The sequence below is a fragment of the Cupriavidus sp. YAF13 genome, from assembly GCF_052113425.1.
Classification (GTDB): Bacteria; Pseudomonadota; Gammaproteobacteria; order Burkholderiales; family Burkholderiaceae; genus Cupriavidus.
The window spans coordinates 114,008-170,880 of record NZ_JBFRDD010000006.1 but is presented as its reverse complement, the minus strand read 5'-3'; the positions used below and the strand labels follow the sequence as shown (position 1 = coordinate 170,880).

The window sequence follows — 56,873 nt, the reverse complement described above, 5'->3', positions numbered from 1 at the left end:
CGATATTCTTGCCGCGCCAGGTGACCGCCAGCGTCTCCGGGTTGAAGCGCTGGCCATGGCAGACATCGCAATGCACCTTCACATCTGGCAGGAAGCTCATGCCGATGGTGCGCACGCCCTGCCCCTCGCAGGCCGGGCAGCGCCCGTCGCCGGTGTTGAAGGAAAAGCGCGAGGCGGAATAGCCGCGCGCCTTGGCCTCCAGCGTCTGCGCGAACAGCTTGCGGATGGTGTCCCACACGCCGATATACGTGGCCGGGCAGGAGCGCGGCGTCTTGCCGATCGGGGTCTGGTCGACCTCCAGCACGCGGTCGATGCTCTCATACCCGGTGATGGACTCGCAGCCCTGCCAGTTGTGCGTGACCTCCAGCTTGCGGCGCGGCTCGGTGCGCGCCGTGGCTTGCGAGCGCGCGGGCGCCTCGCTGCCAGCCGCCTTGCGCGCGCGCCGCGTGGCCGGCGACGACATCACCGAGCGGCCCACCGCGTCGAGCAGGTTGGCCATCAGCACATCGCGCGCCAGCGTGGACTTGCCGGAGCCGCTGACGCCCGTGATGGCGACCAGCCGCGCCAGCGGAATGCTGGCGGTCACGTTGCGCAGGTTGTGCTTCGTGGCGTTATGCACGGTCAGCCAGCGCTCGGGTACGGCCTCGTTGTTCTTGCCCGCCGGCTTGACCGCACGGCGCGGCTGCAACGGATGCAGGATCGGATGGGCGAGGAACTGCCCGGTAAGCGAATCCGCACTGGCCGACAGCGCGGCCACGCCGCCTTGCGCCACCAGCGTGCCGCCGCGCTTGCCGGCGCCGGGGCCGATGTCGATGATATGGTCGGCGCGGCGGATGGTGTCCTCGTCGTGCTCCACCACCACCAGCGTGTTGCCCTTCTCGCCGAGCTTGCGCAGGGCGTCGAGCAGGATCTGGTTGTCGCGCGGATGCAGGCCGATGGTAGGCTCGTCGAGCACGTAGCACACGCCCTGCAGGTTGCTGCCAAGCTGCGCCGCCAGCCGGATGCGCTGCGCCTCGCCGCCGGACAGGCTGGGCGCGGCGCGGTCCAGGCTCAGGTAGCCCAGGCCGACCTCTTCCAGGAACTGCAGGCGGCTGCGGATCTCGCTCACCACGTCGCGCGCGATCTCGCCTTCGCGGCCGGCCAGCTCCAGGCCCTGCACCCAGCGGTGCGTGTCGGACACCGTCCACTGCGCCACGTCCACGATGGGGTGCGCGTCGAAGGTGACCGCGCGCGCCACCGGGTTCAGCCGCGTGCCGCCACAGTCCGCGCACGGCGTATCGGCCACGTCATCGGGCTCCTGCTGCTCCGAGGGCAACGTCTGCTCGCGCCCGCGGTTGTCGTCGGCCATCACGGTATCGTCGTAGGCCGCACGCTGCTCGCGCGTGAGGGTCAGGCCGGTACCCACGCAACTGGTGCACCAGCCGTGCTTGCTGTTGTAGGAGAACAGGCGCGGGTCCAGTTCCGGATAGCTGGTGCTGCACACCGGGCAGGCGCGCTTGGTCGAGAACACGGTGGTGCTGCCGACGCGGGCGGTGCCGCCGTTGCCCATCGCATGCTGCAGGCCATCGAGCGGCGCCAGCAGGTGCATCACGCCCTTGCCGGCTTCCAGCGCCTGCCCGAGCAGCGCGCGCAGCGCGGCTTCGTTGTCCGCCGACACGTTGATGTCACCCACCGGCAGCTCGATGGTGTGCTCGCGGAAACGGTCCAGGCGTGGCCACGGGTCCACCGGCAGGAATTCGCCGTCGACACGCAGGTGCGTGTTGCCGCGCGCCTTGGCCCATTTGGCCAGGTCGGTATAGACCCCCTTGCGGTTGACCACCAGCGGCGCCAGCAGGCCCACGTGCTGGCCCTTGTAGTCGCGCAGCAACTGCGCGGCAATGGACTCGGGGCTTTGCGAGGTGACCGGCGTGCCGTCGTGGATGCAATGCTGGATGCCCAGCTTCACATACATCAGCCGCAGGAAGTGCCAGACCTCGGAGGTGGTCGCGACCGTGCTCTTGCGCCCGCCCCGCGACAGGCGCTGCTCGATGGCCACGGTGGGCGGAATGCCGTACACCGCATCCACCTCCGGGCGCCCGGCGGGCTGCACGATGGAGCGCGCGTAGGCATTGAGGGATTCGAGATAGCGGCGCTGCCCTTCATGGAACAGGATGTCGAAAGCCAGCGTGGATTTGCCCGAGCCCGACACACCGGTGATGACGTTGAACTTGCCGTGGGGGATATCGACGTTGAGCGCCTTCAGGTTGTGCTCGTGCGCGTTGACGATGCGCACCACGTCCTCACCCTCGATGGCGCGGCGCGCGCGCGCCGCGCGCAAGGCGGCCTGCAAGGGCACGCCCGCGTCCTCCGCGACAAAGGCATGGCCGACGGCGCGGTCGTATTGCAGCAGCGCCTTGCCGGTATGCGAGTGCGCGCAGCGCTTGACGTCTTCCGGCGTGCCCACGCACAGCACTTCACCGCCAGCGTCGCCGCCCTCGGGGCCGAGGTCGATGATCCAGTCGGCGGCGCGTACCACGTCGAGGTTGTGCTCGATCACGATCAGCGAATGGCCGCCATCCAGCAGCTTGCCGAACGCGCGCATCAGCTTGGCGATGTCGTCGAAGTGCAGCCCGGTGGTGGGCTCGTCGAACATGAACAGCTTGCACTCGTACGGCATCGGCTTGACGCGCGTATTGCTCGCCTGCGCGGTCTCGGCCAGGTAGCCGGCCAGCTTCAGCCGCTGGGCCTCGCCCCCCGACAATGTCGGCACAGGCTGGCCCAGCTTCACATATTCCAGGCCCACGTCGACGATCGGCTGCAGCACGCGCAGCACCGCCGCGTCGCCGGCAAAGTACGCCACGGCCTCGCACACGGTCAGCTCGAGCACATCGGCCACGCTGAGCGCGCGCGGCGGCTGGCCGCGCAGCGCGCGCTCGATCTTCACTTCGAGGATTTCCGCGCGGTAGCGCCGTCCATCGCAATCCGGGCAGCGCAGGTAGACGTCGGAGAGGAACTGCATCTCGACGTGCTCGAAGCCAGAGCCGCCGCAGGTGGGGCAGCGCCCGTCGCCCGAGTTGAAACTGAACATGCCGGCGGTATAGCTGCGCTGCAGCGCCATGGGCGCCTTGGCGAACAGCTTGCGGATCTCGTCGAAGGCCCCCACATAACTGGCCGGGTTGGAGCGCGCGGTCTTGCCGATGGGCGACTGGTCGACAAACACCACATCGGCCACCTGTTCCGCGCCGGCGAGGCTGCGAAAAGCGCCGGGCGCATCCGTGGACTTGCCGAACTGGCGCGCCATGGCGGGATACAGCACGTCCTGCAGCAAGGTGGACTTGCCCGAGCCGGAAACGCCGGTCACGCACACCAGGCGCTGCAGCGGGATCTCCACGGTGACGTCACGCAGGTTGTGCTCGGAGGCACCTTCCAGCACGATGCGCGGCGTCGCAGCGTCAACCGCGCGAGGTTGCCAGCGGGAAAGATCGGTCACCTGGCGATGGCCGGCAAGATATTCGCCGGTGAGCGTGCCCGAGCCGCGGATATCGGCAGGCGAGCCGTCAAAGATGATGTTGCCACCGCGCTCGCCCGGGCCGGGGCCCATGTCGATGAGCCGGTCAGCCGCGAGCATCACCGAAGGATCGTGCTCCACCACCACCAGCGTATTGCCGGCGTCACGCAGGCGATGCATGGCCTCGACGATGCGGTTCAGGTCGCGTGGATGCAGGCCGATGCTGGGCTCGTCCAGCACGAACAGCGTCTTGACCAGCGAGGTGCCGAGTGCGGTGGTGAGGTTGATCCGCTGCACCTCGCCGCCGGACAGCGTGCGGCTCTGGCGGTCCAGCGTGAGGTAGCCCAGGCCCACGTCGCACAGGTATTTCAGGCGCGTGCGCACCTCGGCCAGCAACAGCTTGAGCGCGTCATCGAGCATCAGGCTCGGCAGCGTGAGCTCGTCGAAAAACTTGCGGATGCGCTCGATCGGCATCAGCATCAGGTCGTGCACGGTGAGGCCCGGCAGCGCTTCGAGCTGCGTGCGGTCCCAGTCCACGCCGCGCGGCAGGAAGCGCTTGTCTGGCGCGCATACGGCGTCCGCCCCCGGCTTGCTGCCCAGGCGCCACAGCAGCGCCTCGGTCTTCAGCCGCGCGCCGCCGCAGGTCTCGCACGGCGTATAGCTGCGGTACTTCGATAGCAGCACGCGGATGTGCATCTTGTACGCCTTCGACTCCAGGTAGTCGAAGAAGCGTTTGACGCCATACCAGTGCGTATTCCACTTGCCGTTCCAGTCCGGCGAGCCGTCGATCACCCAGGCACGCTCGGCCGGGGTGAGGCTGGACCACGCCACGTCGCGCGGGATGCCGGCCTTGGCGGCGTAGCGCATCAGGTCGTCCTGGCACTCCTTCCAGGCCGGCGTCTGCATTGGCTTGATGGCGCCGCCGCGCAGCGTCTTGCGCTCGTCCGGGATCACCAGGCCAAGGTCGACGCCGATCACGCGGCCAAAGCCGCGGCAGGTCTCGCAGGCGCCGTAGGCGGAGTTGAAGGAGAACAGCGCGGGCTGCGGATCGGCATAGCGGATATCGCTTTCCGGGCTGTGCAGGCCGGTCGAGAACCGCCACACCTGCGCCTGCGCGCCCTCGTCCGCCGCGTCGATCACGTAGACGTTGACACGGCCGCTGCCGCGCTTGAGCGAGGCCTCGATGGCTTCCAGCGCCCGCACCTTTTCGGTATTGCCCAGGCGGAAGCGGTCGGCCACCACGTCCAGCACCTTGCGCGGCCCGGTGGGCGAAGCCACCACGCGCTGCGCCTGCACGCGCGTGTAGCCGCTGACGGAGAGCCACTGCTCGATCTCGGCATCGGTGGTGGTTTCCGGCAGTTCCACCGGGAAGGTGACGACCAGGCGCGGATCGCCCTGGGCGGCACGTGCTTGCAGCTCCGCGTAGATGGTCTCCGGCGAGTCATGCCGCACAGGCTGCGAGGTCTGGCGGTCGAACAGCTCGGCGGCGCGCGCGTACAGCAGCTTCAGGTGATCGTTGAGCTCCGTCATCGTGCCGACCGTGGAGCGCGAGCTGCGCACCGGGTTGGTCTGGTCGATGGCGATGGCCGGCGGCACGCCGTCCACCCGGTCCACCTGCGGCCGGTCCATGCGGTCCAGGAACTGGCGCGCATAGGCGCTGAAGGTTTCGACATAGCGCCGCTGCCCTTCGGCGTAGAGCGTGTCGAACACCAGGCTCGATTTGCCCGAGCCCGACGGCCCCGTCACCACGGTCATTTCGCCGGTGTGCAGATCGAGGTCGAGATTCTTGAGATTGTGCTGACGGGCTCCGCGGATACGGATGACACCGGATGACATGGGATGCGTCCTTTATGGCGTGGCTTGCGAGTGGCTAGCTGGTGGCTTGCGTGCGGCGTGCGATTGGCGAAGACGGGCCTGGCAGGGCATTCGGGCCCCGGAAGCGCAGCGAAAGCCATCGCGAATCGCGGTGTTGGTACGGTCAGGCCGCTATCCTATCCCGAAGGACGGCAGCGTGCCGCGCGCTGAAGTGTGGCGCTGACATCTCCTGACAACACGGTGTCAGGAGGAAATGGGGACGGATTGGAAAAAGGAAAGGCCTGCGAGGCACCCGAGTACCGGCAAGCAGCCACTGCCGCCGGGACTCGTCAATGGGTTGCAGGCAAGCGGTAGCCGTCGTTGAGGGTCTTCAGGAACGCGATGACGTCGCGGATCTCCGCCTCCGACAGGGCAGGCTTGCTGCCAGGCGCGCCGCCGAACGGGGGCTCCATATTCACGTTGTCACGATACCGCGCCGGCAGGTCGTCGAACTTGTCGATGCTGCCGTCGGCCTTGCGCGGGTACCACTTGCCGGGATTGCTGTCCCGTTGCACATAGAAACGCAACACGTCTTCCAGCGAATGAAAGGCGCCGTTGTGGAAGAAGGTCTTGCGTTGCGCCACGTTGCGCAGGCCGGGCGTGCGGAACAGGCCACAATACTCTGCGCGCGCCTTCAGGTCGGTGCGATCCGGCCCGCACAGGCCCATGTCGAAGAAGGCCGGATCGGCATTGACCGCCAGTTTGCGGTTGCGCGGCACGCCCAGCGCGATGAAGCCAAAATCGCTGAAGGCGGGAAAGACGCCATCGGCGCTGATCGCGCTGGGGTGGCAGGCCGCGCAGTTGCCCTTGGCGGGATCGTTGAACAGGCGCAGGCCGCGCGCTTCCTGCTCGCTCAGCTTGACCTGCCGCCGCAGGAACGCATCGTACTTGCTGCTGTAGGGATAGAACTCGGACGGTGTTTCCTGGAACACCTCGAGCGCCATCAGCGCGGCCTGGAAAGCGACCTCGTCGCGCTCCAGGATGTCGGCGCCGAACACCTCGCGCAAGGTCTGCGCATGCTTGCCGGCGCGCAGCCTGGCGGCCACCGCCGCCGCGTCCGCGTTCGCCATCTCATGCGGGGACAGCAGGGGAATGCCGGCCTGCTCGTGCGTGGAAGACGCCCGCCCGTCCCAGTTGTGGCCGCCGGTGGGGCCCTCGTCTTCGCTGTCGTTGCCGTCGTTCTCGTGGAAATGCTCGGAGAACGGCGGCACGTTCTGCACATAGCGCAGTGACGGCGCCGCGCGCGCGCCGGTGCGCAGCATGTCGGGGCCGCCCAGTTGCACCGACAGGTCGTTGGCCGGCCCATAGGCGTGTTCCGGGCTATGGCAATTCGCGCACGCGAGCCGGCCGGACGCCGATAACGCGGGATCAAAGAACAGCGCCTTGCCAAGCGCGGCCATGGCCGGCACCGGCGGCCGGCGCGTTGCCATCAGGGTGTAGAACGCATCGGCGTAGGCCGGGCGCGAAGGTGCCGCCACCTGGCTGGCCGCCGGCGCGGATGCCGGAGCCGCGGCCGCGCCCTCCTGCGCGGACTTGCCACAGCCCGCCAGGGTCAGGGCGAAAGCCAGCAGCAAGGCCCCGGTGGCAAGGCGGCGGTTCGGGGAAGGAACTAGCGGCAAAACGAAGCGCGGTGGCATCTGTGCGGCGAAATGGAATGGCCAGGGCGGGACGGGTGCGGCAGCCCAGGCACAGGAGATTCAGGAATGCGCCGCCACGCTAGCACGCGTGCATGACAGCAGCGTGTCATGCACGGCCGGATGTCTTTTTCTCGTACTGGCGCCATCATCAATCTGACATGGAGCGGCGCGAGAATCGCGCGGCTGTCCCAAAAAAAACCGCCTTACACATAACGAAAAAAGGATATTCCATGCGCCGAGCCTTAAGACTTTATCCCCTTGCAGCGGTGGCCGCCGCTGCCATGGCCGCCTGCGGCGGCAGCGACTCCAGTACTGCCCTCACCACCTCGGGCGTGGTGACCGGCAGCTATTTCGAACACGCCAAGGTCTGCATCGATACCAACAACGATGGCAAGTGCGAAAGCACGGAGACCAGCACCTACACCGACAAGTTCGGCGCCTTTACGCTCACCGGCCAGGGCGCGATCGCCGCCGAGATCGGCAGCGACGCCTTCCGCAACGATGACACCGGCGGCCACGCAGCCGTGACCCGTCCGCTGGTGTTCCGCGCACCGGCCAGCGCCAACGGTGTGATCAGCGCCATCACGACCGAACTGGTCGCGCTCATGGAGTCCAACGGCGGCGACCTCACCGCGGCCAAGGCACGTCTGGCCGCCCGCATCGGCGTGACGGCAGACAAGCTGCTGGCCGACCACAACAAGGAAACCGACAAGACCATCAAGGCGACCCTGCAGGCGGAGATCGATCAGACCATCGACCTGATCGCCGACTCGGTGGCCGGCGGCGGCGACATCGCCCAGGCGCTGCGCGACGGCGTCGCCAAGCGGGTCGCCCTCGACAACATCAAGACCGTGGTGGTGATCTATGCCGAGAACCGCGGCTTCGATAATCTCTACGGCCTGTTCCCGGGCGCCAACGGCGTCCCCGGCGTGAACCCCACCTCGACCGGCACCGTCGAGCCCCAGAAGGACTTTGATGGCTCCGTCCTGCCGGTGCTGCCGCCGACCTGGGGCGGGCTCACCGCGGCAGGGCAAGCCGTGCAGCTGCCGCAGGCCAGCACCGCCAACTGGGCGAACAAGCCGTTCCAGATCGACACCCCGCTTGCGTCTGGCGGCGTCAACGGCAGCGGCGTGGAAATCTCGCAATCCGTCACCACACGCGACCTGGTTCATCGCTTCTATAACAACCAGATGCAGATCAACGGCGGCAAGAACGACAAGTACGCCGCGTTCTCCGACGCAGGCGGCCTGACGATGGGCTATTACGACGGCAGCAAGATGGCGATGTGGCAACTCGCCAAGCAGTACGTGCTGGCCGACAATTTCTACATGGGTGCCTTTGGTGGCTCGTTCCTGAACCACCAGTACCTGATCTGCGCCTGCGCGCCGCAGTACCCGAACGCCGACGCGGCCACCTCGCCGGCCAAGAACTCGATCTCGGCCATCGATCTCGACGCCAACGGCAACTTCGTGCGCCTGACCCCCGGTACCGGCAATCCCACCTCGGTCCTCTCCGGCAAGGCGGTGTACCAGACCGACAGCACGCTGACACCCGCGGATAAGAGCGGCATGTTCTACGCCGTCAACACCATGCAGCCGGACTACCAGCCGAGCGGCAACAAGCCCGCCACCACCGATGCCACGGGCCTCTACGCCGACCCCACCAAGGCGACCACGCTGCCGCCACAGACCCAGACCACTATCGGCGACCTGCTCAACGCGCGCGGCGTAAGCTGGGCCTGGTACGCCGGTGCCTGGGCCAAGGCCACGCAGGACCCGACCGCCATCTACAACAACACGGTGCCCAACTTCCAGGCGCACCACCAGCCGTTCAACTACTACGCCAACTTCGACCCGGTCACCCAGGCCGCCAACCGCAGCGCGCACCTGAAGGACTTCGACAGCCAGTTCCTGCAAGATGCCGCCGCCGGCAACCTGCCCGCGGTCGCGTTCTACAAGCCGCAGGGCAACCTGAACCAACACCCCGGCTATGCAAGCGTGACCGACGGCGACGCCCATATCGCCAGCGTGATCGCGCAGCTGCAGAAGAGCCCGCAGTGGAAGAACATGCTGATCCTCGTCACCTACGACGAAAACGGCGGCTTCTACGACCACGCGCAAGTGCCCACCGGCGACCGCTGGGGCCCGGGCACGCGCATCCCGGCGATCCTGGTGTCGCCGTATGTGAAGAAGGGCTTTGTCGACCACACGCAATACGACACGGCCTCGGCGCTGCGCTTCATCACCCGCCGCTTTGTCCTGCCGACCCTGCCGGGCCTGCAGCAACGCGATGCCGCCCTGCTCGCCAACAAGGGCAAGGCCATGGGCGACCTGACCAACGCGCTGGACTTCACCGCCATGCCGCACTGAGCACGCACGGCGCCGTCACCGGCGCCGCGATCAAGAATGGGCGCCTCCTCGCGCCCGGCACACTACCGCAAGGCCTCTCGTTGACGGGAGGCCTTGTTCATCCTGGCTTTAGCAGCGCCTGCATGCCGCGCAATTCGCGATGCGCCCACCACCCTACAATACCGCCAGTCGATGCGGGCAAGGGAATCGGGGAAGGCACATGGAACTTCGGCAGCTGCGCTATTTCGTGCAGGTAGTGGAACTGGGCAGCATGGGGCAGGCAGCCCAGAAACTGGGCGTCGTCACATCCGCGCTAAGCCAGCAGATCAGCCGGCTGGAGAGCGAGCTGTCGACCCGCCTCTTGCAAAGGACATCGAGCGGCGTCGTCCCGACCGACGCGGGCCTGGCCTTCTGGCGGCAGGCGCAGCTGGCCATCCGCCACGCCGACGACGCAGTACGCGCCGCGCAGCTTGCGCGCCTCTCCGGCCACGTCAGCGTAGGCATGGCGCCGAGCACCATCGCCGTGCTCGGCCTGCCCTTCATGCTGGCCATGCGCGAGCGCTATCCCGATATCCGGCTGCACCTGGTCGAGAACCTCTCCGGCAACCTGGCGTCGATGATCGGTGCGCGGCAACTCGACCTCGCCGTGCTGTTCCAGATCGAAGGCACCCAGCGCTGGGACGTGACGCCGCTGCTTGACGAGCGCCTGTTCGTCATCGCCCGGGAGGGACTTGCGGGACTACCGGCGGCCGGGCCCGTGCGGATCGAACAGCTTGGCGAGCTGCCGCTGATCCTGCCAAGCAGCCCGCATGGCTTGCGTGCCCTGCTCAACACCGCGTTTGCGCGCAGCCAGCACCCGCTCAACGTCATTGCCGAGATCGACGGCCTGGCGATGCTGATGGATGCGGTGCGCGCCGGCCTCGGCGCCACCATCCAGCCCGGCGCGGCGGTGGCCCGGCTGATCGGCGAACCGCTGCGCATGCTGGAAATCGCTGACAGCAATAGCAACAGCACGGTCCATCGGCCCAACCTGCTGGTCAGCCTCTGCGACGACGAACTGTCTCCGGCAGGCCTGGCGGCCCGCACCGTGCTGGCCAGCGTGACCCGCGCGCTGGTCGAGGACGGGCGCTGGCCCGGCGCCACTCTTCACAAAGCCTGAAGACCCCTTGCCGGAACGTGACTGGCGCCGGCCTGAGGCGCTACGTACAGTCTTGCCAGCAAAAAAGCGCACCCCGCCAACTACCAGAACGATCCCCCCAGGAGACAAGATGAAGCCCACCGCACGCCGCGCCGTGATCGCCAGCATCCTCGGCACCGCCCTCATGTCGGCGGGTGTCGTCGCATTCGCGGCGGACAGCTGGCCCGCCAAGCCGATCTCGCTGGTCGTCCCGTTTGCCGCCGGCGGCACCACCGACATCATCGGCCGCACCGTCGGCCAGAAGCTCGGTGAAGCGTTGCGCCAGCCGGTGGTGATCGACAACCGGCCCGGCGCGGGCGGCACGCTCGGCGCCGCCAACGTGGCAAGGGCGCAGGCGGATGGCTACACCTTCCTGCTCGCCACCATCGCACACACGATGGCGCCCGGCATCTACAAGACGCTCCCCTACGATTTCACCAGGGACCTCGACCCGATCGGCATGGTCGCGTTGACGCCCAACGTGCTGCTGGTCAACCAAATGATCCCGGCCCGGTCCGTGCCGGAACTGATTGCCTACATCAAGGCGCATCCGGGCAAGGTCAACTATGGCTCCGCCGGCACCGGCAGCACCGAACACCTATCCGGCGAGCTGTTCCGCTCGATGACGGGCACCGACATCGCCCACGTGCCCTACAAGGGCGGCGCCCCGATGATGACGGACCTGATCGCCGGGCAAATCCAGATGGCCATCGAAACCAGCCCCTCCGCCGCGCCCCACGTACGCAGCGGCAAGGTGAAGGCGCTCGCTGTCACCACGGCGAAACGGTCCTCCGCCTACCCCAGCGTCCCGACGCTCGACGAGAGCGGCGTCAAGGGATTCGAGGTAACGACGTGGTACGCGCTGATGGCGCCGCGTGGCACGCCGCCTGCGATCGAGCAGCGTGTGAGCACGGAGCTGGCGAAAGTCCTGCAGCTGCCCGAGGTGCAGAAACGCTTCGAGGAACAGGGCGTAACGGCAGGCGATATGGCGCCGGCACAGTTGGCGGGGTTCATTCGTTCGGAGACCACCAAGTGGACCAAGGTGGCCAAGGACTCGGGGGCGACCGCGGAGTGAAGTGCGGGGGCCTTCAAAAGGCCAAGAAAAAAACCCCGGGAATCAACGACTCCCGGGGTTTTTCGTTTGCCAGTGCAGGCCGTACCGACAGTCGCGGCCTGCGATGGCGGGGATGCTCAGAATGGTCAGAACGGTTAAGGTCGCCGACGAGAACGATTCCATCAAACATGGCTAGTCATCCCTCTTCTGCCCGAATTTCTGCCAACGCTTTCTCCAGCATCTTCATGTCCGGTGGATTCTTTTGCCCTCCTTTGGAACCAAGCCAGCGATGTACTGCATTCTTAGGCCCGCTGCCAAGACGTTTTCCTTCGGTGGTTAAGTCGTTCTTCCTGAGCACTCGCTTGACGACCAGTCCATGTCCATCGCTCACAGAACAGGTCAGCAATCCGTTATTTTCTAGAAACAGAAATAGTTGCTCCATACCAACTTTGACGCTCTCCGCTAAATCCGGGGTGTTTACATATGCGTTCAGCAGTTCATCTATGTTCCAGATTTCATAATCAACTTCCATCATTCGATCCTCTCAACTTTTGATATCTCTTGGACAGGGGCCAATGCACCGGTACTCCGGTCTTTGATATAGGCTCCGCCCTGCGCGCGAATACGACCTTCCTTTGCCGATTGGTTTCTATTGTCGGCGCCTAAGCTGGTAACTTCATAAATCTGCGCTTGCCCATTTTCGCCGTAGCACGTGATGGCACAGCGGACCGAGATCGGGGTAGGCCGCGCGCAGCGTCTCGATAATCTATCGATAGCCACGGGGCCCTCCATGGCGTCGCCAAACCGATTGACGAAGACATAGGGATTGCGATGTGCACGGGGCCAACGGGCCCTCACACCCCGATCCATATGCCAACGAACAGAGCTTTTCCCGAAGCGGCGAATCATCCACAGCAAAGTTTACGCCGCTCAATGCTTACCAAGGCATTGACTGCAACGAAAAAGCCCCGCTTTTGGCGGGGCTGATCTTTACACCTTTTGGTTACGAAACCGTCAGAACGGAATATCGTCGTCCATGTCTTCAAAGCCATTCGACGGAGCCTGCTGCTGGCGACGCGCGCCGCCGGCACCTTGCTGGCCACCGGCGGCCTGGCCGCCACCGCTGCGTGCACCGCCGCCGTAACCACCACCGCCGCCGCCCGACGATTCGCGGCCACCACCGTAGCCACCGCCGCCCATGTCGTCGCCACCGCCGCCGCCGCCACCACCGCCCATGCCCTGGCGCGAGCCCAGCATCTGCATTTGCTCAGCCACGATTTCGGTGCTGTACTTTTCCACGCCGGACTGGTCGGTCCACTTGCGGGTGCGGATGCGCCCTTCGATATAGACCTGCGAGCCCTTGCGCAGGTACTGGCCGGCGATCTCGGCCAGCTTGCCGAAGAAGGCGATGCGGTGCCACTCGGTGGCTTCCTTCATCTCGCCGCTGGTCTTGTCCTTGTAACGATCGGTGGTCGCCAGGCGGATGTTGCTCACGGCGTCGCCGCTGGGCAGGTAGCGGGTTTCCGGATCCGCGCCCAGGTTGCCGACGAGGATGACTTTGTTGATCGATGCCATGTGAATGTTCTCCCAGGGCCACGCCCTCTGCTGCAAGCGGCGTGGCGATGCCTTGACTGTTGACTGATGCGTAAACGAATAACGCGCCCCCGGCCAAGAAGTCGGGCGCGCGGTCATGCTAGTGCCTAATTACGGCAAAAAGCTATACGAAGTGATGCGGGCAGCCCTTGCGGACTAATGACCGCGAGCTGCCAACCTCAGGCAGCGACGGCCTGGGCACTGCTTTTCCGGGCCGGCGGCGACTTCATGTTCCAGGCGATTATAAGCCAGAGGAGGAGCACCACGGCGCAGCCGATGAAGACCGCGCTACGGCCTTCGTGCTTGAGCAGCCAGCCACCCACGGCACCGCCCAGGAACAGGCCCATCGCCTGCGTGGTGTTGTAGACGCCAAGCGCAGCCCCGCGCGCGGCGGCGGCGTAGCGCGACACCAGCGAGGGCTGCATGGCTTCCAGCACGTTGAAGGCCACGAAGAACAGCAGCAACACGCCCACGATGCCCCACAGGCCGTGCACGGCGGCAAACAGCAGCTGCACCGCGGTCATCAGGCCGACCGCGCCGAGCAGCACGGGGCGCACCTTGCCATAGCGTTCGGCGGCCATCATCGGCGCGAGCATCAGCACGAAGGAAACCAGCACCACCGGCAGGTAGACCTTCCAGTGCTGGTCCAGCGGCATGCCGGCATCGCTGAGCATGGCCGGCACCACCATGAACATGGCCACCTGCGACGCGTGCAGTGCCAGCACACCCACGTTCAGGCGGATCAGGTCGGGGTTGAGCAGCACGCTGCGAAACGGCAGCCGCACAGGATGCGGCGGCGGCGGCGTGGGCACCAGGAACAGGGTCACCAGGATGGCGACCACGCCCAGCACCGACATCAGCGTGAAGATCCCGGGCATGCCGATGCTGTGCAGCAGCGGCGAGGCAATCACCAGCGACAGCGCGAAGGTCAGGCCGATGCTTCCGCCCACCATGGCCATGGCCTTGGTGCGATGCTGCTCGCGGGTCAGGTCGGCGATGCAGGCGGTGATGGCCGCGGAGATCGCGCCCATGCCTTGCAGCGAGCGGCCGATGATGATGCCGGACAACGTGTCGGAGTTGGCCGCCACCAGCCCGCCGGCGACAAACAGCAGCAGGCCCGCCACCATCACCGGCTTGCGGCCGACGCGGTCGGACAGCCAGCCGAGAGGAATGTGCAGGAAAGCTTGCATCAGGCCGTAGATGCCCATGGCCAGGCCCACGCGCTGGGCGTCGTGCCCGTCGGGCAGGCCATGCGCATATTCGGCGAACACAGGCAGGATCAGGAACAAGCCCAGCATGCGCAGGGCAAAAATACTGGCGAGCGAAATGCTGGCCCGCACTTCCATGCCGGTCATGCGGTCGCGCCCGGCAGCGGGCTGAACCTTGGAAACGTCGGCCTTGGCCGCATCTTGGGAGGAGCTATGGATCGACGACATTGCGATCGTGGGGAATTTCTATGACGGATTGCCGGGTCGTGCACCGCGCACGCACCGCATCACCCCAATGCTGACGGGGCGGCGACAACTTCGATCCATGGCCGGAGCGGAAGTTGCGGCGCTTCTGCCACCGTTGCCGCAGGGCGCAGACTAATGGCCCAAGCAACCCCCGGAAACCGAAGTTCGGTATATTAACAGGTTTGCTCTGCTGCGCTTTCGGGTCCGGACCGGACACCGCAAGCCCCGGCGCGGGCTGGCAAAGCCCGGCCTGAGGCTGGCCTGACGCCGGCTGCAGCCATGCTGGCATGCTTTTTTCTTGAAATTCCGTGAGACCCGGCCTGTCGTCCCGACCGGCGGCCCCGCCTGGCGAAGACAATCGGTATATGGAAGAAATTAGAATCCGTGGTGCCCGTACCCACAACCTGAAGAACATCAATCTCGATCTGCCGCGCAACAAGCTGATCGTGATTACCGGGCTGTCCGGATCGGGCAAGTCCTCGCTCGCCTTCGACACCCTGTACGCGGAGGGCCAGCGCCGCTACGTGGAGTCGCTGTCGGCCTACGCGCGCCAGTTCCTGCAGCTGATGGAGAAGCCGGACGTCGACCTGATCGAGGGACTATCGCCCGCGATCGCCATCGAACAGAAGGCAACCAGCCACAACCCGCGCTCAACCGTGGGCACGGTCACCGAGATCCACGACTACCTGCGGCTGCTGTTCGCGCGCGCCGGCACGCCTTACTGCCCCGACCACAACCTGGCGCTGCAGGCGCAAAGCGTCTCGCAGATGGTCGACGCCGCGCTGGCGCTGCCGGAAGACACCAAGCTGATGATCCTGGCGCCGGTGGTGGCCAACCGCAAGGGCGAGCACTCTGACCTGTTCGACACCATGCAGGCGCAGGGTTTCGTGCGCTTTCGCATCCGCTCCGGCGGCGGCACCACGCATGAGGCGCCGGCGGTGGTCTACGAGGTGGACGCGCTGCCCAAGCTGAAAAAGACCGAGAAGCATTCCATCGACGTGGTGGTGGATCGCGTCAAGGTGCGCCCGGACATCAAGCAACGCCTGGCGGAATCGTTTGAGACCGCGCTGCGCCTGGCCGACGGCCGCGCCATCGCGCTGGAGATCGACACCAACCAGGAACACGGATTCAGCTCCAAGTTTGCCTGCCCGATCTGCTCGTACTCGCTGCAGGAACTGGAGCCACGGTTGTTCTCGTTCAACAACCCGATGGGCGCCTGCCCGAGCTGCGACGGCCTGGGCCAGATCACCTTCTTCGACCCCAAGCGGGTGGTGGCCTTCCCCAACCTGTCGCTGGCCTCGGGCGCCATCAAGGGCTGGGACCGCCGCAACCAGTTTTACTTCCAGATGCTGCAAAGCCTGGCGGCCTACTACGACTTCGAGCTCGATACAGCCTTCGAGGACCTGCCGGCCGAGGTGCAGGAAGTCGTGCTGCACGGCTCGGGCGACGTCGAAATCCCGTTCACCTACATGAACGAACGTGGCCGCACCACCGTGCGCGAGCATGCCTTCGAGGGCATCATCCCCAACCTGGAACGCCGCTACCGCGAGACCGACTCCATCGCGGTGCGCGAGGAGCTCGCCAAGTACCAGAACAACCAGGCCTGCCCCGCCTGCCACGGTACCCGCCTGCGCACCGAGGCGCGCCACGTCAAGCTGGGCGAGAACGACCAGGCGCGCGCCATCTACGAGATCAACGGCTGGCCGCTGCGCGACGCGCTCACCTATTTCCTCACGCTGGACATGCACGGCGCCAAGCGCGAGATCGCCGACAAGATCGTCAAGGAAATCAGCGCGCGCCTGAACTTCCTCAACAACGTGGGGCTGGATTACCTGTCGCTCGAGCGCAGCGCCGACACGCTGTCGGGCGGCGAGGCACAGCGCATCCGGCTGGCGTCGCAGATCGGCTCCGGCCTGACGGGCGTGATGTACGTGCTGGACGAACCGTCCATCGGCCTGCACCAGCGCGACAACGACCGCCTGATCGGCACGCTCAAGCACCTGCGCGACATCGGCAACTCCGTGCTGGTCGTAGAGCACGACGAAGACATGATCCGCGCCTGCGACTACGTGGTCGACATTGGCCCGGGCGCCGGCGTGCACGGCGGCATGATCGTGGCCGAAGGCACGCCGCAGCAGATCGAGCAGTCGGCCAATTCGCTCACCGGGCAGTACATGTCCGGCGCACGCCGCATCGAGGTGCCGAAAGAGCGCGCTGCGCCCGACGAGGAAAAGCTGCTGCGCATCATCAACGCCACCGGCAACAACCTGCGCAACGTCAGCGCCGAGATCCCGGTGGGCCTGCTCACCTGCGTGACCGGCGTGTCGGGCTCGGGCAAGTCGACGCTGATCAACGACACGCTCTACCACGCGGTGGCGCGCCACCTGTATGGCTCCACGGCGGAGCCGGCCGCGCACGACCGCATCGACGGGCTGGAGCATTTCGACAAGGTCATCAACGTCGACCAGAGCCCGATCGGCCGCACCCCGCGCTCGAACCCCGCGACGTACACCGGCCTGTTCACGCCGATCCGCGAGCTGTTCGCGGGCGTGCCGTCGGCCAAGGAGCGTGGCTACGATCCGGGCCGCTTCTCGTTCAACGTCAAGGGCGGGCGCTGCGAGGCCTGCCAGGGAGATGGCGTGATCAAGGTCGAGATGCACTTCCTGCCGGACGTGTACGTGCCTTGCGACGTCTGCCATGGCAAGCGCTACAACCGCGAAACACTAGAGGTGCTCTACAAGGGCAAGAACATCCACGAAGTGCTCGACATGACGGTCGAGCACGCGCACGAGTTCTTCCTGGCGGTGCCTGTCGTGCGGCGCAAGCTCAAGACGCTGCTGGACGTGGGCCTTGGCTACATCCGGCTGGGCCAGTCCGCCACCACGCTCTCGGGCGGCGAGGCGCAGCGCGTCAAGCTGTCGCTGGAGCTGTCCAAGCGCGACACCGGCCGCACGCTCTACATCCTGGACGAACCCACCACGGGCCTGCACTTCCACGATATCGAACTGCTGCTCAAGGTCATCCACAAGCTGCGCGACCAGGGCAACACGGTGGTCATCATCGAGCACAACCTGGACGTGATCAAGACCGCGGACTGGCTGCTCGACATGGGCCCGGAGGGCGGTGCGGGCGGTGGCCAGGTGATCGCCAAGGGCACGCCGGAAACGGTGGCGGCTAGCCGCGCGAGCTTCACCGGCAAGTACCTGGCGCCGCTGCTCGAGCGCCGCTGACCACAATGCGCACGGGTTCCCCCCTCATCCTGCGCGCCTGGCAATGCGCGCTGCTGCTCGGCAGCGCAGCCGTTGCCGGCCCGGCTGCGGCGCAGGCCACCGTCACGCCGATCGACCTGGCCGCGCCGGCGGCGCGAGCGCTCGATGAACCTGCCGCGCCAGCGGCATCCGCCCCGCCCGCGCAAGCCGCCCGGGAGGCCAGCGCCGCCAGCGCTGCCCGGGTACCAGCCAAGGCGAGCGGCGCCGTATCCGGCAATCTGGCGCTGACGCTGGGCGGGGCTGCCGTGCTTGTGGCCATCGCCGCGATGCTGCAGCGCGCGCGCCGCAGACGCCGCCCGCGGTCCTCGAAGTAGGCCCGCGCGGCGCCTTGCATTCGACCTTGCCCGGCCTACCATAGACTGCGGAAGGCCGCGCCTCTTGAAGCCCTTTCCGGGGCTGGCACAGGCCAATGCAGGAGCACGGCCATGGAACTCACCGTAGTGCCGATCGCCAAGCCCGAGGCGACCAACTTCATTTTCGGGCAATCCCACTTCATCAAGACCGTGGACGACATCCACGAGGCGCTGGCCGGCGCGGTGCCGGGCATCCGCTTTGGACTGGCGTTCTGCGAGGCCTCGGGCAAGCGCCTTGTGCGCTGGTCCGGCACCGACGAGGCGATGATCGACCTGGCGTGCCAGAACGCGCTGGCAATCGGCGCCGGCCACTGCTTCCTGGTGTTCCTCGGCGACGGCTTCTATCCGGTCAATGTGCTCGCGACCGTGCGCGCGGTGCCGGAGGTGTGCCGGATCTATTGCGCCACGGCAAACCCGACCGAGGTGGTGGTAGCGCAGACCGCGCAGGGGCGCGCGGTGCTTGGCGTGGTGGATGGCGCCTCGCCGCTCGGGCTGGAAACCGAGGCTGACATTGCCGCGCGGCGGAACCTGCTGCGGGAGATCGGCTACAAGCTGTAGCCCTCCTTAGTGGCTCCTCAGTGGCTCCTTCGTGCCGCCTTAGTGCGCCTGCGCGGACGGCACCGCCCTGGCTGGGGGTTCGCCATCGTCTTCCTTCATGCGGCTGCGGTTAAGCACGCCAGCGTCTTCCAGCACCGGATAGGCGGTGGCGCAGAACAACGAGTTCAGGCGCTTGAGATCGCTGATTACGTCGAGGTGCAGCGAGCTGGTCTCGATGCTCTCGGCGGTCTGCACTGCGATGCGTTGCAGGTGGGTACGCGCGTACTGGCGCTCCATCTCGCGGAAGGTCGCCTTCTCCGCCATCAGTTGCTGCGCGCTTTTCAGGTCGCCGGAGAGGAAGACCGACAACCCGAGCCGCAGGTTGGCCACCACGCGCGCGTGCATCTGCGAGATCTCCTGCATGCCGGCTTCCGAGAAGGCCAGGTTGTGGGCGATCTTCTTTTCGCGCGCGTCCTGCACGATGCGCTCGATGATGTCGCCGGCATGCTCGAGGTTGATGGTGAGCGAGATGATTTCCGTCCAGCGCCGGCCGTCGCGCTCATCCAGTGCCTCCAGGCTGATCCGGGTCAGGTAAAGCTTGATCGCGGTGTAGAGATCGTCCACCTCGTCGTCGATGCGGCAGGTGGCGGTGGCGAGCTTGGCATCGTTGGTGCGTAGCACGCGCAGCATGTTGTCCAGCATCTGCTCGATGCGGTCGCCGATGCGCAGCACCTCGCGCGCGGCATTGGACAACGCCAGCGCCGGCGTGGGCAGCGCGGCGGGATCGAGGTGGCGCGGGGTGACCTGGCTGTCGCCGGTGTTGCGGCCCGGCAGCACCGCCTCGCACAGGCGCGCCAGCGGACCGGTGGCGCCCAGCAGCAGCGCCGCCAGCGCCACATTGAAGAGCAGGTGGAAATTCACGACCAGCCGCTGCGGATCGGCATCGACCAGCGCAAGCAGGTGTTCGGCCTGCCCCAGCAAGGGCAGCGCGATCACGCATCCGAGCAGGCGCGATAGCAGGTTGCCCAGCGTGACGCGCTTGCCGGGCTGGTTGTTGCCCGAGGTGGTCAGCAGCGCGGAAATGCCCGAGCCCAGGTTGGCGCCCAGCACCAGCGCCATCGCCACATGCAGCGACACCACCCCGGCCGAGGCCAGCGCTCCGCAGAACAGCACCACCGCCAGGCTGGAATAGCAAAGGATGGTCAGGAAGGCGCCAATCAGCATGTCCAGCGTCGGGTCTCCGGTGAGCGTGCCGAACAACACCTTGACGCCAGCCGCTTCCACCACGGGGCGGGTGGCAATGGAGATCAGCTCCAGCGCCAGCGTGATCAGCCCCAGGCCGATCAGCACGCGGCCCACGTGGCCAGGCTTGTTGCCCTTCCAGGACAGATGCAGGATCACGCCAACGAAGATCAACAGCGGCGACAGCCAGGACAGGTCCAGCGAGAACACCTGCACCATGATGGCGGTGCCGACGTTGGCGCCCAGCATGATGGCCAGCGCCGGCGCCACGGCAATCAGGCCCTGGCCGACGAAGGAGCTGACGATGACGGCGGTCGCGTTGCTGCTCTGGACCAGGCCGGTCACGCCGAGGCCGGCGGCGAAGGCCGTGAACCGGTTGGAAATGCTGGACGAGAGCACGTGGCGCAGGTTGGCGCCATACACGCGCAGGATGCCGACCTTGACGATGTTGGTGCCCCACACCAGCAGCGCCACGCCGGAAAGCAAATGAAGTAGTACGCCCATGCTGCGCCCTTATGCCCTTATGTGACCGGTGCCTCCAATGCGGATCGCAAGATTTCGCCCGGCCATCGTATCGTTGTCAATGGGGCATTATGCGCCTGCCGGCATGTGTGGGCAACGCCATGTCCACGCTGCGAAAATGGCCGCAAGCCCAATGCGCAAGCCGCTCACGCCGGACGTAGCAAGTGCCGCGGGGCGAAGCCTGGCGGCCAATGCCGGGGGCGCCGTAATTGGCATATTATTACAGCTTGAGGCATTTTGTTGCAAAACCAAAGGCAGCGCGGCGCCCGTGCCGCCCGGAGATCGGGCGTCAATGCGCGTCAATGCCCGTCAAAGCGGCAAACCGTGAACAGCGGCAGGCCGCTATCCAGCAGGTGGCGCGAGCCACCGAGCTCGGGCAGGTCGACGATGGCGGCGCCTTCCACCACGGTGGCGCCCAGCCGCTCGAGCAGCTTGCGGCCAGCCATCATGGTGCCGCCGGTGGCGATCAGGTCGTCCACCAGCAGCACGCGGTCACCCGGCTTGCAGGCATCGGCGTGGATCTCCACCGTGGCGCTGCCGTACTCCAGCTCATATTCCTCGGCCACGGTCTCGAACGGCAGCTTGCCCTTCTTGCGGATTGGCACGAAGCCCAGGTTCAGCTCGTACGCCACGATGGCGCCCAGAATAAAGCCACGTGCGTCGATGCCGGCCACCACGTCGAGCTTGGTGTCCATGTAGCGGTGCACAAAGACATCGATCAGCACGCGCAGGGACTTGGGATCCTGCAGCAACGGCGTGATGTCGCGGAACATCACGCCGGGCTGCGGCCAGTCAGGCACGGTACGGATGCGTTCGCGCAGGTAGTGGGTAACGTCGCCAAGGGCGGACGACTGGATGGTGGTGTTGGGCATGGGGACTCGTTCGGGCAGCCCGCCAAATCGGCAGGCTGGATGCGGTAATGGGTTACCACCCGGGCTGCCGCAAACGGCAACACAATGGGCAACGCCTGGGAGGACGGCACGCTTTGCGGCGCGGCTCCCCCGGGACAACCGTAACCATACAGGAGACAGCGATGGCGAAAAAGATCTTGATGCTGGTCGGCGACTACGCCGAAGACTATGAAACCATGGTGCCTTTCCAGGCGCTCCAGATGGTGGGCCATACGGTCCATGCGGTGTGTCCCGACAAGGCGGCCGGCGCCAGCTGCCCCACCGCCATCCATGATTTCGAGGGCGACCAGACCTATAGCGAAAAGCGCGGCCACAACTTCGCGCTGAACGCGAGCTTTGCCGATGTGGATCCGGCAGCCTACGACGGGCTGGTCATCCCGGGCGGGCGGGCCCCCGAATACCTGCGCCTGAACGAGCGGGTGCTGGAGATCGTGCGGCACTTTGCCAGCACCAACAAACCGATTGCAGCGGTGTGCCACGGCGCCCAGCTGCTAGCCGCGGCCGGCGTGCTGGAAGGCCGGACCTGCTCGGCCTATCCGGCCTGCGCGCCCGAAGTGCGCCTGGCGGGCGGAAAATATGCCGACATTCCGGTCGACCAGGCCTACACCGATGGCAACCTGGTGAGCGCTCCGGCCTGGCCCGCGCACCCGGCATGGCTGGCGCAGTTCCTTGCCGTCCTGGGCACCAGGATCGTACATTAGAGGCTACCGAACGCGGCCCGCGAGCCTGCCTAGGGCTATCGCGGGCCGTTAAGCACGGGAGTTCTTCTATGTGTGAAATCTTCATCCGGGCCACCCCGCAGTCGTACCAGGGGCAGTCGCGCTCGCTCCGGCTGCATGGCGTGGCCACCAGCATCCGGCTGGAAAGCCTGTTCTGGGAAGTGCTCGAAACGCTGGCAAGGCGCGATGGCATGAGCGTGAGCCAGCTCATCACCCGGCTGCACGACGAACTGGTGGCCTACCGGGGCGAGGCGGCAAACTTCACGTCCTTCCTGCGCGTATGCTGCCTCCGTTACCTGATGCTGCAAGGCGAAGGCCGCATTCCCGCCGACCCGCGCATCCCGATCGGTTCGCTCGACGCGCGCTCCGTGCTGGAGGGCCTGCCGCCATCGTGGGCGGAAGAGGCGCACACCGGCAGCCGCGTGGCGGCATGAACCCGAACTTGCGGCCACTGGGCGCGTAGCGCAGGCTCAGCCCGCCAGCATGCGCGCCTCGGCCGCTTCCAGCGCCTCTGGCTGGCCACGCAAGACCACGATATCGCCCGGCTCCAGCACGGTATCGGGCTCCGGATCGAACGCGCGGATGCCACGCCGGCGCACCGCCGTCACTTCCACCCCGATACGATCCAGCCCGAGCGCGCCCAGGCGCCGCCCCACCGACGTGGCCTCCGGGCCGAGCGAAATGGAGTGCAGCCGCACGGACTCGCGCTCCACCATGTCTTCCTCGTCGTCGCGGCCGTGGAAGTAGCCGCGCAGCAGGCTGTAGCGCGCATCGCGCGCCTCCTGCACCCCGCGCACCACGCGCCGCATCGGCACGCCCAGCAGCACCAGCGCGTGGGAGGCCAGCATCAGGCTGCCCTCGATGCTTTCCGGCACCACCTCGGTGGCGCCCGCTTTTTGCAGGATGTCGAGTTCCGAGTCGTCCATGGTGCGCACGATCACGGGCAGCGCCGGCTCCAGTTCCTGCACATGGTGCAGCACCTTCAGCGCCGAGGGCGTGTTGTTGTAAGTGATGATCAAGGCTGCCGCGCGATGCAGGCCCGCCGCGATCAGCGCCTCGCGCCGGCCCGCATCGCCGTACACCACCGTATCGCCCGCGCCGGCGGCTTCGCGCACCCGGTCCGGGTCGAGGTCCAGCGCCACATAGGTAATGCCCTCGCGCTCCAGCATGTGCGCCAGGTTCTGGCCGCTGCGGCCAAACCCGCAGATGATGGCGTGCTTCTCGGTCTGCAGGCTCTGCACCGCGATGCGCGTCATGTTGAGCGACTGCATCAGCCATTCGTTGGCGGTAAAGCGCAGCACGATGGCGTCGCTGTACTGGATCAGGAACGGCGCCGCCAGCATCGACAACAGCATCGAGGCCAGGATGACCTGGATCAGCACCGGGTCGACCAGGTTCAGGCCGTCGATCTGGTTAAGCAGCACAAAGCCGAACTCGCCGGCCTGCGCCAGGCCCAGGCCGGTACGGATCGCCACCCCCTGGCGCGAACCGAACAAGCGGGCCAGCCCGGAGATCAGCACCAGCTTGAAGACAATGGGCACCACCAGCAGCGCCAGCACCAGCCASAWGTGRTCGAKCACCACATKGATATTSARCAGCATGCCGATGGTGACGAAGAACAGCCCCAGCAGCACGTCGCGGAAGGGCTTGATGTCCTCCTCCACCTGATGGCGATAGGGCGTATCGGAGATCAGCATGCCGGCCATGAAGGCGCCCAGCGCCATCGACAGGCCGAGCCGCTCGGTCAGCGCGGCCATGCCCAGCGTGACCAGCAGCAGGTTGAGCATGAACAGTTCTTGCGAGCGGCGCGCCGCCACGATGTGGAACCAGCGGCTCATGAGACGCTGGCCGACGAAAAAGATCAGGCTCAGGGCCACCACGATCTTCACCGTGGCCAGGCCCAGCGCCATCATCAGGTCGCCCGGATCGCGCGAGAGCGCCGGGATCACGATCAGCAGCGGCACCACGGCCAGGTCCTGGAACAGCAGGATGCTGATGATGTTGCGCCCGTGCTCGCTCTCCAGCTCCAGGCGCTCCGACAGCATCTTGGACACGATGGCGGTGGATGACATGGCCAGCGCGCCGCCCAGCGCCACCGAGGCCTGCCAGGACAGCGGAAACAGCCAGTTGAACGCCCAGCTCGCCGGAATCACGGCCAGGAGCGACAGCACCACCTGCGAGCCGCCCAGGCCGAAGACCTGCCGCTTCATCGCCTTGAGCTTGCCCAGGCTGAACTCCAGGCCGATCGAGAACATCAAAAAGACCACGCCGAACTCGGCCAGGTATTTGGTTTGCGCGGTATCGCTGGCCAGGCCGAGCGCGTGCGGCCCGATCAGGATGCCCACGACCAGGTACCCCAGCATCGGCGGCAACTGCAACATGCGAAACGCGACCACGCCAAACACGGCGGCGGCCAGCAGGACAAGGGTAAGGTCCAGCGGAGAGTGCATCGACAGGGTCAGGGTACGCCGCGCCGGGCACCGGGCCGGCCCGGTGCGGGCGGCCCTGCCGGCGGATTACGGCAAGCGCGATGGCCGCTCCGGCCGCCCGATCCCAGGAACAGCCCAAGCGCCATCGCATTCGTTGGTATACTTCGTCGCCATGATAGCTAATTTCAATGCGGATCGAGCACTTAGGCTCGCTCGCGAAACCCTCCAGATCGAAGCCGACGCCGTCGCTGCCCTCGCAGGCCGCCTGGACGACGGATTTGCGCAGGCTGTGCAACTGACGCTCAATTGCAGCGGGCGCGTCGTCGTGTCCGGCATCGGCAAGTCGGGCCACATCGGCCGCAAGGTCGCGGCCACGCTGGCCTCGACCGGCACGCCCGCGTTTTTCGTGCATCCGGCCGAAGCCAGCCACGGCGACCTGGGCATGGTCACGCGCGACGATGTGCTGATCGCCTTTTCCAATTCCGGAGAGACCGCCGAGTTGCTTTCGATCGTCCCGATCGTCAAGCGCATCGGCGCCAAGCTCATCTCCGTGACTGGCAACCCCGCCTCCACGCTGGCCAAGCTGGCCGACGCGCACCTCAATGCCGGGGTGGAAAAAGAAGCCTGCCCGCTCAACCTGGCGCCGACCGCCAGCACCACCGCCGCACTGGCGATGGGCGACGCGCTCGCGGTGGCGGTGCTGGATGCCCGCGGCTTCGGCGAGGAAGACTTTGCCCGCTCGCATCCGGGCGGCGCGCTCGGGCGCAAGCTGCTGACCCACGTGCGCGACGTCATGCGCAGCGGCAACGCGGTGCCCAAGGTGCGCGAGAGCACGCCGCTGGCACAGGCCCTGATGGAAATCACCCGCAAAGGCATGGCAATGACCGCGGTGGTGGACCCGGACGACCGCCTGATCGGCGTCTTCACCGATGGCGACCTGCGCCGCCTGCTCGAAACCCCGCGTGACTGGAAGACCGTACCCATCAGCGAGGTCATGCACCGCACACCGCATACCGTCGGGCCGGACCAGCTGGCCGTGGAAGCCGTGCAGGTGATGGAGGCGAACCGCATCAACCAGATGCTGGTGGTCGACGCGGAGCGGCGCCTGGTCGGCGCGCTCCACATCCACGACCTGACCCGCGCCAAGGTCATCTGAGGCCAGCCCATGCCCATGCGGGAAATCCTGTCCTCCCTGAGCCGGCTTGCCATGCGAGCCCTGCCCCTGCTGCTGATGGCACTGGTGGCGGGCAGCACCTTCTGGCTGGTGCAGGTCAACTCCCCGAAAGAAGCGGACACCGGGACGGTAGGCAAGAAGCATGAACCGGATTACTACATGATCCGTTTTTCCGCGACCGAGCTTGCCGAGGACGGCAACACCAAGCTGCGCTTCACCGGCGACAAGATGATCCACTTCGAGGACGACCAGACCTACGAAGTGACGCGCCCGGCCATGCGCTCCTACGAAATCGACCGTCCGCCCGTCACCGGCCACTCCGATCGCGGCACAATGAACGCGGAAGGCTCGGTCATCGACCTGTTCGGCAATGCCTTCATCGTGCGTGCCCAGGGCCCCGAGCCTGCCAAGGACCCACAGATGACGGCCGCCTCGGAGTATTTCCAGGTGCTGGTGAACGATGACATCGTCAAGACCGACAAGGCTGTCAAGCTGACCCGCGGCCCGTCGGTGATGACCGCCAACGGCCTGGTCTTCAACAATGTCACTCGCGAAGTACAATTGCTGGGTAACGTACGCGGCACCATCATCACGGGGCCGCCGCCGGCAAGTCCCGCGAAGTAGCCCTGAAGCCGCCCGCGGGCACCAGCCGCCCGCGTCAACCGCCATCACGCCAACATGAATCCATTCCCGACGACTTCGTCCTGTCTGCGCCGCAGCACGGCCGCTTTGCTGACGCTGGCCGCCGTCCTTGGCCTCACGCTGGCCGCGCCCGCCAGCGCCGAAAAGGCCGACCGCGAAAAGCCGCTGGTCCTGGAGGCCGACAATGCCAGCTACGATGACGTCAAGCAGGTCTATGTACTGACCGGCAACGTGGTGCTGACCAAAGGCACCATGGTGCTCAAATCCGACGCGGCCGAAGTCCGTACCGATCCCGAGGGCTACCAGTACGCGGTCGCGACCTCTAAGGGCGGCAAGCAAGCCTATATCCGCCAGAAGCGCGACAACGTCGACGAGTACATCGACGGCTGGGGCGACCGCATCGAATATGACGGCAAGCAGGAGTTGTCCAAGCTGATCGGGCGCGCCCGCATGGCTCGCCTGGCCGGCGCCAAGCTGGTCGACGAGATCCGCGGCGCGGTGATCACCTATGACAGCCGCAACGAGTTCTACACGGCCAGCGGCGGCGCCGAGAACGCGACCGCGGGCAGCCCGTCGGGCCGCGTGCGCGCCGTGCTGTCGCCGCGCCAGGAGCAGCCCGCCAGCGGTGCCGCAGCCAACCCGCTGCCGCTCAAGCCGGCCACGGCTCCCGTCAACCCCTGACCCACGGATTCTGACTTCACCTTCATGACCGCTACCCAAACCGCACCGTCCCAGCCCGCCACCCTGAAGGACAGCAGCACGCTGGTCGTGCGCCACCTGAAGAAGCGCTACGGCTCGCGCACCGTGGTCAAGGACGTGTCGCTCGACGTGAAGAGCGGCGAGGTGGTCGGCTTGCTGGGCCCCAACGGCGCGGGCAAGACCACGTCGTTCTACATGATCGTGGGGCTGGTGGCGCTGGACGAGGGCGATATCGTGCTCGACGACAAGCACATCAGCGGCCTGGCCATCCATGAGCGAGCGCGCATGGGCCTGTCCTACCTGCCGCAGGAAGCCTCGGTGTTCCGCAAGCTCAATGTGCAGGAGAACATCCGCGCGGTGCTGGAGCTGCAGCTCAACGATGGCAAACCCCTGGGCAAGGCCGAGATCGAGCGCCGGCTGGACACCCTGCTGGATGACCTGCAGATTGCCCACCTGCGCGACAACCCGGCGCTATCGCTGTCCGGCGGCGAGCGCCGCCGCGTGGAAATCGCCCGCGCGCTGGCCTCCGCGCCGCGCTTCATCCTGCTCGACGAGCCCTTCGCCGGTGTCGACCCGATCGCGGTAGGCGAAATCCAGCGCATCGTCAGCTTCCTCAAGGCACGCAATATCGGCGTGCTGATCACCGACCACAACGTGCGCGAGACGCTGGGCATCTGCGACCACGCCTACATCATCAGCGAAGGCGCGGTGCTGGCGTCCGGGCAGCCTGAGGACATCATCGCCAACGAGTCGGTGCGCAAGGTCTACCTGGGCGAGAACTTCCGCATGTAAGGGCGCGTGGCGCCTGCCGCGCATCGGCCCCCGGGCGGCTTCGGTGTCGCCTTTTATCCTTCAAACGATCATAGCGACACCAGCGATAGCAATTTCCGTTCCATCAGTACGGAAGTTGAGCATAAAATAGGTCGCATGAAACCGTCGCTACAGCTCCGCCTCTCGCAGCATCTCGCGCTTACGCCGCAACTCCAGCAGTCGATCCGGCTGCTGCAACTGTCCACGCTTGAACTGCAGCAGGAAGTGGAACAGGCGCTGACCGAGAACCCCTTGCTCGAGCGTGAGAACGACTGGCTGGACAGCCCGTTGCGCGTGTCTTCGGACGGCTCGGTGAACCTGCAGAGCGCGCCCGCGCCGGCGCCCGCCGATGGCCAGGGCACCAGCGAGAACCGCCCGGATGGCGCCCCCGAAGCCGACGACAGCTACTCCGACAGCAACGAGGATTACGGCAGCGACTGGAGCCTGGACGACTTCGCCCGCCGCCCGCAAGGCGAAGACGACGAAAAGACCCCGATGCAGCTGCGCGACGCCGAGCCCACGCTGCGTGAACACCTCATGGAACAGCTGGCGCCGCTCAAGATTTCCCTGCGCGACAAGGGGCTGGCTATCTTTCTGGTCGAATCCCTGGACGATGATGGCTACCTGAGCACGACGCTCGAGGAAATCTGCAGCGAGCTGCCGGAGGAGCTCGAGTTCGAGGTCGACGAGATCCAGGCTGTGCTCACGCTGCTGCAGAGCTTCGATCCGCCGGGCGTCGGGGCACGCAACGCCGCCGAGTGCCTGGCGCTGCAATTGCGCAGGCTCAAGCATCCGCAGCGCGAACTGGCGCTGAGCATCGTCACCAACCACCTCGAGCTGCTGGCGGTGCGCGATTACACGCGCCTTAAAAAGGCGCTGCAAGTGGACGAGCCGGAACTCAAGGCCGCCCATGAACTGATCCGCTCGCTCGCGCCCTATCCCGGCCATGCCTACAGCCGGCCAGAAGCGGATTTCGTGGTGCCCGATGTTTTTGTTCGAAAGTTGAGCGGCGGATGGATCGCCCACCTAAACCCGGATGTGATGCCGCGGCTACGCATCAACGACATGTACGCGCAGATTTTGCGCGGTGCAAAAGGCGATGCAGGCGCGGCCGGATTGCAGCAAAAGCTGCAGGAAGCACGCTGGTTGATCAAGAATATCCAGCAAAGGTTCGACACGATATTGCGCGTCGCACAAGCCATTGTCGAACGTCAAAAGAACTTCTTCACCCACGGTGAAATTGCGATGCGCCCCTTGGTTTTGCGGGAGATTGCCGATACACTGGGTTTACACGAGTCCACCATCTCTCGGGTGACTACCAATAAATACATGGCAACGCCGATGGGGACTTTCGAGCTGAAGTATTTTTTCGGCTCTCACATATCCACAGAAACCGGCGGCGCGGCCTCATCAACGGCAATCCGTGCGTTGATCAAGCAATTGATAGGAGCCGAAGACGCTAGGAACCCCTTGTCCGACAGCCGGATTGCCGAATTGCTCGGCGAGCAAGGCTTTGTGGTAGCACGGCGTACCGTTGCCAAATACCGCGAAGCGCTCAAGATTCCCGCGGTCAATCTCCGTAAGACTTTGTAGCCGAGCTGCATCGCCTGCCTGATGCAGCTCTTTCAGAAGGAGAAACGCTATGAACTTCAAGATCAGTGGACACCACTTGGACATCACGCCCCCTCTGCGTGAGTACGTGGAAACGAAACTGGAGCGTATCGTCAGGCATTTCGATCAAGTCATTGGCGTAAGTGTGCTGCTCTCTGTCGACAATACAAAAGAAAAGGACCGGCGGCAGTACGCGGAAATCAATCTACATCTCAAGGGCAAGGACATCTTTGTCGAAGCGCATCATGAAGACCTGTATGCCGCTATCGACGCACTGGTCGACAAGCTCGACCGGCAGGTGATTCGCCACAAGGATCGCGTGCAGAGCCACGACCGTGAAGCGGTCAAGTATCAGATGGCCGCATCGCAGATGCAGCAATGACCGTGCCTGACGGCCCACATACCGGGCCGTCGGTGTCAGTCCCTTGAAAAATGGAATCAAGCCGCGCCCAGAGCGCGGCTTTTTCATTGCGGCCTACCCAATCGGGGCACACAGGGGATTCCGCAACGCATATGTACCGGTGTATGCTGTGCAATACATAGTTGACTGGCCTAGCCATTCCGGTGCATGCAGCACCGCTTGAGCGCATCGGCCATTGCAATGCACAAAGCGGAAGCGGGCCTGCTCTATAATGGCCAGACGCCCGACACCGGCATGGGGGACAACCGGTGGAAACCTCGGGCCTTGGTTTTTATCCACTTTCCGCCCGGCGGGACGCCTCCTGGCCCCGGGCCTGCTTACTAGAAAACCCTGCGCATTCCACATGAATCGTTTGGCTAAATTGCTGCCACCCGGCAACATCAACCTCGACGTCAGCGTCACCAGCAAGAAGCGCGTGTTCGAACAGGCCGGGCTCCTCTTCGAGAACAACCATGGCGTAGCGCGCGCGACCGTGACCGACAACCTGTTCGCCCGCGAGTCGCTGGGGTCCACCGGCCTAGGCGCGGGGGTTGCAATCCCCCACGGCCGTATCAAGGGACTGAAGCAGCCACTGGCCGCCTTCATGCGCCTGGCCGAGCCGATCCCCTTCGAGTCGCCCGACGGCAAGCCGGTCGCGCTGCTGATCTTCCTGCTGGTGCCCGAACAGGCCACCCAGCAGCATCTGGAAATTCTCTCCGAGATCGCCCAGTTGCTGTCCGACCGCGAGATGCGCGAAGGACTGGCTACCCTGCCCACCCCCGACGACGTGCACCAGTTGCTGACGCAATGGCACCCTTGATCCGGCACTGAAAGCCCGCCCCTGAAAGCACCCGAATGGAACTCACTGGCGTCACCTCGCAGTCGATCTTCGACGACAACGCAGCCGATATCAAACTCTCCTGGGTAGCAGGACTGGAGGGTGCGGACCGCGCCTTCGATGTCGAGTTTGCGCGTGAAGCCACGTCCGCGGCCGATCTCGTCGGCCACTTGAACCTGATCCACCCGAACCGGATCCAGGTGCTGGGCAAGCCCGAAATCACGTATTACCAGCGCCTCGATGACGAGATGCGCAAGCGCCAGATGGGCGAGCTGATCCTGCTGGAGCCGCCGTTCCTGGTGATCGCCGACGGCATGGAGCCGCCGCCCGACCTGGAACTGCGCTGCACGCGCTCGTCCACCCCGCTGTTCACCACGCCGGTGTCTTCGGCCGCGGTGATCGATCACCTGCGCCTCTATCTGTCGCGCATTTCCGCGCCGCGCGTAACCATGCACGGCGTGTTCCTCGACATCCTCGGCATGGGCGTGCTGGTGATGGGCGAATCCGGCCTGGGCAAGAGCGAGCTCGGCCTGGAACTGATCTCGCGCGGACATGGGCTGGTGGCGGACGATGCCGTCGATTTCGTGCGCCTCGGGCCGGACTTCATTGAGGGCCGCTGCCCGCCGCTGCTGCAGAACCTGCTGGAAGTGCGCGGCCTGGGCCTGCTCGACATCAAGACCATCTTTGGCGAGACTGCGGTACGCCGCAAGATGAAGCTCAAGCTGGTGGTGCAGCTGGTACGCCGCAACGATGGCGAATTCGAGCGCCTGCCGCTGGACTCCCAGTATCTCGACGTGCTCGGCCTGCCTATCCACATGGTCAAGATCCAGGTGGCGGCCGGCCGAAATCTCGCCGTGCTGGTCGAGGCCGCCGTGCGCAACACCATCCTGCGCTTGCGCGGCATCGACACGCTGCGCGACTTCATGGACCGCCAGCGCGCCGCGATGCAGGCCGATGTCGCATCGCGGGGCCAGGGCAGGCTACTCTAGGCTTGGCAGGCCCACGTCATGCGACCACGACGGGGCCGTTTTCAATTGCTTACATCCGGCCGCGCTTCAATGGTCAACGCGATTGGGGCATAGGCCGTTTTGTGCAGTAATGGGCATTGGGCCCAGCCCGAGTTGCCGAGCCGACAGGCCAGCAGCCATGAAGTTTTCCACAGCCAGGAGAGCAAGCATGAAAAAATTGATCGCGATGTGCGTGCTGGTAGCCCCGCTTTTTGCCACCGGCGCCTTCGCCCAGAATGCACCGGCCGCGGCACCCGCTGCCGCAGCCGCACCCGCTGCAGCTAACACCCAGCAGGACAAGATGAAGGCTTGCAACACGCAGGCCACCGGCAAGAAGGGCGACGAGCGCAAGGCCTTCATGAGCAATTGCCTGTCCAACAAGCCCGCGGCCGCACCCGCCAAGAACAGCCAGCAGGAAAAGATGAAGACCTGCAACGCCCAGGCCACCGGCAAGAAGGGCGATGAACGCAAAGCCTTCATGAGCGACTGCTTGTCCAAGTAAGCTACCGGCATCATTTGCGGCGCGGACGTGTAAAAATGGCGAACCTTTTCGGTTCGCCATTTTTGCTGGCACGGCGCCGTCATGACGGCGTCATCACCTGATGTTATGCTTGTCGTGCTATGCGCATCATACTTATCACCGGGATCTCCGGCTCCGGCAAATCCGTTGCCTTGAACGTACTGGAAGACGCGGGCTACTACTGCGTCGACAACCTGCCGGCGCAGTTTATCCCGGAGCTGGCCCAGTACCTGGCGGCGCAGGGCTACACCCATCTGGGCGTCGCCACCGATATCCGTAGCCGCGAATCGCTGGACAAGCTGCCCGGCACGCTGCGCGACCTCGCCTCCGAACACCAGGTCCGGGTGGTCTTCCTGACCGCCAATACCGATGCGCTGGTGCAGCGTTATTCCGAGACAAGGCGGCGCCATCCGCTGTCGATGCGCGCAGCCATGGCTAGCCTCTCGGCCAATCCCAAGAACGAGAATCTCGCCGACAGTACCGCCGAGGCCGCACTCAACGACACCTCGCTGATCGAGGCCATCGAGATGGAGCGCGAGCTCCTGAGCCCGCTGGCGGAGGCTGCGCACCGCATCGACACCAGCAATGTGCGCACCAATACATTGCGCGCGTGGATCAAGGAATTCGTGCGCGGCGATGACCTCAAGCTCACATTACTGTTCGAGTCGTTCGGCTTCAAGCACGGCGTGCCCAGTGACGCCGACCTGGTGTTCGACGTGCGCTCGCTGCCCAACCCCTATTACGACCTGGCGCTGCGCCCGCTGACCGGCCGCGACGAGCCCGTGATCGACTTCCTGCAAAGCCAGCCGATGGTGCTGGCCATGGCCGAGGACATACGCGCCTATGTGGAAAAGTGGCTGCCAAGTTTCATCGCTGACAATCGCAGTTACCTGACCGTCGCAATCGGTTGCACTGGCGGGCAGCATCGCTCCGTGTACATCGCGGAAAGACTTGCCAACTATTTTCGTGCCCATGGTAATGTGCTGGTGAGACACCGCGAGCTCGCGCCGGGCGGCTAAACACCGCACCGCCAGGTTTCGCGGTCAGGCTCGGCAATTCTCGCCCGAAACCTTTGCTGGCTCAGCATGTCCTCACCCGCCACACCCGGCTCATCCACTTCATTCTCCGCCTCGCACAGCACCTCGGCGGGGCCTACGCTGGATGGCCTGCCGCTGTTTCCGCTGCATACCGTACTCTTTCCCGATGGGCTGCTGCCACTGCGCGTGTTCGAAGCGCGCTACGTGGACATGGTGCGCACCTGCATGCGCGATCGCTCGCCCTTCGGTGTCTGCCTGATCGCCAGCGGCAATGAGGTCGCCCGCCAGGACGAGCCCACCATGCCCGAGACGATCGGCTGCCTGGCCGACATCATCGACTGCAATATGGAGCAACTGGGCGTGCTGCTGATCAGCGCGCGCGGCCGCCAGCGCTTCCGGCTGCTGGGCCACAGCGTGAGCCCCGACGGCTTGCTGGTCGGCCAGGCGGAATTGCTGCCGCCCGACATCATCGACTGCAAGCTCGAGCTACTGGGCGAATGCCTGGCCGTGCTGCGGCGTATCGTTGCCTCGCTCCATGCCGAGCATCCGGGCGAGCTGCCTTTCAGCGAGCCGTTCCTGTGGGATGACCCCAGCTGGGTGGCCAATCGGCTGTGCGAGTTCTTGCCGGTGCCGCTCAAGGCCAAGCAGATGCTGATGGCGCTGCCGGACGCGGGCATGCGGATCGAGATCGTGCATAAATACATGCACCAGCACCACATCCTCTAAGAGGCCGTTTCAAAATGAAGCGAAGCGGTTCTGGCTAGGCGCGCGGCCGCAGACAGTACAGCTGGATCGGCCAAGGCCGCGCAACGACGCCAGAATCTTTTTGAAATGGCCTCTAAGCAACGTTAAAACAATCCGCCTTGGGCTTGCGCCTCCAGCAGCTTGCGCACCGGCGCGGGCGTGCCTAACGCATCCAGATCGTCCAGTGACAGCCAGCGTAGCGCGGGGCCGTTGGCGGCATCGCGCGCGGTGAGGCCGGTGACGTCGACGCGAATGGCGCGGATCAGCAAGCGGAAGTGGGTGAAGACGTGGGTGAGCTCGCCGACCATATTGGCCGTGCTGGGATTGCCGAATTCGCGGGCGCGTTCCAACGCAGCGTCTTCGGCCAGTTCCGCATCGAAGGGCACGGTATCGACCGGCATTTCGGGCAAGCTCCACAGCCCGCCCCAGATGCCGCTGTCCGGGCGCAGTGCGAGCAGGACCTCGCGGCCGCGGCGGACCAGCAGCATCACGGTGCTGCGCTCGGGAATGGCGGCACGCGGCTTCGGCGTGGGCAGCACGCCGGTCAGCCCGTCGCGGCGCGCCACGCAGTCGCTGGCCAGCGGGCACGACGCGGCGGCGGCAAGGCAGGCTGGCTTGCCGCGCGAACAGACAGTGGCGCCGAGGTCCATCACGCCCTGGGTGTAGGACACCATGTCCTCGGCTTGCGCCGGCCCCTTGGCGGGCAGGACCGCATCGGCAATCTGCCACATGCGGTTCTCCACCGCCTTGACGCCGGGATGGCCATGGATGCCAAAGAACCTCGCAAAGACGCGCTTGACGTTGCCATCCAGGATCGGCGAGCGCACGCCGGCGCTGAACGCCGCCACGGCTGCCGCGGTGGAGCGGCCGATGCCGGGCAGCGTCACCAGCACCTCGGGGTCGGTCGGGAACACACCACCATGCTCGCTCATTACGGCCTTGGCGCAGCGGTGCAGGTTGCGCGCGCGCGAGTAGTAGCCAAGCCCGGCCCACAGCGCCATCACCTCATCCGCGCTGGCCTCGGCCAATGCGGCCACGGTTGGCAGCCGGCCGACGAAACGCTGGAAATACTCGATCACCGCGCTGACCTGAGTCTGCTGCAGCATGATCTCGGACAACCAGATACGGTAAGGGTCGCGGGTGTTCTGCCACGGCAGGTCATGGCGCCCGTGCACGCGCTGCCAGCCCACCACGCGCGCGGCGAAATCGGCAGGAACCACGGCGGGGGAAAGATCGGATGAAACGGCAGGAGAAGCAGCGGGCTTGCGGGGCATCGGGTACGTGACGGGTAAGGCAACACAGCAACAGCGCCGGAGGCGGCGGCGCGTCATGATACCGCTTCGCCGCCACCGGCACTCGCCGCCGGCCACACTTCAGGCCGCGCTTCAGGCCGCGAACGCCTTGAGCTGCCCCTCGTCGGCGTCCGGCTGCAGGATCCGCCTGGAGAAGGACTCGATGCGCCCGCTGCGATCGTCCAGGCCGTTGAGCACTTCCTCGAGCTGCGCGATGCGGCTCTCGAGCGTGTCGGTGGCCTCGTGGATGCGCTCGATCGAATCGACCCGGCGGCGCAACTGTTTCTGGTGCTCGCGCACCTGCGCCTCCAGCGGCGTCATCACCGACTTGAGCCAGATCTCGATATCGCGGTTCAGATCGCGGAAGGTTTCCAGCACGCGGGTGGCGATGGTGGAAAACGCGCTCTGCACCAGCTGCGGGCGCGAGCGCGTGAGCATGTTCATGGCGCCGAAGTGCGTGTGGGCCAACGCCAGCGTCTGCTGCAATTCGTTGACGTAGCGCGCGGTGACGAACTGGATCGGCGCGGGCAGCGTAAAGCCATGCTCGGCATTGAAGCGGCGGTACATGCTGTCGGTGAGCTGGTGGAGCTGGGCGATCTTCTGGTCCGCCTCGCTGACCAGTTCGCCAAGCCGCGCAAACAAGGCGTCCATGTCCTCGCGCATGCCGCGCGAGAAGAAACGCTCCTTCATCTGCTCGCGGCGCTCGCGCATGGTGCGGCGCACGTCGCGCAGCTGCAGGCTCTTGATGATGTCCGCGCTATGGCGCCCGAACACCAGCCGCAGGGCCTGGAACTTGGCGATGCTCTGCTCGAACTCTTCTTTCTCCGACTGCACGCGCATCAGCATGTGCTTGACCATCGCGTGGTTCTTGCCGCGCAGCCCGCGCAGCTCGAACAACTGCTCGACGATGCTGCGGCGGCGGCTTTGCAGCAGTTGCTGCGCGCCGCGCGCCATCTCCTCCACCGAGCGCTGCACCTGGTCAGCGACGATCTCGCGCCGCTGCGGGATCAGCTGGTCAGACAGCACGTGCTCGAATTGCGGCAGGCCGCTGCGCGCCAGCAAGTCGTCATCGTTGGTGACCTTGGCCACCAGGCCCTTCTGCGCCGACACCGGGTAGACGCGCGACTCGTCGATGCCCAGCACATGAGCGCTGGTGGTGACCTGGCGCGTGATCTCGGCCGCGGTCTCGGCCGGCGACTTGAGCGGGTCCCACAGGCCATCGATCTTGTTGAGCACCGCCAGGCATCCCTTGCGGTGGCCTGCGCTCACATGGCTGCGCCAGAGGTCGAGGTCGCTCTTGGTCACGCCCGCGTCGGCCGCCAGCATGAACACCACGACATGCGCGTCCGGGATCAGGCGCAGCGTCAGTTCGGGCTCGGTGCCAATCGCGTTGAGGCCCGGCGTGTCGAGGATGACCAGGCCCTGGCGCAACAGCGGATGCGGGAAGTTGATGACCGCGTGGCGCCAGCGGGAAATCTCGACCATGCCATCGGCATCGAGCGCGTAGGCGGCGTCGGGATCGTTCTCGTTGTACAGGCCAAGCGACTCGGCCATCTCGCGCGTGACACGGTTGGTCTCGACCACGTGCCGGAATGCATCCAGCATGCCATCGGGCGACGAGGGGTCGAGCGGCACGGTATGCCAGTGCGCATCGACGTCAAGGAAATCGGCGGTGGAAGCTTCCTGCAGGCGCGTCTCGATCGGCAGCAGCCGGATGCACGGCGCCTCGGCTTCGTCGTAGCGCAGCTCGGTCGGGCACATCGTGGTGCGCCCGGCGGAAGACGGCAGGATGCGACGGCCGTAGTCGGCAAAGAAAATCGCGTTGATCAGCTCGCTCTTGCCCCGCGAAAACTCCGCGATGAACGCCACCTTGAGCCGGTCGCTCTTGAGCACGCCCTGGATGCGCTGGACGCGTTCGTCGGCCTGGGCGTCGTAGAGATCGTGCTGCTGCAGCCAGGAGCGGAATTCGGCCAGGGAGTGGAGTACCCCGGTTCTCCAGGCGCCGTATTGTTCGAATTGAAGGGCGAGGGTTGTCATTGGCACTGGGATCGGCTTGGCGAAAAGCCCCCGCGGCGGCGCTGCAGGCCTGACATCTTGATGTCCGATGGCCGGCACCCGGGCGGTGACATGGTGTCTTTGTAACACTTTTTTACGTTCTTCAAGATACAGGTTTACGGCGGATTTTTGTGAAATTCGAGTCGCCCGCCGCCTTCCCTGTTGCGCCGGGCCATCGGGTTGGCGCCACATTCGCAAGAAGATAGGCAATCATCACTCTCGTACGGCCTGCGCAACGAGAGCCGCACTCAACGTTGACAGCTCGGGCAGTAGAACGTCGAGCGCTGCCCCTGGACGATCTGCCGGATGGTGGTGCCGCAGACCCGGCATGGATGGCCGGCGCGGTCGTACACGGCGCAATCCAGCTGGAAATAGCCACTGCTGCCATCGCTGCCGACGAAGTCGCGCAAAGTGCTGCCGCCGCGCTCGATCGCGCGGGCCAGCGTGTCGCGCACGGCCTCGGCCAGGCGTTCGCAACGCGCCAGCGACAAGCGCCCGGCCGGCGTGGTGGGGCGGATACCCGCGGCGAACAGGCTTTCCGAAGCATAGATATTGCCCACGCCCACCACGATGTCGCCTGCGAGGAGCACGGTCTTGATGGCCGCGCTGCGCCCGCGTCCCAGGCGATAGAGCCAGGCGCCGTCGAAGCGTGGGTCGAACGGCTCGATGCCGAGCTTGCTCAGCAGCGGATGGGTCGGCAATTGCGACTCTTCGAGCAGGCTCCACAGCACCGCGCCAAAGCGCCTCGGATCGCGGAAGCGCAGCACCAGGCTGGTGGCTGCGCTGGGCTGCGCATCACCCGCGCCGTCGGGGTCGGCAAGGACCAGGTCAAGGTGATCGTGCGTGCCCGGCGGCGGCGCCTGCGGCAACACCCGCAGCGTGCCCGTCATGCCAAGGTGGATCAGCAGCCATCCGGGAGCCTCGCCGTCCGGGCGCACGCACTCCAGCAGCAGGTACTTGCCGCGCCGCTCTATGCGCGCGATCACCCGCCCGGCCAGCTGCGACTCCAGATCCGGCTCGACCGGCCAGCGCAGGCCGCGATGGCGCACCACTACTTCGGCAATGCGCCGCCCAACCACATGCGGCAGCAAGCCGCGCCGGGTCACTTCGACCTCTGGCAACTCAGGCATCGAACCTCTCCCTTTTGTGCCACTCAAACCGCCAGAGACCCCAGCCGTGCCGGTGCCATGCGGATAAGCAAAGCATTGTAGCGGCAGGCTACAATGCCTTTACCTTCCCCATCGCCTTTGAGTGCTGGAGCACCCACCTACATGTCGGACCGCCTGGACCGTACCCCGATGACCACCGCTCAACTTCTCTTCCCCCGGCGGCCGCTGCGTCACAGGCTGGCAGCCACGGCTGCGGCCGCGGTGGCGGTCTGCGCCCTGGCGCCGCTCGCCAGCCACGCCGCGCCTGCGAACGGCAAGCCCGCGATGAAGGTCGCCGCGGAGGCTTCCACGCCAATCCGCTCGAACCCGCTGCCGCCGAAGATGCCCCTGCCGGCGGTGCCGCTGACCGCGGACATCCTGTACCGGGTGCTGGCCGCTGAAATCTCCGCCCAGCGCGGCGTGGTAGGCCCCGCTTACCAGACGTACCTGGAGCTGGCGCGCAATACGCACGACCCGCGCTTTGCCCAGCGCGCCACCGAGATCGCGTTCAATGCCCGCAGCGCCCAGCAAGCGCTGGACGCCGCGCGGCTGTGGACCGAGCTTGCGCCCACCTCCGCCGGCGCGCGGCAGGTGCTGTCGACCCTGCTGGTCCTGAGCGGCCGATGGGACGAAGCCGAACCCCTGCTGGCCCTGCAGCTCAATGGCGTGCCGCCGAGCCAGCGGCCGGAGGCCATCCTGCAGATGCAGCAGCAGCTTTCGCGCACCAGTGATCCCGCCGGCGCGGCCGCGCTGCTGCAGCGCCTGGTAGCCAACGACCTGAAGTCGGCCGAGACTCACCTTGCCCTCGCGCGCGCCAAGGAAACCGCCAACGACATTCCCGGCGCCCTGGCCGAGCTCGACGAGGCCCAGAAGATCCGTCCCGACTTCGAAGGCGCCGCGCTGATGGCTGCCGAGCTGCGCGCCGACAGCGCGCCGGACCAGGCCATTGCCGGGCTCAAGGCGTTCGTCAACAGGGCCCCGGCCTCGGTCAACGGGCACATCACGCTGGCCCGCCTCTACCTGCAGCAAAACGACCTGCAAGCCGCGCGCTCGGAGTTCGAGATGCTGCGCAAGATTGCGCCGAAGGATCCGCGCGTGCCGCTCGCCCTCGGCCTCACCAGCCTGCAGTCCAAGCGCTACGACGAGGCCGAGCTGTACCTGAAGGAATACCTGCAGCTCGCCGAGCAAGTGCCGGCGGCCAGCCCGGATATCGCCTACCAGTACCTGGCGCAGATCGCCGAGGAAAAGAAGGACTACCCGGCGGCAGTAGCCTGGCTCGACCGCATCGACGACGCCCGCCTCGCACCAGCTGCCGCCGTCAAGCGCGCGCAGTTGCTGGGCCGCATGGGCAAGCTCGACGACGCCCAGGCGATATTCAACGACATGCTGGCCGATGCCGAAGATATACCCGAGCCCGACCAGCGCGCGCAGCGCATGACCGCTATCCGCCAGGCCGAAGTTGGCATGCTGATCGACGCCAAGTCCTACGAGCGGGCCCGCAAGGTGCTGGATGAACGCGCCGCGGCGGAGCCCGACAACTCGGACTGGGTCTATGAACTCGCCATGCTCGATGAGCGCGAGAAGCGCTACGACAGCATGGAAAAGCTGCTGCGCCGCGTGATCGCCATGCAGCCGGAAGCCAAGCAGGGCTATAACGCGCTGGGCTATTCGCTTGCGGACCGCAACGTGCGCCTGCCCGAAGCCCTCAAGCTGCTGGAAAAGGCCTCCGCGCTGGGCCCGGACGATCCCTACATCATGGATAGCCTGGCCTGGGTCAAGTTCCGCCTGGGCCAGTTGCAGCCGGCCGCCGAACTGCTGCGCAACGCTTACGCCAAGGCGCCCGAGGCCGAAATCGGCGCCCACCTCGGCGAGGTGCTGTGGCAGCTCGGCCAGCAGGACGAGGCCCGCAAGACCTGGACCGAAGCCGCCAAGATCGAGCCGGATAACGTCATCCTGATCGACACCCTGCGCCGCTATAACGTCCCGCTCTCCGCGCTGTCCAAGTAGCATCCTGCTGTCCGCAGCCGTCACGCAGCATTCCGATCACCCGCAATCATCCGCCGCCCGGCCCTCGCGCCGGGCCGGCAGCCCGGCGCCCGGCGGCGCCGGCGCGCACGCCAAACGCCATGCCCAAATCCCGACGCCTTGCCCTGCTCTGCCTGAGCGCCCCCTTATGGCTCGCCGCTTGCGCCAGCATCACGCCCACGCGGCAGTTCGATGCCGGCGAGACCGCCCAGGCTCGCGACCTCAGCGGCCGCTTCGCCGCCAACTACGTGCGCTATGGCCGCGATGAAGGCGTGCAGGGCAGCTTCCAATGGCATGAGCAAGGCCGCAATGTGCGCCTGGACCTGATCTCGCCGCTGGGCCAGACCCTGGCGGTGGTCACCTCCACGCCTTCTGGCGCCACGCTCGACCTGCCCAACCAGCCACCGCGCAACGCGCCCGAAGTCGATACCTTGCTGGAGGAAGCGCTTGGATTTTCGCTGCCGGTGGCAGGCCTGCGCGACTGGCTGCACGCGCGCCCCGCACCCGGCAGCCCGGCGCGCACCACGCGTGACGACAGCGGACGGCTGGCTACCCTGGCGCAGAACGGCTGGACCGTGCGCTACGTGACATGGCAGGAAGCCGCGCCCACAACGCCCACGACGCCATCCACGCCGGCCATGGCGAGCCCGCGCCGCATCGACCTCGCGCGCGACGGCGCAGCCAACCCGCTCTCGGTACGCCTGGTCATCGATCCGGAGCAAGCACAATGAGCACGGCCCGCACCCTGCCTCCGCCTGAACTGCGCGACTGCGCGGCGCCCGCCAAGCTGAATCTCTTCCTGCATGTGACCGGGCGCCGCGCGGACGGCTACCACACGCTGCAGACGGTTTTCCAACTGGTGGACTGGAGCGATACGCTCGACTTTTTCCGCCGCGATGATGGCCGCATCGAGCGCATCAGCGACGTGCCGGGCGTACCGGCGCAGAGCGACCTGATCGTGCGTGCCGCGCAGGCCTTGCAGCAAGCTGGCGGCACCCGCTTTGGCGCGGACATCGCCATTGCCAAGCGGCTGCCGATGGGCGGCGGCATCGGCGGCGGATCATCGGACGCGGCGACCACGCTGCTGGCACTGAATCATCTGTGGGGGCTGGGCCTGGGACGCGACGAACTCAAGCGCATCGGCCTTTCACTAGGCGCCGACGTGCCGTTCTTCGTGCATGGAGAAAACGCGTTCGCGCAAGGGATTGGCGAGGAACTGACGACGGTCGAATTGCCTGAAAGCTGGTTCGTGATCATCCATCCGCGGCAGCATGTTCCGACCGCTGCAATTTTTTCGGACAAGCGCTTGACAAGGGATACGGCGATCACCATAATAGCGGACTTCACTGGATGCACAAACAAGTTCGGTTTCGGTCGCAACGACCTGGAAGCGATAGCAACAGTGAAGTTCGGCGAAGTTGCCCGAGCCCTTGAATGGTTGAGACAGTACAGTCCACATGCAAGGATGACCGGTTCCGGAGCCTGCGTGTTTGCACGATTTAACGACGAGCAAACTGCGCAGCAGGTACTAGACCGGTTGCCTCCCGAATGGGATGGCAGGTGTGCGAAGAGTTTATCGCAACACCCACTCGCAACGCTCGCATAAAGTTTTTTCGTTCGGCGTCGCAGGCAGTTGAATGTGACGATGGACGTACCCGGTTGTGTAGGGGAGTCGCCAAGTTGGTCAAGGCACCGGATTTTGATTCCGGCATTCGAAGGTTCGAATCCTTCTTCCCCTGCCATTACATCCTACAGTGTCCTTACGGACCTGCACGAAAAGCTGCCGGCACTAGCCGGCAGCAATCGTTCCCCCTCCAGTAGCAAGACAGGTGCACCGAATGAGCAGCGAAGGCTTGATGGTTTTTACCGGCAACGCCAACCCCAAACTCGCGGAGGCTGTCGTTCAGCACCTCGGCATCCCGCTCGGGAAGGCCCAGGTCGGTCGGTTCTCCGACGGCGAAGTCCAAGTTGAAATCCAGGAAAATGTTCGCGGCAAGCACGTCATCGTGCTGCAGTCCACCTGCGCGCCGACCAACGACAACCTGATGGAACTGATGGTGATGGTCGATGCGCTCAAGCGCGCTTCGGCACGCAGCATCACTGCCGCCATGCCCTACTTCGGCTATGCCCGCCAGGACCGCCGCCCGCGTTCAGCACGCGTCGCGATCTCGGCCAAGGTAGTCGCCAACATGCTGGAAGTTGCCGGCGTCGAGCGGGTCCTGACCATGGACCTCCACGCCGACCAGATCCAGGGCTTCTTCGATATCCCGGTTGATAACATCTACGCCTCCCCGGTTCTGCTGGGCGACCTGCGCGAGAAGAACTACGGCAATCTGCTGGTGGTCTCGCCCGACGTCGGCGGCGTGGTGCGCGCCCGTGCGCTGGCCAAGCAGTTGAACTGCGACCTGGCCATCATCGACAAGCGTCGTCCCAAGGCCAACGTGGCCGAAGTGATGAACATCATCGGTGAAGTCGACGGCCGCAACTGCGTGATCATGGATGACATGATCGACACCGGCGGCACCCTGTGCAAGGCGGCCCAGGTGCTCAAGGAACGCGGCGCGCTGAAGGTATTCGCTTACTGTACCCACCCGGTCCTGTCCGGCGGCGCGGCAGCCCGCATCGCCGACTCCGAACTGGATGAAGTGGTGGTGTGCGACACGATTCCGCTGCGCGACGATGCAATCCAGTCCGGCAAGATTCGCCAGCTCTCGACCGCATCGCTGCTGGCAGAGACCTTTACTCGGATCGTCAAGGGCGACTCGATCATGTCGCTGTTTGCCGATTCCTGATAGAATTCAAGGCTTTACCGCGTTTGCGGCTGTTTTCGGGGTAAGACCCCGGTTACGGCACGTGGCGAGGTTCATCGGGCTGTCTGGTCGCGGACAGCCCTCTTACATTTGGAGTCATCATGAAAGTAGTAGCCTTCGAGCGTAGCGTACAGGGAACGGGTGCGAGCCGCCGCCTGCGCAACGCCGGCAAGACCCCCGGCATCATCTATGGCGGCGCAGCCGAGCCCAAGATGATCGAACTCGATGACAACGCACTGTTCCACGCGCTGAAGAAAGAAGCATTCCACTCGTCGATTCTCGACCTCGAAGTGGAAGGCAAGGCTGAAAAGGCTCTGCTGCGCGCTTTCCAGATGCACCCGTTCAAGCCGCTGGTCCTGCACGTTGACTTCCAACGCGTGTCGGCCACCGACAAGATCCACGTCAAGGTGCCCCTGCACTTCATGAACCAGGAAAACGCCCCGGGCGTGAAGCTGGGCCATGGCATCGTCAACCACATCCTGAACGAACTGGAAGTGTCGTGCCTGCCGGCCGACCTGCCTGAGTTCATCGAAGTGGACCTGGGCAATGCGGAACTGGGCCAGACCCTGCACCTGTCCGACGTGAAGCTGCCGAAGGGCGTGAGCGCCATCACCCACGGTGACGAAAACCCCGCCATCGCCAGCATCTCGCTGCCGGCCGGCGGCGTGTCGGAAGCTGCCGAAGGCGAAACGCCTGCTGCCTGAGTATCCTGAACGCGGCCTTTGGGCCGTGCAACAGGACGGCTCTCGCAGCCGCAAGAAAAAACCGCCGGCGCGTCCGGCGGTTTTTTTTCGTCCCGGGGTTCGCGTATGCTTGGCTTCTGGCAGCACTTTCGCGCCCCTCTCAACCAAGTAGTGCAACGCATGATCAAACTCATCGTCGGCCTCGGCAACCCCGGGGCGGAATACGAAGCCACGCGCCACAATGCCGGCTTCTGGCTGGTCGACCAGCTGGCCCGCATGGGCGGCGTCACCCTGCGCGTGGAAGGCCGCTTCCACGGCCTGGCAGCGCGCGCCCGGCTGTGGGACCAGGAGATCTGGCTGCTCAAGCCGTCCACCTTCATGAACCGCTCCGGGCTGTCCGTGGTGTCGCTCGCGCGCTTCTACAAAATCCTGCCGGACGAGATCGTGGTGGCCCATGACGAGATGGACCTGCCCTCAGGCACCGTCAAGCTCAAGCGCGGCGGTGGCGCGGGCGGCCACAATGGCCTCAAGGATATTTCCGCACACCTGACCACCCAGGACTACTGGCGCCTGCGCCTTGGCGTCGGCCATCCCCGCAATTCGGCGGGTGGCGGCGGCGAGCGCGAGGATGTGATCAATTTTGTGCTGAAGCCGCCGCGCCGCGAGGAGCAGCAGGCCATCGACGAGGCCATCGACCGCAGCATCGCACCGCTTGGGTTGCTGGCCAAAGGCGAGTCCGAGCGCGCCATGCTGGAACTGCATACGAACCGCTGAACGGCTCACGCGGATAAAAAAAAGCCCCATCACCGCGAAGGTAATGGGGTTTTTTTGTGCTGCGAGCTTTGTGCCGCAAGCCGCAGTGGGAGCTCAGGCTACCCGTTTGGCCGCCGTAAGGAGACGGTAGCGATCCATCAGGATCTCGCGCGTCTCAATGCGGTTGGGATCGTGCGGGATGCAAGCCACAGGACAAACCTGCTGGCATTGCGGCTCGTCGAAGTGCCCAACGCATTCGGTACATTTGTTGGGGTCGATCTCATAGATCTCGGGCCCCATCGAAATGGCTTCGTTTGGGCACTCCGGCTCACAAACGTCGCAATTGATGCAGTCGTCGGTGATCAATAGTGCCATGGTGTTTCCTTTGAACCCAACATGCCCCGCGCCCGACTGGCCGCGGCCGACATGTCGCAAGACTCTATTTTATTCCGTTTTGCTGCCGATCTTTTCCGCAAGCCAGCGTTCGACCGAGGGGAACACAAACTTGCTGACATCGCCGCCAAGCACCGCGATCTCCCGCACGAAGGTGCCGGAGATGAACTGGTACTGGTCGGACGGCGTCAGGAACATGGTTTCCACGTCCGGCAGCAGGTAACGGTTCATGCCCGCCATCTGGAACTCGTACTCGAAGTCGGAAACCGCGCGCAAACCCCGCACGATCACGCGCGCATTGTTCTTGCGGACAAAATCCTTGAGCAGGCCGGAGAAACCTTCGACGCGCACATTGGGATAGTGGCCCAGGACCTCACGGGCGATGCCTATGCGCTCTTCCAGCGAAAAGAACGGGCGCTTGTTGGGGCTATGCGCCACGCCGACCACGAGCTCATCGAAGATATTGGATGCTCTGCGCACCAGATCCTCGTGGCCCCGGGTCATTGGGTCGAAAGTGCCGGGATAGACCGCGACGACCATGCTTCCTCCTTGTTCTGCCCGCCGCCGGTCCTGGATGGACCGATCGACCCCGCCCACTATGGTGAGGGCTGGAGCCAAGGCTGCGTGACGAGCGTTGGCGACAGCGGCGTAGTGTAACTCTAAATGCGGCACTTGCAAGCCGCCACATCGCGGTTTTGCCGCGCCGCCGCATCTTGCGTGCAGGTGGCCGGCCGCAATGCTCGCAGCCACCGGCCCTTCAAAGGTTCCTGTGCTGCAGCAAATGGAAGTGCACCGCGCCGGCCCGAGCATGCCGCACGATCTCCAGCGCCGCTGGCACGGGCGCGTCGGGGCCGATCAGGGCGCGATCCGTTTCCACATACACGGCACCGCCCGGACGTGACAGCCGCGCCGCATGCTCCAGCGCGGGACCAAGCCAGTCTTCGGCAAAGGGCGGATCGAGGAACACCACGTCGAAGCTGGCCGACGGCATCTGTGCCGCGGTCGCGAATGCATCACCTTGCACCACCCGGATCTGCTGGGCGTCGAGCCGGTACTGGTTGTCGCGCAGCTGCTTGGCCACGCGCGGATTGGCTTCGACCATGGTGACCTGCTGGGCACCTCGGGAGGCGGCCTCGAAACCGAGTGCACCGGAGCCGGCAAACAGGTCTAGGCAAGCCAGCCCCGACATGTCCTGCCCAAGCCAGTTGAACAGGGTCTCACGCACGCGGTCAGGGGTGGGACGCAGGCCTTCGGCGTCGAGCACGGGCAGCGGCGTGCGCTTCCACTTGCCGCCAATGATGCGGACCTGGGCAGGAGACTGCCGCGGCGAGGGGGATGGAGATCGCCCGCTGGCAGCAGGCGAGGGAGATCGGGTACGCGAATTCATGCCGTGATTGTAGAGCCTGCGGCGCGGAAAAGCGCAAGCGCCGGGAACGGCTCCCGGCGCCCGCATCTGTCACTGCGTTATTCCGGTCCACCCACGATGACGGTCGCCATGGCGTCCGGGAACACGTGGCGCTGGAAGGCGTCGCGGACCTGGGTACGGGTGACCTTGCCGATCTGAGCGGTCCACGTGTCAAGGTAGTCCAGCGGCAGCCCATACCAGCCGATATTGGCGACATTGGTCAGCAGCTTGCGGTTGCTGTCGATACGCAGCGGGAAGCCGTTGACCAGATTGTCCTTGGCGGCCTTCAGTTCGGTGTCGGTGGGGCCTTCCGCCACGTACTGCGCCAGCACCTTGCGCACCAGCGCCAGCGCTTCGTTGGTCTGTGCCTTCTTGGTCTGCAAGCCGATGCCGAAGGGTCCTGCCTGCTTGGCCGGTGCGAAGTAGCTGTCGACGCCGTAGGTGAGGCCGCGCTTTTCCCGCACTTCATCGGTCAGGCGCGAGCTGAAGCCGCCGCCGCCGAGCACGTAGTTGCCCACCAGCAGGGCAAAGTAGTCGGGATCACCACGCGCGATGGCGGGCTGACTGATGGCTACCGTAGCCTGCTGCGCCGGATGCGGCACGCGCTGCTCGCTGGCCGGGATCTTGAGCTGCACGGGGGGCATCGTGGGGGGCGTGGCGCCGGCCGGCAAGCCACGCGTCAGCTGCTCGGCAATGGTTTCGGCCTGCTTGCGGTCGATGGCGCCGATCAGCGTCACGACGGCACGCGACGCCGCGAAATTGTCCCGCCAGAAGCGCTCAATATCGGCTCGCGTGATCGATTCGACGCTGGCTACGGTCGGCGCCACGCCGTACGGATGCGACGGATAGATCGCACGCGACACCATCTTGTCGGCGATCACGCCGGGCTTGGTATCGGCCTCGCGGATGGCGGTGATCAGGCGTTGCTTCTCGCGCGCCACCACGGCATCCGGGTAGGCCGGCGCCTTGATCAGCTGCCCGGCCAGCGCGAGCGACTGGCTGAGCTCCGGCTCGGAGGTCAGCGTGCGCAGGCCGATGCCGCCGCGATCGCTGCTGGCGGCGCCGCCGAAGTCGGCGCCGGTGTCGGCGAAGGCATCAGCCACCTGCGCTTCATTGCGGGCCGGCTGGCCATCCTGCGCGGCCGCGCCCTTGTCGAGCAGGGCCGAGGCGAGCGTGGCAAGGCCTGCCTTGCCGGCCGGGTCGTAGCGGCTGCCGGCGTCGAAATCCATATTGACGTCGAGCATGGGAATGGACGGGCTGCGCACGAAATACACGCGGGCGCCGGTGGAGGTGGTCCACTGCTCGATCGGGATCGCAGCCAGTGCGGCCTGCGAGGCGACCAGGGCAAGCGCACCGCAAGCCGCGCCTGCCAGGCGGCGCAACAGGCGTGGCGACGGGATCGTCGGGGCAAAGAGAGGCATCTTGGGTCCTGTCCTCTAGAGCGCTCAGCGGAGCGAGTCGGCGGCGGCCGGAGCCTTCGCCTTGTTCGGGTCGATCGGCTGCGGCAGCAGGATCGCCACGGTCAGGTTATCGTCGTTGAAGTACTTGCCCGCCACCGCCTGCACCTGTTCCGGCGTGACGGCCTTGATCTTGTCGAGCATGCGGTCGAGCTGGCGCCAGGAAATGCCGGCGATCTCGGCCACGCCGATCTCCATGCCCTGCCCGAACACCGAGTCGCGCTTGTAGATCTGCGCCGCCACCACCTGCGCCTTGACCCGCTTGAGCTCTGCGGGCGAGACGCCTTCGCGCGCAATGCGGGCGATCTCGTCGCGCAGCGCGCGCTCGATCTCCTCGGTGGTATGGCCGGTGGCCGGCGTGCCGTCGAGCACCATCAGGGACTCGCCGCGGTTGATGCTGTCGTAGCCCACGTTGACGTCATCGGCGATGCGGCGCTCGCGCACCAGATCGCGCGTCAGGCGGGCGTTGTCATAGCCATTGAGCACCGCAGATAGGACTTCCAGGGCGTAGGGATCGACGTCCTTCTCGACATCGTGCAGGCGCGGCACCTTGTACGCCATGACCACGTAGGGGTTCTCGGCCGGGGCCTTGACCCAGATCCGCTTGATGCCCTTCTGCGCCGGCTCCAGCTGGTTCTTGCGCAGCGGCAGCGGGCGGGCCTTGAGCTTGCCGTAGGTGCGCTCCGCCAGCGCCTTGACCTCGGCCGCCGTGACGTCGCCCGTTACCACCAGCAGCGCGTTGTCGGGCACGTACCAGTTCTTGTACCAGGCCTGCACGTCTTCCACGCGCATGTTGACCAGGTCGGCCGGCCAGCCGATTACGGGATGCCGGTAAGGCCCGGCGGTGTAGACGGTGGCCAGCAACTGCTCGTAGACGGTGCCGCGCGCGGAGTCGTCCGTGCGCAGGCGCCGCTCTTCCATCACGACCTTCATTTCCCGCTCGAACTCATCCTTCTTGATGATGAGGTTGGCCATGCGGTCGGCTTCCAGCTCCATCATCTTGGGCAGGTACTGCTTGCTGATCTGCTGGTAATAGAGCGTGAAATCGCGGTTGGTCATGGCGTTCTCACGCCCGCCCAAAGCTGCGATCTGCTTGGAAAACTCGCCTGGCCCGACCTTTGGTGTACCCTTGAACATCATGTGTTCAAGCATGTGCGCCACGCCAGTGGTGCCACTGACCTCGTCCATGCCACCTGCGCGATACCAGATCTGGTGAGCTACGGTGGGCGCGCGATGGTCTTCCTTGACGATGACCCGCATGCCGTTGGACAGACTGAACTCAGTGGTATTGGCCTGCGCAGCCGCAGTTTGCGCTGCGGAGGCCTGGCCGGTCGGCAACGGCGGCGCCACTACGGCGGTCTGCGCATAGGCAGCGCCAAGCCAGGGCATCGCGATCAACAAAAGGGTGGGAACGAGGCGCCGGGAGAAAGCGGCCGGGCGAATAGCGCCGGCGCCGGCAAGAAGCGAAGCGGTACGGGCGGCGCCCGACCTGGACCTGACAGCACAATGGTTCATGCGACCCCGTCTGCTAGAATTTTGGCGATTGATTCTACCGGGGTATTGACCCCTTTCCCAATGTTTAGTTTCTGGAAGAAGCGCAAGGCCGAACCGGCCAGTGCGCCGCCCGAGGTGCAAAGCCCGGCGCCCGCCGCCACACCGGCCGCGGCGCCCGCCAGCGCGCCAACCCCCACTCCCGCGGCCGGGCCTGCCCCGGCCGCCGTCGTATCCGTGCGGCCAACCGCCATTCAGCCAGTCCAGAGCGTGACTCCGGCCTCTGCCGAGGAACTGGTCCTGACCCCGCCGCCGGCCGCCTCCGCCGAAGCCAAGCGCGGCTGGATGCAGCGCTTGCGCACCGGGCTGTCCAAGACCAGCCGCAATCTGGGCACGCTGTTTGTTGGCGTCAAGGTCGACGAAGACCTGTTCGAGGACCTGGAAACCGCCCTGATCATGGCCGACGCCGGCGTCGAGGCCACCGAGCACCTGCTGAGCGCGCTGCGCCGCCGCGTCAAGACCGAACGCATCGATACCGCCGAAGGCGTCAAGGCCGCGCTGCGCGAGCTGCTGACCAACCTGCTGCGCCCGCTCGAGAAAACCATGTCCCTGGGCCGCGAGCAGCCGCTGGTGATGATGATCTCGGGGGTGAACGGTGCCGGCAAGACCACCAGCATCGGCAAGCTGTGCAAGCACTTCCAGAGCTATGACCAGTCCGTACTGCTGGCCGCGGGCGACACCTTCCGCGCCGCCGCGCGCGAGCAACTGACCATCTGGGGCGAGCGCAACAACGTCACCGTGGTATCGCAGGAGAGCGGCGACCCGGCCGCGGTGATCTTCGACGCGGTCAACGCGGCACGCGCACGCGGCATCGATATCGTCATGGCCGATACCGCGGGCCGCCTGCCCACGCAGCTGCACCTGATGGAAGAGCTGAAGAAGGTCAAGCGTGTCATCGCCAAGGCGATGCCGAACGCGCCACACGAATCGCTGCTGGTGATCGACGCCAACACCGGCCAGAACGCGCTGTCCCAGGTCAAGGCGTTCGACGACGCGCTGGGCCTGACCGGACTGATCGTGACCAAGCTCGACGGCACCGCCAAGGGCGGCATCCTGGCCGCGATCGCGCGCCAGCGCCCGGTGCCGGTCTACTTCATCGGCGTGGGCGAGAATGTCGAAGACCTGCAGCCCTTCAACGCCGAGGAATTCGCCGACGCGCTGCTCGGCTGAGCTGCCCGCCCGGCTCGCCAGTAAAAAAGCCCCGCAATCGCTTGCGGGGCTTTCTACTTTTTGCGGCCTGCCAAACCTGGCGCGGCAGCTTATTCGGCGTCCGGCTGCGCCTTGGGCTCGGCCTGCTGGAACGCGGGCAGCGCCATGCAGGAGTCAAACACCTTGGCAATGGCCGGGTAGCGGGCCACGTCGATATTGAAGCGCTGCGCGTTGAACACCTGCGGCACCAGGCAGATATCCGCCAGCGTCGGCGTATCGCCAAAGCAGAAACGCCCTGCCTTGCCCGAGCGCACGAGGTTGGTATTGACCGACTCGAACCCCAGCTCGACCCAGTGGCGATACCACGCGTCCTTGGCCTCCTCCGCCACGCCCAGCGTGTGCTTGAGGTACTTCAGCACGCGCAGGTTATTCAGCGGATGGATCTCGCACGCGACCTCCAGCGCCAGCGCGCGAATGTAGGCGCGGTCGAGCGCGCTGCCCGGCAGCAGGGGCGGCTCGGGGTGCGTCTCGTCGAGGTACTCGACCATCGCCACGGACTGGATCAATACGTGATCGTCATCCAGCAGGGTCGGCACCAGCGCGTCGGGGTTCAGCGCCCGGTAGGCCGGCAGCAGTTGCTGGCCGCCGTCGCGCAACAGATGCACCGGCATGTACTCGTAAGGCAGGCCCTTCAACTGCAGGGCAATGCGTACCCGGTACGAGGCGGAGCTGCGAAAGTAGCTGTAAAGCTTGAGCATGGACTCAGACTACCTTGACGGTGAGCTCGCCCACGCCTTCGATCTTGCACAGCATGACATCGCCCTTGACCACCGGGCCCACGCCTTCGGGCGTGCCGCTGTAGATCAGGTCGCCGGGTTGCAGCTCGAACAGCTTGGAGAGATAAGAGACCATCTCGGGCACCGACCAGATCAGGTCCGACAGGTCGCCGCGCTGCTTGTCCACGCCGTTGACGGACAGCGTGACCGCGCCCTTCTCCGGATGGCCGATGGCGGACACCGGCACGATCGGGCCGATCGGGGCGGACTTGTCGAAGGCCTTGCCGGTTTCCCAGGGGCGGCCGGTCTTCTTCGATTCGTTCTGCAGGTCGCGGCGCGTCATGTCGAGGCCGAGCGCGTAGCCGAACACGTGGCTCGCGGCATCCGCCTCGGCGATGTCCTTGCCGCCCTTGCCGATGGCAACGACCAGCTCCACTTCATAGTGGCAATTGCTGGTGCCCTGCGGATAGGGGAAGGCGCCTTCGGTGCCGTCGGCCACATAGCTCACGGCGTCGGCAGGCTTGCAGAAGAAGAACGGCGGTTCGCGGTCGGGATCCGAACCCATTTCAAGGGCATGGGCGGCATAGTTGCGGCCCACGCAGTAGACCCGGCGCACCGGGAACTGAGCGCTGCTGCCGCGCACGGGCACGCCAGTGGGCGCCGGCGGGGCAAATACGAATTCGGTCATCCATCTCTCCAAGCATATTCTGTGTTTTAGACTGCGCGCCAGCATGCTGGCGTCGCCAGTAGACGCCCTGCCGCGCAGCAGGGCAATAGCATACACCGGCGGTTCTGGCCGCGTACGCCGGCAGCTATTGAATCCGGGAAACCCCGCAATACAATTAAAAGCATCTCGGCGCGAATCTTGCATGGCAAGAGGCATTCCAAGTGACGCCATGAACAGACGCCCCCCAGCCCCCTCCACCCCGACGAGTCCCGCCAGCCCCGCGCCCGCCGCGTCGGGCTCACGCGCGCTGCGCATCTTGCTGGTGCGCGACCCGCATGACGAGGATCCGCTCAATATCGAGACGATCCGCGCCGGGCTTGTGTCTGCGGGCTTCACGGACATCGAAACGGTGGACGCCGACCTGCGGCTACCCGACGCCATCGCCGCGCGGCAGCCGGACCTGATCATCATCGCCTCGGAGTCGGCCGCGCGCGATACGGTCGAACATGTGTGCGTATCGACCCAGCACGCGCCGCGCCCCATCGTGCTCTTCACGGACAACGACGACGCCCAGCGCATCAAGGCTGCGCTGTCTGCCGGCATCACTGCCTACATCGTCGATGGCCTGCGCGCCGATCGCGTCAAGACCGTGCTGGATGTGGCCTATGCGCGCTTCGAACTAGACCAGGAACTGCGCGCGGAGCTTGATGCCACGCGGCTGCAGCTGGCCGAGCGCAAGGAAGTAGAGCGTGCCAAGGGCCTGCTGATGAAGGAGCGCGGCATGACCGAAGACGAGGCCTACAAGCGGCTGCGCAGCATGGCGATGGAGCGCGGCATCAAGCTCGTCGAGGCGGCGCGGCGGGTCATCGATGTGATGAGCTAAGCCCCGAACAAACCACGATCGGGCGCCTCGATGCGCCCCCGCACGCGCTTGGTGCAATGCACAAGGATGGCGCGACCGCATCACCTTTCACGCACCGGCAGCGCACGGACGCCGCCTCGGCGCGCCCGCTTCTGGCTCCTTGCCCGCCCTCGCCGGCCGTCAGCCCCCGGCAACAGCCCTCCCGACCCTTGGCACGCGGCTTGCGTAATCGAAGCATCGGCCAACGACGGCCGATCACATACCGATGTGCGCCGCCAACGACGGCTGCGCCGCATCACGGGACAACGGCGTCCTGACCTGCCCCCCGCATTTCTGGCGAAAGCGGAGCAGTTCAGGACGCTTTTTATTTGGAGCCGTGTCAATGCCCTCTCGCCTGAAGATTGCCAAGTCGCTGCACGCAGCAGTTGCCACCGACGCCAGCACCACGGGAGCCGATGCGGTGCCCGCCAGCAACGGACGGCGCCGCGCCCTGGCTACCATCGCCGGCGCCAGCGTGATCACCCTGGTCGATCCCCTGGTACGCGCAGGTGCATGGGCAGCAGGCTCCGACGCGCCGGAAAAACCGGAGGTGAGGATCGGCTTCATCCCGCTGACGGACTGCGCCTCGGTCGTGATGGCCGGCACGCTCGGCTTCGACAAAAAATACGGCATCAAGATCACGCCCACCAAGGAAGCCTCCTGGGCCGGCGTGCGCGACAAGCTGGTCAATGGCGAACTCGATGCGGCGCATGTGCTGTACGGGCTGATCTATGGCGTGCAGCTTGGCATTGGCGGCCCCAAGAAAGACATGGCGGTGCTGATGAACCTGAACCACAACGGCCAGGCCATCACGCTGTCATCCAAGCTGGCCGAGAAAGGCGTCAAGGACGGCGCCAGCCTGAAGGCGCTGATGATGAAGGAAAAGCGCGAGTACACCTTCGCCCAGACCTTCCCCACCGGCACCCATGCCATGTGGCTGTACTACTGGCTGGCTGCCAACGGCATCAACCCGATGCAGGACGCCAAGGCCATCACCGTGCCGCCGCCGCAGATGGTGGCCAACATGCGCGTGGGCAACATGGACGGCTTCTGCGTGGGCGAGCCCTGGGGGGCGCGTGCCATCGCCGACAAGATCGGCTTTACCGCGGAGACCACGCAGGCGATCTGGAAGGATCACCCGGAAAAGACCCTGGGCACCACGGCAGAGTTCGTGCAGAAGTATCCCAACACGGCACGCGCGATGGTGGCTGCCGTGCTCGATGCATCGAAGTACATCGACGCATCGGCCTCCAACCGCCGCAAGACCGCCGAGACCATTGCCGCGAAGTCCTACGTCAACACCGACATGGACATCATCCTGGACCGCATGCTGGGCCGCTATAACAACGGCCTGGGCAAGACCTGGGACGACCCGGACTCGATGAAGTTCTACCAGGACGGCGCCGCCAACTATCCCTTCCTCTCCGACGGCATGTGGTTCCTCACGCAGCAAAAGCGCTGGGGCTTGCTCAAGGATCACCCTGACTACCTGGAAGTGGCGAAGAAGGTCAATCGCATCGACATCTACAAGCAGGCCGCTGCGGCCGCGCAGGTGCCGCTGCCCAAGAGCGACTTCCGTACCGCGAAGCTGATCGACGGCGTGGTGTGGGATGCCAGCAAGGACCCCAAGGCCTACGCCGACGGCTTCAAGATCAAGGCCTAACGCACACGCGCCCCGGCGTGATTCCGATTTTGATTGCCGCTTGAACGCCGGCGTGGCGACACGCCGGCTACCGAAGGAGCCTGACGTGAATGCACTAGCCCAGCCGGCCCCGCATGCCGCCAACCAAGCCGCGCCCGCCGATGCCGGCACCACTGCCGAGGTTGCCGTGGTTGGCGACCAGCACGCCCATGAACGCGCCGAGCGCCGCGCGCTCGCCGCGCAAGCCGAGGCCCGCCGCGCGGCGCTGCGCGACGCCATCACCGCCGTGGTGCTCAAGGTGATGCCGCCCGTCGCGGGCTTTGCGCTGTTCCTGCTGATGTGGCACGGCATCGCCACCATGATCCCCGCCATCCCCACGCCGGCCGGCACCTGGCATGCCGCCGTGCCGCTGTTCGCCGACCCGTTCTACCGCAACGGCCCCAATGACCAGGGCATCGGCTGGAACGTGCTGGCATCGCTGGCGCGCGTGGCGGCGGGCTTCGGGCTGGCCGCATTGATCGGCATCCCGGCCGGCTTCGCGCTGGGCCGCTTCGCCTTTCTCAACGCGATGATGGCGCCCATCATCAGCCTGCTGCGCCCGGTCTCGCCGCTGGCTTGGCTGCCCATTGGCCTGCTGCTGTTCAAGTCGGCAAATCCGGCGGCGATCTGGGCCATCTTCATCTGCTCGATCTGGCCGATGGTGATCAATACCGCGGTGGGCGTGACCCGCGTGCCGCAGGACTACCTGAACGTGGCGCGCGTGCTCGACCTTTCCGAATGGAAGGTGTTCACCCGCGTGCTGCTGCCCGCCGTGCTGCCGTACATGCTCACCGGCGTGCGGTTGTCCATCGGTACCGCCTGGCTGGTGATCGTGGCCGCGGAAATGCTCACTGGCGGCACCGGCATCGGCTTCTGGCTGTGGGACGAGTGGAACAACCTGAAGGTGGAACACATCGTCATCGCGATCTTCATCATCGGCATGGTCGGGCTGCTGCTCGAATACGCGCTGCTCAGCCTGGCCAAGCGCTTCAGCTACGGCAACTAGGACGCCAAGTCGCAAAGACGCAAGTCGCTACCCGCGCCCTGGCGCCCTGGCGCCCAAGGAGAAGCTCATGGAAAAGTTCGTCCGTATCGAAAATGTCGGGCAGACCTTCAAGACCAAGAAGGGGCCGTTCGTCGCCCTGCGCGATGTCAACCTGACCATCGCCAGCGGCGAGTTCATTACGCTGATCGGCCATTCGGGCTGTGGCAAGTCCACCTTGCTCAACCTGCTGGCCGGGCTGGACCGGCCCAGCGCCGGCGCGCTGATCTGCGCCGAGCGCGAGATCGCCGGCCCCGGCCCGGATCGGGCAGTGGTGTTCCAGAATCATTCGCTGCTGCCCTGGCTGACCTGTTTCGACAACGTCTACCTTGGCGTGGAGCGCGTGTTCGGCGGCAGCGAAGGCAAGGCGCAACTGAAGGCCCGCACGCACGACACGCTGGCCTTGGTTGGCCTGACGCATGCCGAAGCCAAGTATCCGCAGGAGATCTCGGGTGGCATGAAGCAGCGCGTGGGCATCGCCCGGGCGCTGGCGATGGAGCCCAAGGTGCTACTGATGGACGAGCCCTTCGGCGCGCTGGATGCGCTCACCCGCGCGCAGCTGCAGGACGAATTGATCAAGATCGTGGCGAAGACGCGCAGCACGGTGGTGATGGTGACCCACGACGTGGATGAAGCGGTGCTGCTGGCCGACCGCATCGTCATGATGACCAACGGCCCCGCGGCCACCATCGGCGAAGTGCTGAAGGTGGACCTGCCGCGGCCACGCGAGCGCATGGCGCTGGCCGAAGACAAGGATTACCACGCATGCCGCACGGCAGTGCTGGACTTCCTGTACCGCAAGCAGCGCAATCCCGCCCTGAAGGAAGCCGCCTGAGCGGGAGCGATGACGGGCCAGCCGCTGCCGCGCGCGACGCGAAGCCGAGCCGGCACCGCGGCTGTCATGGGCACGGCCGGCCCGCTCCGCTATCATGGACTTCAAACAACATAGTCCCAACCCGCCATGACCACCACGCCTACCTCCCCTGCGGCCCCCGCCGCCCCTGCCTTCGCTGCCGC

Annotated in this window: 49 protein-coding genes and 1 tRNA gene (2 of these 50 running past the window's edge); 32 read left to right on the top strand and 18 right to left on the bottom strand. The window is 65.7% G+C overall.

Going from position 1 to position 56,873, the window contains the following annotated elements; all coding sequences use genetic code 11:
• On the bottom strand, positions 1 to 5,323 hold the 5' portion of the coding sequence (uvrA, locus tag AB4061_RS07560; protein WP_441632363.1) for an excinuclease ABC subunit UvrA. It extends 569 nt beyond the left edge of the window; only the first 5,323 of its 5,892 coding nucleotides appear in the window; its start codon is at positions 5,321 to 5,323; its stop codon lies beyond the left edge, outside the window.
• 308 nt (positions 5,324 to 5,631) lie between these two features.
• The gene (locus AB4061_RS07555; RefSeq protein WP_441632361.1) at positions 5,632 to 6,978 is read right to left on the bottom strand and encodes a cytochrome-c peroxidase; all 1,347 of its coding nucleotides are present in this window, start codon (positions 6,976 to 6,978) and stop codon (positions 5,632 to 5,634) included.
• Between the two features lie 230 nt (positions 6,979 to 7,208).
• Here AB4061_RS07555 and acpA point away from each other — a divergent pair, with 230 nt between their 5' ends.
• The 3 genes from acpA (at position 7,209) to AB4061_RS07540 (ending at position 11,578) form a co-directional block, all read left to right on the top strand.
• The gene (acpA, locus tag AB4061_RS07550; RefSeq protein WP_441632359.1) at positions 7,209 to 9,347 is read left to right on the top strand and encodes an acid phosphatase; all 2,139 of its coding nucleotides are present in this window, start codon (positions 7,209 to 7,211) and stop codon (positions 9,345 to 9,347) included.
• 199 nt (positions 9,348 to 9,546) lie between these two features.
• Positions 9,547 to 10,485, top strand: a complete 939-nt coding sequence (locus AB4061_RS07545) for a LysR family transcriptional regulator (RefSeq protein ID WP_183032835.1) — start codon at positions 9,547 to 9,549, stop codon at positions 10,483 to 10,485.
• A 109-nt stretch (positions 10,486 to 10,594) separates the two neighbouring features.
• The gene (locus AB4061_RS07540; protein WP_441632357.1) at positions 10,595 to 11,578 is read left to right on the top strand and encodes a Bug family tripartite tricarboxylate transporter substrate binding protein; all 984 of its coding nucleotides are present in this window, start codon (positions 10,595 to 10,597) and stop codon (positions 11,576 to 11,578) included.
• Positions 11,579 to 11,753: 175 nt separating this feature from the next.
• On the opposite strand, the gene AB4061_RS07535 is transcribed toward AB4061_RS07540, so the two are convergent.
• The 3 genes from AB4061_RS07535 to AB4061_RS07525 form a co-directional block, all read right to left on the bottom strand.
• Positions 11,754 to 12,092, bottom strand: coding sequence for a hypothetical protein (locus AB4061_RS07535; protein WP_441632355.1), 339 nt, complete (start codon positions 12,090 to 12,092; stop codon positions 11,754 to 11,756).
• A 479-nt stretch (positions 12,093 to 12,571) separates the two neighbouring features.
• The gene (ssb, locus tag AB4061_RS07530; protein WP_441632353.1) at positions 12,572 to 13,132 is read right to left on the bottom strand and encodes a single-stranded DNA-binding protein; all 561 of its coding nucleotides are present in this window, start codon (positions 13,130 to 13,132) and stop codon (positions 12,572 to 12,574) included.
• A gap of 197 nt (positions 13,133 to 13,329) precedes the next feature.
• The gene (locus AB4061_RS07525) at positions 13,330 to 14,586 is read right to left on the bottom strand and encodes an MFS transporter (protein ID WP_441632351.1); all 1,257 of its coding nucleotides are present in this window, start codon (positions 14,584 to 14,586) and stop codon (positions 13,330 to 13,332) included.
• Between the two features lie 383 nt (positions 14,587 to 14,969).
• Between AB4061_RS07525 and uvrA (AB4061_RS07520) the strand changes: the two genes are divergently transcribed.
• The 3 genes from uvrA (AB4061_RS07520) (at position 14,970) to AB4061_RS07510 (ending at position 18,784) form a co-directional block, all read left to right on the top strand.
• Positions 14,970 to 17,834, top strand: coding sequence for an excinuclease ABC subunit UvrA (gene uvrA / locus AB4061_RS07520; RefSeq protein ID WP_150991795.1), 2,865 nt, complete (start codon positions 14,970 to 14,972; stop codon positions 17,832 to 17,834).
• Positions 17,835 to 17,839: 5 nt separating this feature from the next.
• Positions 17,840 to 18,187: a hypothetical protein gene (locus AB4061_RS07515; protein ID WP_441632348.1), complete on the top strand. Its 348-nt coding sequence runs from the start codon at positions 17,840 to 17,842 to the stop codon at positions 18,185 to 18,187.
• A 111-nt stretch (positions 18,188 to 18,298) separates the two neighbouring features.
• On the top strand, positions 18,299 to 18,784 hold the full coding sequence (locus AB4061_RS07510; protein ID WP_441632346.1) for an adenosine-specific kinase: 486 nt from the start codon (positions 18,299 to 18,301) through the stop codon (positions 18,782 to 18,784).
• A 39-nt stretch (positions 18,785 to 18,823) separates the two neighbouring features.
• Here AB4061_RS07510 and AB4061_RS07505 read toward each other — a convergent pair whose 3' ends face one another.
• Together AB4061_RS07505 and AB4061_RS07500 are read right to left on the bottom strand one after the other, a co-directional pair.
• A complete protein-coding gene (locus AB4061_RS07505) occupies positions 18,824 to 20,509 on the bottom strand; it encodes a Na/Pi cotransporter family protein (protein WP_441632344.1) in 1,686 nt (561 codons plus the stop codon).
• Between the two features lie 317 nt (positions 20,510 to 20,826).
• Positions 20,827 to 21,399 (bottom strand): adenine phosphoribosyltransferase, encoded by a 573-nt coding sequence (locus AB4061_RS07500; RefSeq protein WP_441632342.1) that lies wholly within the window; start codon positions 21,397 to 21,399, stop codon positions 20,827 to 20,829.
• 161 nt (positions 21,400 to 21,560) lie between these two features.
• On the opposite strand from AB4061_RS07500, the gene AB4061_RS07495 reads away from it, so the two are divergent.
• Both AB4061_RS07495 and AB4061_RS07490 read left to right on the top strand, forming a co-directional pair.
• Complete coding sequence (locus AB4061_RS07495; protein WP_006159426.1) at positions 21,561 to 22,139, top strand: DJ-1/PfpI family protein; 579 nt, start codon at positions 21,561 to 21,563, stop codon at positions 22,137 to 22,139.
• A 68-nt stretch (positions 22,140 to 22,207) separates the two neighbouring features.
• The gene (locus AB4061_RS07490; protein ID WP_441632340.1) at positions 22,208 to 22,591 is read left to right on the top strand and encodes a ribbon-helix-helix domain-containing protein; all 384 of its coding nucleotides are present in this window, start codon (positions 22,208 to 22,210) and stop codon (positions 22,589 to 22,591) included.
• A 36-nt stretch (positions 22,592 to 22,627) separates the two neighbouring features.
• Here the strand turns inward: AB4061_RS07490 and AB4061_RS07485 are convergent, their stop codons facing one another.
• Positions 22,628 to 24,607: a monovalent cation:proton antiporter-2 (CPA2) family protein gene (locus AB4061_RS07485; protein WP_441632338.1), complete on the bottom strand. Its 1,980-nt coding sequence runs from the start codon at positions 24,605 to 24,607 to the stop codon at positions 22,628 to 22,630.
• 151 nt (positions 24,608 to 24,758) lie between these two features.
• On the opposite strand from AB4061_RS07485, the gene AB4061_RS07480 reads away from it, so the two are divergent.
• The 11 genes from AB4061_RS07480 (at position 24,759) to AB4061_RS07430 (ending at position 34,050) form a co-directional block, all read left to right on the top strand.
• Positions 24,759 to 25,742 (top strand): KpsF/GutQ family sugar-phosphate isomerase, encoded by a 984-nt coding sequence (locus AB4061_RS07480; RefSeq protein WP_150991810.1) that lies wholly within the window; start codon positions 24,759 to 24,761, stop codon positions 25,740 to 25,742.
• Between the two features lie 15 nt (positions 25,743 to 25,757).
• Positions 25,758 to 26,384, top strand: coding sequence for an LPS export ABC transporter periplasmic protein LptC (lptC, locus tag AB4061_RS07475; protein ID WP_441632407.1), 627 nt, complete (start codon positions 25,758 to 25,760; stop codon positions 26,382 to 26,384).
• Positions 26,385 to 26,438: 54 nt separating this feature from the next.
• A complete protein-coding gene (gene lptA, locus AB4061_RS07470; RefSeq protein ID WP_174425621.1) occupies positions 26,439 to 27,083 on the top strand; it encodes a lipopolysaccharide transport periplasmic protein LptA in 645 nt (214 codons plus the stop codon).
• 24 nt (positions 27,084 to 27,107) lie between these two features.
• Entirely contained in the window at positions 27,108 to 27,893 is a 786-nt protein-coding gene (lptB, locus tag AB4061_RS07465) for an LPS export ABC transporter ATP-binding protein (RefSeq protein WP_150991814.1), read from the top strand.
• Positions 27,894 to 28,028: 135 nt separating this feature from the next.
• Positions 28,029 to 29,504: an RNA polymerase factor sigma-54 gene (locus tag AB4061_RS07460; RefSeq protein WP_441632335.1), complete on the top strand. Its 1,476-nt coding sequence runs from the start codon at positions 28,029 to 28,031 to the stop codon at positions 29,502 to 29,504.
• 49 nt (positions 29,505 to 29,553) lie between these two features.
• Positions 29,554 to 29,904 carry a ribosome hibernation-promoting factor, HPF/YfiA family gene (gene hpf, locus AB4061_RS07455; RefSeq protein ID WP_006159435.1) on the top strand — a complete coding sequence of 117 codons (351 nt, stop codon included), beginning with the start codon at positions 29,554 to 29,556 and terminating at the stop codon, positions 29,902 to 29,904.
• 382 nt (positions 29,905 to 30,286) lie between these two features.
• Positions 30,287 to 30,742: a PTS IIA-like nitrogen regulatory protein PtsN gene (ptsN, locus tag AB4061_RS07450; RefSeq protein ID WP_006159436.1), complete on the top strand. Its 456-nt coding sequence runs from the start codon at positions 30,287 to 30,289 to the stop codon at positions 30,740 to 30,742.
• Positions 30,743 to 30,777: 35 nt separating this feature from the next.
• Positions 30,778 to 31,749 (top strand): HPr(Ser) kinase/phosphatase, encoded by a 972-nt coding sequence (gene hprK / locus AB4061_RS07445; protein ID WP_006159437.1) that lies wholly within the window; start codon positions 30,778 to 30,780, stop codon positions 31,747 to 31,749.
• A gap of 187 nt (positions 31,750 to 31,936) precedes the next feature.
• Entirely contained in the window at positions 31,937 to 32,269 is a 333-nt protein-coding gene (locus AB4061_RS07440; RefSeq protein ID WP_441632332.1) for a PsiF family protein, read from the top strand.
• A gap of 119 nt (positions 32,270 to 32,388) precedes the next feature.
• Positions 32,389 to 33,306, top strand: a complete 918-nt coding sequence (gene rapZ, locus AB4061_RS07435) for an RNase adapter RapZ (RefSeq protein ID WP_441632330.1) — start codon at positions 32,389 to 32,391, stop codon at positions 33,304 to 33,306.
• 66 nt (positions 33,307 to 33,372) lie between these two features.
• A complete protein-coding gene (locus AB4061_RS07430) occupies positions 33,373 to 34,050 on the top strand; it encodes an LON peptidase substrate-binding domain-containing protein (RefSeq protein WP_441632328.1) in 678 nt (225 codons plus the stop codon).
• Positions 34,051 to 34,172: 122 nt separating this feature from the next.
• On the opposite strand, the gene mutY is transcribed toward AB4061_RS07430, so the two are convergent.
• The 3 genes from mutY to mutM all read right to left on the bottom strand — a co-directional run bounded on the left by mutY (position 34,173) and on the right by mutM (position 38,545).
• Positions 34,173 to 35,342, bottom strand: a complete 1,170-nt coding sequence (gene mutY, locus AB4061_RS07425) for an A/G-specific adenine glycosylase (RefSeq protein WP_441632326.1) — start codon at positions 35,340 to 35,342, stop codon at positions 34,173 to 34,175.
• A gap of 111 nt (positions 35,343 to 35,453) precedes the next feature.
• Positions 35,454 to 37,397: a dynamin family protein gene (locus AB4061_RS07420; protein WP_441632324.1), complete on the bottom strand. Its 1,944-nt coding sequence runs from the start codon at positions 37,395 to 37,397 to the stop codon at positions 35,454 to 35,456.
• A 266-nt stretch (positions 37,398 to 37,663) separates the two neighbouring features.
• Complete coding sequence (gene mutM, locus AB4061_RS07415; RefSeq protein WP_441632322.1) at positions 37,664 to 38,545, bottom strand: bifunctional DNA-formamidopyrimidine glycosylase/DNA-(apurinic or apyrimidinic site) lyase; 882 nt, start codon at positions 38,543 to 38,545, stop codon at positions 37,664 to 37,666.
• A 141-nt stretch (positions 38,546 to 38,686) separates the two neighbouring features.
• Here mutM and AB4061_RS07410 point away from each other — a divergent pair, with 141 nt between their 5' ends.
• The 7 genes from AB4061_RS07410 to pth all read left to right on the top strand — a co-directional run bounded on the left by AB4061_RS07410 (position 38,687) and on the right by pth (position 44,855).
• Positions 38,687 to 40,570 carry a tetratricopeptide repeat protein gene (locus tag AB4061_RS07410; protein WP_441632320.1) on the top strand — a complete coding sequence of 628 codons (1,884 nt, stop codon included), beginning with the start codon at positions 38,687 to 38,689 and terminating at the stop codon, positions 40,568 to 40,570.
• Positions 40,571 to 40,689: 119 nt separating this feature from the next.
• A complete protein-coding gene (gene lolB, locus AB4061_RS07405; protein ID WP_441632318.1) occupies positions 40,690 to 41,319 on the top strand; it encodes a lipoprotein insertase outer membrane protein LolB in 630 nt (209 codons plus the stop codon).
• A complete protein-coding gene (gene ispE / locus AB4061_RS07400) occupies positions 41,316 to 42,194 on the top strand; it encodes a 4-(cytidine 5'-diphospho)-2-C-methyl-D-erythritol kinase (protein ID WP_441632316.1) in 879 nt (292 codons plus the stop codon). The genes lolB and ispE overlap by 4 nt, the downstream gene beginning before the upstream one ends.
• Before the next feature lie 59 nt (positions 42,195 to 42,253).
• Positions 42,254 to 42,330: transfer RNA gene (locus AB4061_RS07395), tRNA-Gln, on the top strand.
• A 96-nt stretch (positions 42,331 to 42,426) separates the two neighbouring features.
• Positions 42,427 to 43,380 (top strand): ribose-phosphate pyrophosphokinase, encoded by a 954-nt coding sequence (locus AB4061_RS07390; protein WP_017229695.1) that lies wholly within the window; start codon positions 42,427 to 42,429, stop codon positions 43,378 to 43,380.
• Between the two features lie 119 nt (positions 43,381 to 43,499).
• Positions 43,500 to 44,102, top strand: coding sequence for a 50S ribosomal protein L25/general stress protein Ctc (locus AB4061_RS07385; protein WP_441632314.1), 603 nt, complete (start codon positions 43,500 to 43,502; stop codon positions 44,100 to 44,102).
• Positions 44,103 to 44,261: 159 nt separating this feature from the next.
• A complete protein-coding gene (gene pth, locus AB4061_RS07380; RefSeq protein ID WP_441632312.1) occupies positions 44,262 to 44,855 on the top strand; it encodes an aminoacyl-tRNA hydrolase in 594 nt (197 codons plus the stop codon).
• A 93-nt stretch (positions 44,856 to 44,948) separates the two neighbouring features.
• Here pth and AB4061_RS07375 read toward each other — a convergent pair whose 3' ends face one another.
• The 5 genes from AB4061_RS07375 to AB4061_RS07355 all read right to left on the bottom strand — a co-directional run bounded on the left by AB4061_RS07375 (position 44,949) and on the right by AB4061_RS07355 (position 49,604).
• Entirely contained in the window at positions 44,949 to 45,209 is a 261-nt protein-coding gene (locus tag AB4061_RS07375) for a YfhL family 4Fe-4S dicluster ferredoxin (RefSeq protein ID WP_043343403.1), read from the bottom strand.
• Positions 45,210 to 45,278: 69 nt separating this feature from the next.
• Positions 45,279 to 45,767, bottom strand: coding sequence for a pantetheine-phosphate adenylyltransferase (gene coaD, locus AB4061_RS07370; protein WP_174426608.1), 489 nt, complete (start codon positions 45,765 to 45,767; stop codon positions 45,279 to 45,281).
• A 217-nt stretch (positions 45,768 to 45,984) separates the two neighbouring features.
• The gene (gene rsmD, locus AB4061_RS07365; protein WP_183032820.1) at positions 45,985 to 46,614 is read right to left on the bottom strand and encodes a 16S rRNA (guanine(966)-N(2))-methyltransferase RsmD; all 630 of its coding nucleotides are present in this window, start codon (positions 46,612 to 46,614) and stop codon (positions 45,985 to 45,987) included.
• A gap of 77 nt (positions 46,615 to 46,691) precedes the next feature.
• Positions 46,692 to 48,053, bottom strand: a complete 1,362-nt coding sequence (locus AB4061_RS07360) for a M16 family metallopeptidase (RefSeq protein WP_441632309.1) — start codon at positions 48,051 to 48,053, stop codon at positions 46,692 to 46,694.
• Positions 48,054 to 48,077: 24 nt separating this feature from the next.
• Positions 48,078 to 49,604: a M16 family metallopeptidase gene (locus AB4061_RS07355; RefSeq protein WP_441632307.1), complete on the bottom strand. Its 1,527-nt coding sequence runs from the start codon at positions 49,602 to 49,604 to the stop codon at positions 48,078 to 48,080.
• A gap of 60 nt (positions 49,605 to 49,664) precedes the next feature.
• Here AB4061_RS07355 and ftsY point away from each other — a divergent pair, with 60 nt between their 5' ends.
• Complete coding sequence (gene ftsY / locus AB4061_RS07350; RefSeq protein WP_441632305.1) at positions 49,665 to 50,810, top strand: signal recognition particle-docking protein FtsY; 1,146 nt, start codon at positions 49,665 to 49,667, stop codon at positions 50,808 to 50,810.
• An 89-nt stretch (positions 50,811 to 50,899) separates the two neighbouring features.
• Here ftsY and maiA read toward each other — a convergent pair whose 3' ends face one another.
• A complete protein-coding gene (maiA, locus tag AB4061_RS07345; protein ID WP_441632303.1) occupies positions 50,900 to 51,547 on the bottom strand; it encodes a maleylacetoacetate isomerase in 648 nt (215 codons plus the stop codon).
• A 4-nt stretch (positions 51,548 to 51,551) separates the two neighbouring features.
• Positions 51,552 to 52,253, bottom strand: coding sequence for a fumarylacetoacetate hydrolase family protein (locus tag AB4061_RS07340; protein WP_441632301.1), 702 nt, complete (start codon positions 52,251 to 52,253; stop codon positions 51,552 to 51,554).
• Positions 52,254 to 52,461: 208 nt separating this feature from the next.
• On the opposite strand from AB4061_RS07340, the gene AB4061_RS07335 reads away from it, so the two are divergent.
• From AB4061_RS07335 to ybiB, 5 genes are all read left to right on the top strand, one after another.
• Positions 52,462 to 53,115, top strand: coding sequence for an ANTAR domain-containing response regulator (locus AB4061_RS07335; protein ID WP_441632299.1), 654 nt, complete (start codon positions 52,462 to 52,464; stop codon positions 53,113 to 53,115).
• A 361-nt stretch (positions 53,116 to 53,476) separates the two neighbouring features.
• Entirely contained in the window at positions 53,477 to 54,796 is a 1,320-nt protein-coding gene (locus tag AB4061_RS07330) for a CmpA/NrtA family ABC transporter substrate-binding protein (RefSeq protein WP_441632297.1), read from the top strand.
• Positions 54,797 to 54,881: 85 nt separating this feature from the next.
• The gene (gene ntrB / locus AB4061_RS07325; protein WP_441632295.1) at positions 54,882 to 55,820 is read left to right on the top strand and encodes a nitrate ABC transporter permease; all 939 of its coding nucleotides are present in this window, start codon (positions 54,882 to 54,884) and stop codon (positions 55,818 to 55,820) included.
• Between the two features lie 67 nt (positions 55,821 to 55,887).
• A complete protein-coding gene (locus AB4061_RS07320) occupies positions 55,888 to 56,691 on the top strand; it encodes an ABC transporter ATP-binding protein (protein WP_441632293.1) in 804 nt (267 codons plus the stop codon).
• Positions 56,692 to 56,817: 126 nt separating this feature from the next.
• Positions 56,818 to 56,873 carry the 5' end (the start) of a DNA-binding protein YbiB gene (gene ybiB, locus AB4061_RS07315; RefSeq protein WP_441632291.1) on the top strand. The gene runs 964 nt beyond the window's last position, so only the first 56 of its 1,020 coding nucleotides appear in the window; its start codon is at positions 56,818 to 56,820; its stop codon lies beyond the right edge, outside the window.

What these genes read in the sequence shown, in the direction of transcription:
- AB4061_RS07555 (WP_441632361.1), bottom strand. Translation starts at nt 6,978, where the DNA reads ATGCCACCGCGCTTCGTTTTGCCGCTAGTTCCTTCCCCGAACCGCCGC.
- acpA (WP_441632359.1), top strand. Translation starts at nt 7,209, where the DNA reads ATGCGCCGAGCCTTAAGACTTTATCCCCTTGCAGCGGTGGCCGCCGCT.
- AB4061_RS07545 (WP_183032835.1), top strand. Translation starts at nt 9,547, where the DNA reads ATGGAACTTCGGCAGCTGCGCTATTTCGTGCAGGTAGTGGAACTGGGC.
- AB4061_RS07540 (WP_441632357.1), top strand. Translation starts at nt 10,595, where the DNA reads ATGAAGCCCACCGCACGCCGCGCCGTGATCGCCAGCATCCTCGGCACC.
- AB4061_RS07535 (WP_441632355.1), bottom strand. Translation starts at nt 12,092, where the DNA reads ATGATGGAAGTTGATTATGAAATCTGGAACATAGATGAACTGCTGAAC.
- ssb (WP_441632353.1), bottom strand. Translation starts at nt 13,132, where the DNA reads ATGGCATCGATCAACAAAGTCATCCTCGTCGGCAACCTGGGCGCGGAT.
- AB4061_RS07525 (WP_441632351.1), bottom strand. Translation starts at nt 14,586, where the DNA reads ATGTCGTCGATCCATAGCTCCTCCCAAGATGCGGCCAAGGCCGACGTT.
- uvrA (WP_150991795.1), top strand. Translation starts at nt 14,970, where the DNA reads ATGGAAGAAATTAGAATCCGTGGTGCCCGTACCCACAACCTGAAGAAC.
- AB4061_RS07515 (WP_441632348.1), top strand. Translation starts at nt 17,840, where the DNA reads ATGCGCACGGGTTCCCCCCTCATCCTGCGCGCCTGGCAATGCGCGCTG.
- AB4061_RS07510 (WP_441632346.1), top strand. Translation starts at nt 18,299, where the DNA reads ATGGAACTCACCGTAGTGCCGATCGCCAAGCCCGAGGCGACCAACTTC.
- AB4061_RS07505 (WP_441632344.1), bottom strand. Translation starts at nt 20,509, where the DNA reads ATGGGCGTACTACTTCATTTGCTTTCCGGCGTGGCGCTGCTGGTGTGG.
- AB4061_RS07500 (WP_441632342.1), bottom strand. Translation starts at nt 21,399, where the DNA reads ATGCCCAACACCACCATCCAGTCGTCCGCCCTTGGCGACGTTACCCAC.
- AB4061_RS07495 (WP_006159426.1), top strand. Translation starts at nt 21,561, where the DNA reads ATGGCGAAAAAGATCTTGATGCTGGTCGGCGACTACGCCGAAGACTAT.
- AB4061_RS07490 (WP_441632340.1), top strand. Translation starts at nt 22,208, where the DNA reads ATGTGTGAAATCTTCATCCGGGCCACCCCGCAGTCGTACCAGGGGCAG.
- AB4061_RS07480 (WP_150991810.1), top strand. Translation starts at nt 24,759, where the DNA reads ATGATAGCTAATTTCAATGCGGATCGAGCACTTAGGCTCGCTCGCGAA.
- lptC (WP_441632407.1), top strand. Translation starts at nt 25,758, where the DNA reads ATGCGGGAAATCCTGTCCTCCCTGAGCCGGCTTGCCATGCGAGCCCTG.
- lptA (WP_174425621.1), top strand. Translation starts at nt 26,439, where the DNA reads ATGAATCCATTCCCGACGACTTCGTCCTGTCTGCGCCGCAGCACGGCC.
- lptB (WP_150991814.1), top strand. Translation starts at nt 27,108, where the DNA reads ATGACCGCTACCCAAACCGCACCGTCCCAGCCCGCCACCCTGAAGGAC.
- AB4061_RS07460 (WP_441632335.1), top strand. Translation starts at nt 28,029, where the DNA reads ATGAAACCGTCGCTACAGCTCCGCCTCTCGCAGCATCTCGCGCTTACG.
- hpf (WP_006159435.1), top strand. Translation starts at nt 29,554, where the DNA reads ATGAACTTCAAGATCAGTGGACACCACTTGGACATCACGCCCCCTCTG.
- ptsN (WP_006159436.1), top strand. Translation starts at nt 30,287, where the DNA reads ATGAATCGTTTGGCTAAATTGCTGCCACCCGGCAACATCAACCTCGAC.
- hprK (WP_006159437.1), top strand. Translation starts at nt 30,778, where the DNA reads ATGGAACTCACTGGCGTCACCTCGCAGTCGATCTTCGACGACAACGCA.
- AB4061_RS07440 (WP_441632332.1), top strand. Translation starts at nt 31,937, where the DNA reads ATGAAAAAATTGATCGCGATGTGCGTGCTGGTAGCCCCGCTTTTTGCC.
- rapZ (WP_441632330.1), top strand. Translation starts at nt 32,389, where the DNA reads ATGCGCATCATACTTATCACCGGGATCTCCGGCTCCGGCAAATCCGTT.
- AB4061_RS07430 (WP_441632328.1), top strand. Translation starts at nt 33,373, where the DNA reads ATGTCCTCACCCGCCACACCCGGCTCATCCACTTCATTCTCCGCCTCG.
- mutY (WP_441632326.1), bottom strand. Translation starts at nt 35,342, where the DNA reads ATGCCCCGCAAGCCCGCTGCTTCTCCTGCCGTTTCATCCGATCTTTCC.
- AB4061_RS07420 (WP_441632324.1), bottom strand. Translation starts at nt 37,397, where the DNA reads ATGACAACCCTCGCCCTTCAATTCGAACAATACGGCGCCTGGAGAACC.
- mutM (WP_441632322.1), bottom strand. Translation starts at nt 38,545, where the DNA reads ATGCCTGAGTTGCCAGAGGTCGAAGTGACCCGGCGCGGCTTGCTGCCG.
- AB4061_RS07410 (WP_441632320.1), top strand. Translation starts at nt 38,687, where the DNA reads ATGTCGGACCGCCTGGACCGTACCCCGATGACCACCGCTCAACTTCTC.
- lolB (WP_441632318.1), top strand. Translation starts at nt 40,690, where the DNA reads ATGCCCAAATCCCGACGCCTTGCCCTGCTCTGCCTGAGCGCCCCCTTA.
- ispE (WP_441632316.1), top strand. Translation starts at nt 41,316, where the DNA reads ATGAGCACGGCCCGCACCCTGCCTCCGCCTGAACTGCGCGACTGCGCG.
- AB4061_RS07390 (WP_017229695.1), top strand. Translation starts at nt 42,427, where the DNA reads ATGAGCAGCGAAGGCTTGATGGTTTTTACCGGCAACGCCAACCCCAAA.
- AB4061_RS07385 (WP_441632314.1), top strand. Translation starts at nt 43,500, where the DNA reads ATGAAAGTAGTAGCCTTCGAGCGTAGCGTACAGGGAACGGGTGCGAGC.
- pth (WP_441632312.1), top strand. Translation starts at nt 44,262, where the DNA reads ATGATCAAACTCATCGTCGGCCTCGGCAACCCCGGGGCGGAATACGAA.
- AB4061_RS07375 (WP_043343403.1), bottom strand. Translation starts at nt 45,209, where the DNA reads ATGGCACTATTGATCACCGACGACTGCATCAATTGCGACGTTTGTGAG.
- coaD (WP_174426608.1), bottom strand. Translation starts at nt 45,767, where the DNA reads ATGGTCGTCGCGGTCTATCCCGGCACTTTCGACCCAATGACCCGGGGC.
- rsmD (WP_183032820.1), bottom strand. Translation starts at nt 46,614, where the DNA reads ATGAATTCGCGTACCCGATCTCCCTCGCCTGCTGCCAGCGGGCGATCT.
- AB4061_RS07360 (WP_441632309.1), bottom strand. Translation starts at nt 48,053, where the DNA reads ATGCCTCTCTTTGCCCCGACGATCCCGTCGCCACGCCTGTTGCGCCGC.
- AB4061_RS07355 (WP_441632307.1), bottom strand. Translation starts at nt 49,604, where the DNA reads ATGAACCATTGTGCTGTCAGGTCCAGGTCGGGCGCCGCCCGTACCGCT.
- ftsY (WP_441632305.1), top strand. Translation starts at nt 49,665, where the DNA reads ATGTTTAGTTTCTGGAAGAAGCGCAAGGCCGAACCGGCCAGTGCGCCG.
- maiA (WP_441632303.1), bottom strand. Translation starts at nt 51,547, where the DNA reads ATGCTCAAGCTTTACAGCTACTTTCGCAGCTCCGCCTCGTACCGGGTA.
- AB4061_RS07340 (WP_441632301.1), bottom strand. Translation starts at nt 52,253, where the DNA reads ATGACCGAATTCGTATTTGCCCCGCCGGCGCCCACTGGCGTGCCCGTG.
- AB4061_RS07335 (WP_441632299.1), top strand. Translation starts at nt 52,462, where the DNA reads ATGAACAGACGCCCCCCAGCCCCCTCCACCCCGACGAGTCCCGCCAGC.
- AB4061_RS07330 (WP_441632297.1), top strand. Translation starts at nt 53,477, where the DNA reads ATGCCCTCTCGCCTGAAGATTGCCAAGTCGCTGCACGCAGCAGTTGCC.
- AB4061_RS07320 (WP_441632293.1), top strand. Translation starts at nt 55,888, where the DNA reads ATGGAAAAGTTCGTCCGTATCGAAAATGTCGGGCAGACCTTCAAGACC.